The 57,671-nt window shown below is 73.0% G+C and carries 44 protein-coding genes (1 of these 44 running past the window's edge); 20 read left to right on the top strand and 24 right to left on the bottom strand.

The genetic code is table 11. From position 1 onward, the window contains the following. From AAW13_RS03280 to AAW13_RS03270, 3 genes are all read right to left on the bottom strand, one after another. Window positions 1-1,116, bottom strand: partial view of an SLC13 family permease gene (locus tag AAW13_RS03280; RefSeq protein WP_046733884.1) — the 5' portion only. It extends 144 nt beyond the left edge of the window; only the first 1,116 of its 1,260 coding nucleotides appear in the window; it begins with the start codon at window positions 1,114-1,116; its stop codon lies off the left edge, out of view. 55 nt (window positions 1,117-1,171) lie between these two features. Continuing rightward, window positions 1,172-2,428 (bottom strand): polysaccharide deacetylase family protein, encoded by a 1,257-nt coding sequence (locus tag AAW13_RS03275; RefSeq protein ID WP_046733883.1) that lies wholly within the window; start codon window positions 2,426-2,428, stop codon window positions 1,172-1,174. A gap of 188 nt (window positions 2,429-2,616) precedes the next feature. Continuing rightward, window positions 2,617-3,153, bottom strand: coding sequence for a TetR/AcrR family transcriptional regulator (locus AAW13_RS03270; RefSeq protein WP_046733882.1), 537 nt, complete (start codon window positions 3,151-3,153; stop codon window positions 2,617-2,619). 76 nt (window positions 3,154-3,229) lie between these two features. On the opposite strand from AAW13_RS03270, the gene AAW13_RS03265 reads away from it, so the two are divergent. Both AAW13_RS03265 and AAW13_RS03260 read left to right on the top strand, forming a co-directional pair. Next, the gene (locus tag AAW13_RS03265; RefSeq protein ID WP_046733881.1) at window positions 3,230-4,279 is read left to right on the top strand and encodes an aldo/keto reductase; all 1,050 of its coding nucleotides are present in this window, start codon (window positions 3,230-3,232) and stop codon (window positions 4,277-4,279) included. Then, the gene (locus tag AAW13_RS03260) at window positions 4,276-5,310 is read left to right on the top strand and encodes an SDR family oxidoreductase (RefSeq protein ID WP_046733880.1); all 1,035 of its coding nucleotides are present in this window, start codon (window positions 4,276-4,278) and stop codon (window positions 5,308-5,310) included. Before AAW13_RS03265 ends, AAW13_RS03260 begins: the two co-directional genes overlap by 4 nt. Before the next feature lie 18 nt (window positions 5,311-5,328). Here the strand turns inward: AAW13_RS03260 and AAW13_RS03255 are convergent, their stop codons facing one another. Continuing rightward, the gene (locus tag AAW13_RS03255; RefSeq protein WP_046733879.1) at window positions 5,329-6,066 is read right to left on the bottom strand and encodes a DUF4232 domain-containing protein; all 738 of its coding nucleotides are present in this window, start codon (window positions 6,064-6,066) and stop codon (window positions 5,329-5,331) included. A gap of 126 nt (window positions 6,067-6,192) precedes the next feature. Continuing rightward, a complete protein-coding gene (locus AAW13_RS03250; RefSeq protein ID WP_046733878.1) occupies window positions 6,193-7,590 on the bottom strand; it encodes a serine/threonine-protein kinase in 1,398 nt (465 codons plus the stop codon). Between the two features lie 46 nt (window positions 7,591-7,636). Here AAW13_RS03250 and AAW13_RS03245 point away from each other — a divergent pair, with 46 nt between their 5' ends. The 3 genes from AAW13_RS03245 to helR all read left to right on the top strand — a co-directional run bounded on the left by AAW13_RS03245 (window position 7,637) and on the right by helR (window position 11,858). Next, entirely contained in the window at window positions 7,637-8,185 is a 549-nt protein-coding gene (locus AAW13_RS03245) for an RNA polymerase sigma factor (protein WP_046733877.1), read from the top strand. Between the two features lie 143 nt (window positions 8,186-8,328). Then, complete coding sequence (locus tag AAW13_RS03240) at window positions 8,329-9,531, top strand: glycosyltransferase (protein ID WP_046733876.1); 1,203 nt, start codon at window positions 8,329-8,331, stop codon at window positions 9,529-9,531. Window positions 9,532-9,644: 113 nt separating this feature from the next. Continuing rightward, the gene (helR, locus tag AAW13_RS03235) at window positions 9,645-11,858 is read left to right on the top strand and encodes an RNA polymerase recycling motor ATPase HelR (protein WP_046734736.1); all 2,214 of its coding nucleotides are present in this window, start codon (window positions 9,645-9,647) and stop codon (window positions 11,856-11,858) included. On the opposite strand, the gene AAW13_RS03230 is transcribed toward helR, so the two are convergent. Further along, window positions 11,835-14,216, bottom strand: a complete 2,382-nt coding sequence (locus tag AAW13_RS03230; protein WP_046734735.1) for a SpoIIE family protein phosphatase — start codon at window positions 14,214-14,216, stop codon at window positions 11,835-11,837. The two genes, helR and AAW13_RS03230, sit on opposite strands and share 24 nt — an antisense overlap. Before the next feature lie 271 nt (window positions 14,217-14,487). On the opposite strand from AAW13_RS03230, the gene AAW13_RS03225 reads away from it, so the two are divergent. The 4 genes from AAW13_RS03225 to AAW13_RS03210 all read left to right on the top strand — a co-directional run bounded on the left by AAW13_RS03225 (window position 14,488) and on the right by AAW13_RS03210 (window position 20,387). After that, a complete protein-coding gene (locus AAW13_RS03225) occupies window positions 14,488-17,589 on the top strand; it encodes a glycoside hydrolase family 2 TIM barrel-domain containing protein (RefSeq protein WP_046734734.1) in 3,102 nt (1,033 codons plus the stop codon). A 72-nt stretch (window positions 17,590-17,661) separates the two neighbouring features. Further along, window positions 17,662-17,901 (top strand): hypothetical protein, encoded by a 240-nt coding sequence (locus AAW13_RS03220; RefSeq protein WP_046734733.1) that lies wholly within the window; start codon window positions 17,662-17,664, stop codon window positions 17,899-17,901. Window positions 17,902-17,905: 4 nt separating this feature from the next. Further along, window positions 17,906-18,283, top strand: a complete 378-nt coding sequence (locus AAW13_RS03215) for a hypothetical protein (protein ID WP_046734732.1) — start codon at window positions 17,906-17,908, stop codon at window positions 18,281-18,283. A gap of 466 nt (window positions 18,284-18,749) precedes the next feature. Further along, on the top strand, window positions 18,750-20,387 hold the full coding sequence (locus tag AAW13_RS03210) for a ricin-type beta-trefoil lectin domain protein (protein WP_046734731.1): 1,638 nt from the start codon (window positions 18,750-18,752) through the stop codon (window positions 20,385-20,387). A gap of 140 nt (window positions 20,388-20,527) precedes the next feature. Here the strand turns inward: AAW13_RS03210 and AAW13_RS03205 are convergent, their stop codons facing one another. Further along, window positions 20,528-21,697: a lactate 2-monooxygenase gene (locus AAW13_RS03205; protein ID WP_046734730.1), complete on the bottom strand. Its 1,170-nt coding sequence runs from the start codon at window positions 21,695-21,697 to the stop codon at window positions 20,528-20,530. Between the two features lie 121 nt (window positions 21,698-21,818). Then, window positions 21,819-22,349 carry a hypothetical protein gene (locus AAW13_RS03200; RefSeq protein WP_046734729.1) on the bottom strand — a complete coding sequence of 177 codons (531 nt, stop codon included), beginning with the start codon at window positions 22,347-22,349 and terminating at the stop codon, window positions 21,819-21,821. 324 nt (window positions 22,350-22,673) lie between these two features. On the opposite strand from AAW13_RS03200, the gene AAW13_RS03195 reads away from it, so the two are divergent. Further along, entirely contained in the window at window positions 22,674-23,096 is a 423-nt protein-coding gene (locus tag AAW13_RS03195) for a subtilase-type protease inhibitor (protein ID WP_046734728.1), read from the top strand. Between the two features lie 255 nt (window positions 23,097-23,351). Here the strand turns inward: AAW13_RS03195 and AAW13_RS03190 are convergent, their stop codons facing one another. After that, a complete protein-coding gene (locus tag AAW13_RS03190) occupies window positions 23,352-24,854 on the bottom strand; it encodes an MFS transporter (protein ID WP_046732111.1) in 1,503 nt (500 codons plus the stop codon). 246 nt (window positions 24,855-25,100) lie between these two features. On the opposite strand from AAW13_RS03190, the gene AAW13_RS03185 reads away from it, so the two are divergent. Beyond that, on the top strand, window positions 25,101-25,442 hold the full coding sequence (locus tag AAW13_RS03185; protein WP_046732110.1) for an ArsR/SmtB family transcription factor: 342 nt from the start codon (window positions 25,101-25,103) through the stop codon (window positions 25,440-25,442). A 4-nt stretch (window positions 25,443-25,446) separates the two neighbouring features. Then, window positions 25,447-25,977 carry an SRPBCC family protein gene (locus tag AAW13_RS03180; RefSeq protein ID WP_046732109.1) on the top strand — a complete coding sequence of 177 codons (531 nt, stop codon included), beginning with the start codon at window positions 25,447-25,449 and terminating at the stop codon, window positions 25,975-25,977. Between the two features lie 4 nt (window positions 25,978-25,981). On the opposite strand, the gene AAW13_RS03175 is transcribed toward AAW13_RS03180, so the two are convergent. From AAW13_RS03175 to AAW13_RS03155, 5 genes are all read right to left on the bottom strand, one after another. Continuing rightward, window positions 25,982-28,807, bottom strand: coding sequence for an NHLP bacteriocin export ABC transporter permease/ATPase subunit (locus tag AAW13_RS03175; protein WP_046732108.1), 2,826 nt, complete (start codon window positions 28,805-28,807; stop codon window positions 25,982-25,984). A 1-nt stretch (window position 28,808) separates the two neighbouring features. Then, on the bottom strand, window positions 28,809-31,031 hold the full coding sequence (locus AAW13_RS03170) for an NHLP family bacteriocin export ABC transporter peptidase/permease/ATPase subunit (protein ID WP_046732107.1): 2,223 nt from the start codon (window positions 31,029-31,031) through the stop codon (window positions 28,809-28,811). Beyond that, window positions 31,028-31,834 (bottom strand): HlyD family efflux transporter periplasmic adaptor subunit, encoded by an 807-nt coding sequence (locus AAW13_RS03165; protein ID WP_046732106.1) that lies wholly within the window; start codon window positions 31,832-31,834, stop codon window positions 31,028-31,030. Before AAW13_RS03165 ends, AAW13_RS03170 begins: the two co-directional genes overlap by 4 nt. Before the next feature lie 110 nt (window positions 31,835-31,944). Beyond that, window positions 31,945-32,160 carry a hypothetical protein gene (locus AAW13_RS03160; protein WP_046732105.1) on the bottom strand — a complete coding sequence of 72 codons (216 nt, stop codon included), beginning with the start codon at window positions 32,158-32,160 and terminating at the stop codon, window positions 31,945-31,947. A gap of 485 nt (window positions 32,161-32,645) precedes the next feature. Beyond that, window positions 32,646-33,059 carry a PaaI family thioesterase gene (locus AAW13_RS03155; RefSeq protein ID WP_046732104.1) on the bottom strand — a complete coding sequence of 138 codons (414 nt, stop codon included), beginning with the start codon at window positions 33,057-33,059 and terminating at the stop codon, window positions 32,646-32,648. 208 nt (window positions 33,060-33,267) lie between these two features. Here AAW13_RS03155 and AAW13_RS03150 point away from each other — a divergent pair, with 208 nt between their 5' ends. After that, window positions 33,268-34,707 carry a S1 family peptidase gene (locus tag AAW13_RS03150; protein WP_240528525.1) on the top strand — a complete coding sequence of 480 codons (1,440 nt, stop codon included), beginning with the start codon at window positions 33,268-33,270 and terminating at the stop codon, window positions 34,705-34,707. A gap of 117 nt (window positions 34,708-34,824) precedes the next feature. On the opposite strand, the gene AAW13_RS03145 is transcribed toward AAW13_RS03150, so the two are convergent. Then, window positions 34,825-36,969 (bottom strand): SpoIIE family protein phosphatase, encoded by a 2,145-nt coding sequence (locus tag AAW13_RS03145; protein ID WP_046732113.1) that lies wholly within the window; start codon window positions 36,967-36,969, stop codon window positions 34,825-34,827. Window positions 36,970-37,290: 321 nt separating this feature from the next. On the opposite strand from AAW13_RS03145, the gene AAW13_RS45750 reads away from it, so the two are divergent. Next, entirely contained in the window at window positions 37,291-37,899 is a 609-nt protein-coding gene (locus AAW13_RS45750; RefSeq protein ID WP_046732103.1) for a response regulator transcription factor, read from the top strand. Here AAW13_RS45750 and AAW13_RS44020 read toward each other — a convergent pair. From AAW13_RS44020 to lanKC, 4 genes are all read right to left on the bottom strand, one after another. Next, entirely contained in the window at window positions 37,876-39,768 is a 1,893-nt protein-coding gene (locus AAW13_RS44020; RefSeq protein ID WP_167391676.1) for an ATP-binding cassette domain-containing protein, read from the bottom strand. The two genes, AAW13_RS45750 and AAW13_RS44020, sit on opposite strands and share 24 nt — an antisense overlap. Beyond that, window positions 39,765-41,624 carry an ABC transporter ATP-binding protein gene (locus tag AAW13_RS03125; RefSeq protein WP_079178695.1) on the bottom strand — a complete coding sequence of 620 codons (1,860 nt, stop codon included), beginning with the start codon at window positions 41,622-41,624 and terminating at the stop codon, window positions 39,765-39,767. Before AAW13_RS03125 ends, AAW13_RS44020 begins: the two co-directional genes overlap by 4 nt. Before the next feature lie 96 nt (window positions 41,625-41,720). After that, window positions 41,721-41,837 (bottom strand): SapB/AmfS family lanthipeptide, encoded by a 117-nt coding sequence (locus tag AAW13_RS03120; RefSeq protein WP_046732101.1) that lies wholly within the window; start codon window positions 41,835-41,837, stop codon window positions 41,721-41,723. Between the two features lie 68 nt (window positions 41,838-41,905). Beyond that, on the bottom strand, window positions 41,906-44,485 hold the full coding sequence (gene lanKC, locus AAW13_RS03115) for a class III lanthionine synthetase LanKC (protein ID WP_046732100.1): 2,580 nt from the start codon (window positions 44,483-44,485) through the stop codon (window positions 41,906-41,908). 196 nt (window positions 44,486-44,681) lie between these two features. Here lanKC and AAW13_RS03110 point away from each other — a divergent pair, with 196 nt between their 5' ends. From AAW13_RS03110 to AAW13_RS03085, 6 genes are all read left to right on the top strand, one after another. Then, on the top strand, window positions 44,682-47,144 hold the full coding sequence (locus AAW13_RS03110; RefSeq protein WP_046732099.1) for a SpoIIE family protein phosphatase: 2,463 nt from the start codon (window positions 44,682-44,684) through the stop codon (window positions 47,142-47,144). A 63-nt stretch (window positions 47,145-47,207) separates the two neighbouring features. After that, window positions 47,208-47,480: a hypothetical protein gene (locus AAW13_RS03105; RefSeq protein WP_046732098.1), complete on the top strand. Its 273-nt coding sequence runs from the start codon at window positions 47,208-47,210 to the stop codon at window positions 47,478-47,480. 140 nt (window positions 47,481-47,620) lie between these two features. Then, entirely contained in the window at window positions 47,621-48,688 is a 1,068-nt protein-coding gene (locus tag AAW13_RS03100; protein ID WP_046732097.1) for a glucose-1-phosphate thymidylyltransferase, read from the top strand. After that, complete coding sequence (rfbB, locus tag AAW13_RS03095) at window positions 48,685-49,683, top strand: dTDP-glucose 4,6-dehydratase (protein WP_046732096.1); 999 nt, start codon at window positions 48,685-48,687, stop codon at window positions 49,681-49,683. Before AAW13_RS03100 ends, rfbB begins: the two co-directional genes overlap by 4 nt. Continuing rightward, a complete protein-coding gene (gene rfbD, locus AAW13_RS03090; protein WP_046732095.1) occupies window positions 49,683-50,564 on the top strand; it encodes a dTDP-4-dehydrorhamnose reductase in 882 nt (293 codons plus the stop codon). Before rfbB ends, rfbD begins: the two co-directional genes overlap by 1 nt. Continuing rightward, the gene (locus tag AAW13_RS03085; protein ID WP_046732094.1) at window positions 50,561-51,361 is read left to right on the top strand and encodes a class I SAM-dependent methyltransferase; all 801 of its coding nucleotides are present in this window, start codon (window positions 50,561-50,563) and stop codon (window positions 51,359-51,361) included. Before rfbD ends, AAW13_RS03085 begins: the two co-directional genes overlap by 4 nt. 98 nt (window positions 51,362-51,459) lie before the next feature. On the opposite strand, the gene AAW13_RS03080 is transcribed toward AAW13_RS03085, so the two are convergent. The 5 genes from AAW13_RS03080 to AAW13_RS03060 all read right to left on the bottom strand — a co-directional run bounded on the left by AAW13_RS03080 (window position 51,460) and on the right by AAW13_RS03060 (window position 57,628). Continuing rightward, entirely contained in the window at window positions 51,460-52,134 is a 675-nt protein-coding gene (locus tag AAW13_RS03080; protein WP_046734853.1) for a hypothetical protein, read from the bottom strand. A 38-nt stretch (window positions 52,135-52,172) separates the two neighbouring features. Then, complete coding sequence (locus AAW13_RS03075; protein ID WP_079178693.1) at window positions 52,173-54,062, bottom strand: serine/threonine-protein kinase; 1,890 nt, start codon at window positions 54,060-54,062, stop codon at window positions 52,173-52,175. A 192-nt stretch (window positions 54,063-54,254) separates the two neighbouring features. Then, window positions 54,255-54,854: a dTDP-4-dehydrorhamnose 3,5-epimerase gene (gene rfbC, locus AAW13_RS03070; protein ID WP_046734574.1), complete on the bottom strand. Its 600-nt coding sequence runs from the start codon at window positions 54,852-54,854 to the stop codon at window positions 54,255-54,257. A gap of 5 nt (window positions 54,855-54,859) precedes the next feature. Next, window positions 54,860-56,893, bottom strand: a complete 2,034-nt coding sequence (locus tag AAW13_RS03065; protein ID WP_046734575.1) for a glycosyltransferase family 2 protein — start codon at window positions 56,891-56,893, stop codon at window positions 54,860-54,862. Window positions 56,894-57,043: 150 nt separating this feature from the next. Next, window positions 57,044-57,628, bottom strand: coding sequence for a hydrolase (locus tag AAW13_RS03060; RefSeq protein WP_046734576.1), 585 nt, complete (start codon window positions 57,626-57,628; stop codon window positions 57,044-57,046). Window positions 57,629-57,671: the final 43 nt, after the last annotated feature.

The raw sequence follows: 57,671 nt of genomic DNA, 5'->3' as shown, positions 1-57,671 counted from the left end.
CGTCGCGAGCGACCCGGCGTAGGTGAGGTTCGGCCCGATGTTCACCCCGAGCAGCACCGCGAGCACCGCGCCGGGACCGTCGGCCGTGGCCAGCGGCAGCAGCACCAGCACCGCCGGCAGGTTGTTGATCAGGTTGGCCAGTACGGCGGCGAGCGCCGCGATCCCGAGCAGCGCCGGCAGCCCGGTCCCGCTCGGCAGGACGTGCCCGAGCGCGTCGGCGAGGCCGTTGTCGACGACCGCCCGCACCACGATCCCGAGCGCCAGCACGAACGCAAGGAACGCGGGCGCCGCGGCTTTCACGACCGTCAGCGCGGTCGCCTGGCGCCGTGCCAGCGCCCGCCCGGCCAGCACCAGCGCGCCCGCGCACGCGGCCCACGCCGGGTCGACGCCCACCGCCGAGGTGAGCACGAACCCCGCGAGCGTGCAGCCGACCGTGACCAGCGCGAACAGCGGCAGCCTGGGCGGCTCGCCGGTGTCCTTCGAACCCGGGGCCGCCGAGGACAGGTCACGGGCGAAGAACCGCCGGAACACCAGGTACTCGGCGCCGATCGCGACCAGCCAGGGCAGCACCATCAGCGCCGCGAACCGGGTGAAGCCCAGCCCGCTCGCCGCGAACGCCAGCAGGTTGGTCAGGTTGGACACCGGCAGCAGCAGCGAGGCGGTGTTCGACAGGTGCGTGCAGGCGTAGACATGCGGTTTCGCCCGGACTCCGGACCGGGCCGCCGTCGCGAACACCACCGGCGTCAGCAGCACCACCGTCGCGTCCAGGCTCAGCACGGCGGTGATCACCGACGCCAGCGCGAACACCGCGGTCAGCAGCCGCACCGGCCGCCCCGCCGACCAGCGGGCCATCCATGCCCCACAGGCCTGGAACAGGCCCTCCACGTCACAGAAGTGGGCGAGCACCAGCACGGCGGCGAGGAAGCCGACGACCGGGCCCAGCTGTTCGGCCTCCGCCCGGGCGTGGTCGAGGGAGATCGCCCCGGTGGCGATCACCACCAGCGCCGCCGGTACGGCGAGGGCCGCCTCCGGCCAGCCGCGCGGCCGGATCACGGCCCAGGCGAGCACGGCGGCGAGCAGGACGACGGACAGGGTCTCGGCGAGGGGGGTGTTCAGGGCGCGTTCCTCTGGACGTGATCAGATGCGGTCCGCCCATGAAAGCAGACCGCGGTTACGAGGACGGGGTACCCGCCGGGCCGAGGAACTCGGCCCACCCGCCCGTGGGCTCCTGCCCCGGATTCAGCGTGCGCAACTTGCGCAGCACCGCCTGGTCCTGCGCCTCCAGCCACGCCACCAGCTGCTTGAAGGACACGAAGCGCACGTCGTCGTGCTCGGCCATCCTGCCGATCGCCTCCTCGACGGCGTCCATGTAGATGCCGCCGTTCCAGCGTTCGAAGTGGTTGCCGATGAAGAACGGCGCCCGGTTGGTGGAGTGGGCCCGCTCGAACCCCGCCACGTAGCTGTCCCGGGCCTGGGTGCGCCAGGCGTCGTACTGCGTCTTGTCGCCGAGCGGGTTGCCGGCGGACTGGTTGTACATCATGTTGTAGTCCATCGACAGGACCTGGAAGGAGTGCCCGGGGAACGGTATGGATTGCAGGGGGAAGTCCCAGATGCGGTTGCCCTGCACCTTGCCGGGCCAGATCTGGAGGCCGCCGGGGGAGCTGGCGTCGTACTTCCAGCCGAGCGCGGCCGCGGTGGGCAGCAGGTTGGTCTGGCCCTCCAGGCACGGGGTGCGGCCGCCGATCAGTTCCTTGCGGTAGTCGAAGGGCAGCGGCTCCAGGTCGGTGAAGCCGGTGTTGGTCTTCCACCTGGTGACGAAGTCCATGGCCTGGTCGATCTCGCTGCGCCACTCGGCCGGGGACCAGTTGCGCACGCCGTCGCTGCCGCAGAAGTGGCCGTTGAAGTGGGTGCCTATCTCGTGGCCCTCCAGCCAGGCGGAGCGCACCTGCTGGAGCGTGGCGTGGATGTGCCGGTCGGAGAGGTAGCCGATCGCGGAGGCGCCGACCTGGTGCCGCGGCGGGTGGTAGAGGTTCTTCTTGGACTCGGGCAGCGTGTAGATGCCGGAGAGGAAGAACGTCATCTTCGCGCCGTGGTCGGCGGCCACCTTGCGGAAGCGGGAGAACAGCTGGTTGCTGAGCTCGCCCGCGCCGTCCCAGGAGAACACCACGAACTGCGGGGGCTTGGTGCCGGGCGCCATGCGCGTCGCCGCCGGCTGGTGGGGCTGGGCGCCGGTGTCGGCGGTGGAGCCGTCCCCGATCAGCTTCAGCGGTTTCGTCGGCGCCCCGCCGCCGCTGCCGCTGCCGGCGCCGGAACCGTCGCCGTCGAGTGTCCACGTGCCGTTCGAGCACCCCGACACGGCGCCCAGCGCGCCCAGGGCGCCGGCTGTCGCGCCCGCCGTCAGCACCCGCCTGCGAGAGATGCCGCTCATGTCCGTCCCCGATCCGTCGTCCCGGCCCCTCGTGGAGCCGCTTCCTGCGTGGTCGTCGGGTGTGATGGGCGGTCCGGCGGAAAAGATCGGAGCCGGCCGTGCGTGTTGCACGTCTGTGACAGTCGTGGCCTGGACATGACGAACCCCGCTGCCGGGGGACGGCAGCGGGGTGCGGGGTGGTGCTCCGGCTAGGGGCGCGTGCGCAGTCCGTCGAGGATGAGCGCGAGCATGTGGGGGGCCCGGTCCCCGGGGCCGGCCGCGGCGCGCCAGAGCGCGCCGGTGAGCTGGAGGAAGTCGGCGGGATCCGCGTCCGCGCGGATGGTGCCGTCCGCCTTGCCGGCGTCGAGGAGCCGGGTGATGGCGGCGATGACGGGGCCGTAGCTCTGCTCGGCGATCGCCTGGTGCGCGCCGGCGCTCAGGGCGTCCCCGAGGCCGTGCTTCTTGCGCATCGCCTCGACGAGACCGGTGGTCCACTCCCGGAGCGCGTCGAGCGGCGGCAGCTCGGCCAGCAGGTCGGGCACGGTGCCGGTGATGCGGGTCACCTCGTCCTCGTAGACGGCCAGGACCAGCGCCTCGCGGGTGGGGAAGTTGCGGTACAGGGTGCCCGCACCGACGCCGGCGCGCTGGGCGACCTGGTTCATCGAGGCACCGCTGTTCTCGGTGAACGCCTCACGGGCGGCCGCGAGGATGCGTGCCCGGTTCTCGCGGGCGTCGGAACGGACCACTGGACCTCACCTTGCTAAGTGGAGAACTCTCCACTACGTTATCCGGAGAGCTCTCCACTTATTTTAGAGGGGCACCATGCGCTACATCAAGCTCGGCACCACGGGCCTGGACGTCTCACCGATCGCCGTCGGGGCGATGACCTACGGCGAGCCCGACCGCGGGCACCCCGTCTGGTCGAAGGGCGAGGAGGAGGCCCGGCCGCTCGTCCGGCACGCGCTGGAGGCGGGGATCAACTTCTTCGACACCGCGAACATGTACTCGAACGGCTCCAGCGAGGAGATCCTCGGCCGGGCGCTCAAGGACTTCGCCGACCGCGACGAGGTGGTGATCGCCACGAAGCTGCGCCACCCGATGCGGCCGGGAGCGAACGGACGGGGGCTGTCACGGAAGGCGGTGATGACCGAGGTCGAGCATTCGCTGCGTCGGCTCGGCACCGACCACATCGACCTCTACCAGATCCACCGCAACGACCGGACCACCCCGTGGGAGGAGACCCTCGAGGCGCTCAGCGACCTCGTGAAGGCCGGCAAGGTCCGCTACCTCGGCGCCTCGTCCATGCACGCGTGGGAGTTCGCGAAGGCCCTGCACCTCCAGAAGCAGCACGGCTGGGCGCGGTTCGTGTCCATGCAGGACCACTACAACCTCCTCGCCCGCGAGGAGGAGCGCGAGATGATCCCGCTCTGCCTCGACGAGGGCGTCGGCACGGTCATCTGGTCCCCGCTGGCCCGCGGCCGTCTCGCCCGCGCCTGGGACGACGCCCGCGCGACGCCGCGCTCCGAGACGGACGGCGCGTACGCGGACATGCTCTACACGCCCGCTGAGGAGGCGTCCAACCGCGCGATCATCGACGGGGTCGGGCAGGTGGCGGACGCCCGCGGCGTCAGCCGCGCACAGATCGCGCTCGCCTGGCTGCGCCGCCAGCCGGTCGTCACCGCACCGCTGGTCGGCGCCGGCTCGACCCGGCAGATCGACGAGGCCGTGGCCTCCCTCGACGTCGAACTCACCGACGACGAGGTGCGCGCCCTGGAGGCCCCGTACACCCCGCGGTACGACTGGCAGGGCGTCTCGGACGAAGCCGAGCTGGAGGCCGTCCGCCGGCGCATCCCCGGCATGGCACTCGCATGAGGGCGCCGACGACACCGGTCCTGGTCACCGGAGGCACCGGATTCATCGGGAGCCGGTGCGTCCTGGCACTGCTGGACGCCGGGTACACCGTCCGCACCACAGTCCGCGACCCGCGGCGGGAGCCCACCCTGCGGTCCTGGCTGCACGCGGCCACGCCGTTCGACGACGACCGCCTCACGGTCGTACGGGCCGACCTGGAACACCCGGACGGCTGGGACACCGCCGTCGCCGGCTGCGCGTACGTCCTGCACGTGGCCTCGCCGACCCTGCGCGGTACGCCGGCGGACGACGACGCGCTGGTGGTCCCGGCCCGGGAGGGCGTCCTGCGGGTGCTGCGCGCCGGCCGCGACGCCGGTGTCCGCCGGACCGTCCTGACGAGCGCCTTCGGTGCCGTCGGGATCGGGCATCCGCCGCGCTCGGCCCCCTTCACCGAGGAGGACTGGACGGACGTCGACAGCGACATCCCGCCCTACCAGCGGTCCAAGACCCTCGCCGAGCGCGCCGCCTGGCGGTTCGTCGAGGACGAGGGCGGCGGTATGGAACTGGCGGCGGTCCATCCCGTGGGCGTCCTCGGGCCACTGCTCGGCCCGGACGACCCGCCGTCCCTGCGGCTCGTGCGCAGGATGCTCGAAGGACGGGTTCCCGCCTGCCCTCCCTTCGGGATGGGCTTCGTCGACGTGCGCGACGTCGCCGATCTGCACCTGCGGGCGATGACCGACCCGGCGGCCGCCGGCCAGCGCTTCCTCGCCACCGCCGGGCCCAGCCTGCGCGTCGTCGAGATCGCGCGCATCCTGCGGGACCGCCTGGGGGAGCGCGCCGCGCACGCTCCCACCCGTGAGATGCCCGTGTGGCTCGCCCGCGCACTGGGCGCCGTGAACCCGGAACTGCGCCTGCTCAGGCACCAGCTCGGCCGGGACCTCGACGCCACGAGCGCCAAGGCGGAACGGCTCCTCGGATGGCGGGCGCGCCCCATCGAAGACACCGTCACGGAGACCGCCGAGAGCCTCCTCGCCCACGGCCTCGGGAGCTGACCGGACCGAGAGGGGTGATCAGGCGCCGGTGCCGGCGCTGAACACGTTGAGGCGCACCGCGGAGGAGTTGCCGGAGACGGGGACCGGGCCGCCCTTCCAGGCGACCTTCAGCGAGTTCTTCTCGTCGGGCGGAGTGATCAGCAGCGACGCCGGGGTCGCCGTCTTGGCACCGCTGATGTCCGGGCTGGAGAAGGTCAGCCCCGCCCAGGCGCTCTGCCCGGACTCGAGGGTGATCGTCCGGGCGGTGGTGCCGGTCTCCCGTTGCGGGTCCGGGCCGAGCTGGGTGCCGGAGGCGGTCACGAAGGCGGCGCCCGGATAGCCGCGCACGGTGCAGGTGCGGGGCGAGGTGTTGGTGAGCACGATCGGGAAGTTCTCCTGGCCGGCCCCCGGGTCGTTGCCGCCCACCGAGGCGTTCAGATCGGAGGTGTGACAGCGGGTGCTGCTCGCGGTGGTGGTGCCACCGCCGCCCGTCGAGCCGCCCCCGTTCGCGGAGTCGCCGGTCGCCGAGCCGGTCGCCGAGCCGGCCGTCCCCGACGACGGGGAACCGGTGCCCGCCGTGCCGGAAGCCGTGCCGGAAGCCGTGCCGGAGTCGCCCGGACCCGCCGAGTTGCCGGTCGCGGGCGCGGCCGTGCCCGAGACCGACTCCGGGGTCTTGCCCTGGCCGCCGTTGCCGCAGGCGGTCAGGAGGCCCAGAGCGGCGACCGTGCTCACGAGCAGGGCCGCCCCGCGCCGCGAGGACTGGGACGTGTGCGCCATCTTTCTCAACACTCCTGGAGGTCATGGCATGCGTTCGAGGCGTGCCCGCGGCGCGGCGTGCGCCGTCACCACCATCCGATGCGACGAGCGGCGGAAAAGTTCGGGGCACGCTGATATTTCATCGGGTCAGGTGACCCGGAGCGACCGGAGTATGCCGTCCGTGGTATGGCCGTCCGCGGCGCCCTTCTGCCGCACCTGCACGTACACCTGGGGCTGGGCGTCCCCGCCGGCCGGGACGAGGGCCGCCTCCTGGATCGAGCCGCCCGCGCCGGAACAGCCGCTCCAGGTCCGCACCCGGCCCTTCCAGGCGGTACCGGTGAAGGCACGGCTGCCGTCGTACCGGCAGCCGGAGTGGGACAGCGCGTTCACCTCGGCCGTGACGTCGCCGTGCTCGCTCAGGCCGATGAAGACGCCGTTCACGCCGGTCGTCAGGTCCTGCCACCGCGACACGTCGTCGGCGACCTCCAGGCCCGGCTCGTGACCCGACGCCAGCCCGAGGGCCTGCGGGTTCCAGCCGGAGTTCCGCAGCTCGCCCGCCCACCCGGACGGCACCTCGGCCACCAGCCGCCCGGTCGAGTCGGCGACCCGCGTCTCGCCGTCCGCCGTCCCACCCCGGTGCAGCAGGGTGACCCCGACCGCGGTGCCGCCGGCCGCGAGGACCGCGGCGAGGGTGAGCGTGACCGCGTTGAGCCGCCGCCGGACACCGTCCAGCCGCTTCGGCCGCCGGGCCGCGGAGCGGGCCGCCAGCCGGTCCAGCTCGTCCGCGAAGGCGTGCGCGGTGGGCCAGCGCCGCTGCCGGTCCGGCTCCATGGCCCGCATCAGCGCCCGCTGCACGTCCTCCGCGAGGTCCGGCCGCAGCCGCTCCGGGAGCACCACCCGCCCCGGCGCCCCCGGCACCGTCGCGGTCACCAGCTCGTAGCCCACCGCGCCCAGGGCGTAGATGTCGGCGCGGGCGTCGATGCCCTCGCCGGGCTGGGCCTGCTCCGGTGGCTGGTAGCCCGCCGAACCGGCGGCGAGGGTGAGCCCGGACGCCTGCGCCAGGCTCTTCGCCAGCCCCAGGTCGGCCAGCAGCACCCGCCTGGTGCCGTCCGGCGCGGTGCGCAGCAGCACGTTGGTCGGCTTGATGTCACGGTGCACGATCCCCGCCTCGTGCAGGTCCGCCGCGCCGCGCGCCGCCAGCGAGGTCAGCCGCAACGCGTCCGGCACCGGCAGCGGGCCGCCGGCGAGCAGGTCGGCCAGGGTGCCCGCGTCGGCGTACTCCATCACGAAGTACGGCCGTCCGTCCGGGAGTTCGCCGATGTCGTAGACCTGCACCACCCGCTTCGAGTCGGCCCGGCGCAGCAGTCGCGCCTCGGACAGGAAACGGTCGTGGATGTCGAGACGGTGGGACCAGTTGTCGGCGAGGACCTTCACCGCGACCGGGGCGTCCAGCTGGTCGTCGTGGGCGAGCCAGACCGTCCCGAAGGCACCGGTGCCCAGGCGCCGTTCGAGGCGATAGCGGCCGATCCGCTCCAGGGGTTGCATACGACTATCATGCCTGGCCTGAGATCGACTTCGAGGGGGACCTCCCGTGCCGGACGCCGCGCTGACCGAAGACCTCGCCCGGCGGGCCGCCGCGGGCGACCAGCGGGCCCTGAACCAGTTGCTGACCGAGGTCTGGCCCGACGTCGTACGGCGCTGCGGGCGCTTCCTGCCGTGCCGTGAGGACGCCGAGGAAGCCGCCCAGGACGTGCTGCTCCAGATCTCCCGGAAGATCGCCACGTTCGAGGGCCGCAGCCGCTTCAGCACCTGGCTCTACACGGTCGTCGCGAACTGCTCCCGGCAGAAGTACCGCGACCTGAAGCGGCGGGCGGCCGAACAGCCGGCGGCCATCGAACCGGCCCAGTACGTCGACCCGCGCACCACCAGCGTGATCGCGGGCTCCCGGATCGACCTGCTGGAGGCACTGGACCGGCTGGAGCGGGAGCACCCGCAGCTGGTCGCGCCCCTCGTCTACCGGGACATCTGCCAGCTGGACTACGCGGAAGTCGCGGAGCGGGTGGGGATCCCGCTGGGGACGCTGAAGTCGCGGCTGCACGAGGCACGCAAGCAGGTCCGGCCGTGGCTCAGCGCGCCCTGACAGCACTGAGGGCCGCGCACCGGCGGCCCCTTTCCCTCTCCCTTCTCAACGTATAGCGCACTGGGGGGCTTGCCGCAAGGCCCCCCTTGTCCCGCAAAATCGCAGGCCGAAGACAGGAACCGCGGTGATGGGGGATGTGTCGAGTGCGTGTTTTGCTGATGGGGTACGGGTCGCGCGGGGACGTCGAGCCGTTGGCGGGCCTCGGGGCGGCGCTGCGTTCGCTCGGGGCCGAGGTGCGGGTGTGCGCACCGCCGGACGCGGAGTTCGCCGAGCTGCTGGCCCGTGCGGGGGTACCGCACGTGCCGTTCGGTCCGTCCGTACGAGCGCTGGTGACCAGGCCGAACCCGTCGCCCGGGGACGCCTTCAAGCTCGCTCCCGAACTGGTCGCCGCGCACTTCGACACGGTGGCTCCGGCGGCCGAGGGGTGCGACGCGCTGGTGGCGACCGGGCTGATGCCGGCCGGGGCGCGGTCGGTCGCCGAGAAACTGGGCATCCGCTACGTGCTGGCCTGCTACCACACGGCCGGGCTGCCGTCCTCGCGGTTCCCGCCGGCGCGCCGGCCGGGCCGCCCGGACCCCGCCGACGCCGACCTGGCGACGCTGTGGAAGGTGGACGCCGAGCGGGTGAACGCCCTGTACGGGCAGGCGCTCAACACGCACCGGGCCGCGCTCGGCCTGCCCCCGGTGGACAACGTCCGTGACCACGTCCTCACCGACCGGCCCTGGCTGGCGGCCGACCCGTTCCTGGCCCCCTGGCAGGACATGACGGATCTCGACCTCGTGCAGACCGGGGCGTGGGTCCTGCCGGACGACCGCCCGCTCCCGGCCGAGCTGACGGCCTTCCTGGAAGCCGGCCCACCGCCGGTGTACGTCGGCTTCGGCAGCATGGCCATGCGCGGCGCGCCGGACGCCGCCCGGGTGGCCGTCGAGTCGGTGCGCGCCCAGGGCCACCGGGTGCTCGTCGGGCACGGCTGGGCGGAACTGAACCCGGGCGGCGCATCGGACGACTGCTTCGTGACCGGTGAGGTCAACCACCAGGCACTGTTCCGCCGGGTGGCGGCCGTCGTGCACCACGGCGGTGCCGGCACGACGACGACCGCGGCCCTGGCGGGGGCGCCCCAGGTGGTCGTTCCCCAGGTCGTCGACCAGCCGCACTGGGCCGCCCGGGTGGCCGCACTGGGCATCGGGGCGGCCCACGAGGGCCCGACCCCCACCGTCGACACCCTCTCGGCCGCGCTCGCCACGGCCCTCACCCCCGAGACCCGCGCCCGCGCCACCGCCGTGGCCCCCTCGATCCGCGCCGACGGCGCGACGGTGGCGGCCCGCATGCTCCTCGACGGCAGCTGACCCACCCCTCCCGCACCCCCGCGCCCGCCCCCACGGCCCCGTCCGTCATGTCCGGTCGGGCGCTCCGCCCGTCCGCATCCCCGGACGGGCGGCCCTCTCCTGGAGCTGATGCAGTGAACCCCCTCACCACCCGTGCCTTCGAGCTGCCCGAACGTCTCTCCGCCAAGGCCGATCCGGTGCTGATCGGTGGTGACGAGCGGCACTTCGCCGCCGTCGCCGACTGTCTCGCGCAGTCCATCGCCGAACTGTCCGAGCGGCTCGACGCCGAGCTCAGGGCGCCCGGCGGCACCGGCCGGGCCGCGATGGACCGGGACACCGAGATCCACCGGCTGACCGGACGGCTGCGCACCCTGCGCCGCTTCGGCCTGGACCTGTGCCTCGGGCACATCGTCCCCGCCGACGACCCCGAGCCCGTCTACATCGGCCGGCTCGGCCTCACCGACGGCGAGGGCCGCCGGCTGCTGCTCGACTGGCGATCCCCGGCCGCCGAGCCGTTCTTCGCGGCGACCCACGCCGACCCGATGGGGCTGCGCAGCCGCCGCAGGTACCGCTGGACGGACGGCCGGGTCAGCGACTACTGGGACGAGGTGTTCACCGCCGACGGGCTCGACGGGCACGCGGCGCTCGACGACCAGTCGGCCTTCGTGGCGAGCCTCGGCGCCGACCGGTCCGCACGCATGCGTGACGTGCTCGCCACCATCCAGGCCGACCAGGACGCCGTCATCCGCGCCGGGTCCCGGGGCGCCCTCGTCGTCGACGGCGGTCCGGGCACCGGCAAGACCGTCGTCGCCCTGCACCGCACCGCCCACCTCCTGTACGCCGACCCCCGCCTCGGCCACCGGCGCGGCGGGGTGCTGTTCGTCGGCCCGCACCGGCCCTACCTGAACTACGTCTCCGACGTGCTGCCCAGCCTCGGCGAGGAGGGCGTGCAGACCTGCGTCCTGGCCGACCTCGTCGACGAGGGCGCCGACGCGGCCCCCGAGGCCGACCCCGAGGTGGCGCGGCTGAAGTCGTCCGCGGAGATGGTGCGGGCGATCGAGACGGCGGTCCGCTTCTACGAGGAGCCGCCCACCGAGGCGATGACGGTCGGCACCGACTGGGGCGACCTGCGGCTGACCGCCGACGACTGGGCCGACGCGTTCCGCGCACCGGCGCCGGGCACCCCGCACAACGAGGCCCGCGACCAGATCTGGGAGGAACTGGCCACCATCCTGCTGGACAGGTGCGCCGGTGAGGACGTCACGCCCGAGCAATTCCTCGCGTCCGTCCGGCGGGACCGGGACCTGGTCGACGCCCTCCACCGGGCCTGGCCGCTGCTGGATCCGGCCGACCTGGTCGGGGACCTCTGGACGGTGCCCGCCTACCTGCGGATGTGCGCCCCCTGGCTCGGCCGGGACGACGTGCGGACGTTGCAGCGCGCCGACGCGCACGCCTGGACCGTCTCCGACCTGCCGCTCCTGGACGCGGCCCGGCAGCGGCTCGGCGACCCGGAGGCGGCCCGGCGCGGGCAGCGGCGGCAGGCCGTCCTCGCCGCGCAGCGCGAGCGGATGGCGCAGGTCGTGGACAACCTGATCGGGGCGGTCGCCGACTCGGGCGCCGACGGTGACGACGGCGAGGGTCTGGTCAGGATGTTGCGCGGCGCGGACGCCCGGGTCAGCCTGGTCGACGAGTCCGAACTGTCCACCGTCACCCCGGACCTGCTCGCCGGGCCGTTCGCGCACATCGTCGTGGACGAGGCCCAGGAACTCACCGACGCGGAGTGGCAGATGCTGTTGCAGCGCTGCCCGTCCCGCAGCTTCACGATCGTCGGCGACCGCGCCCAGGCCCGGCACGGATTCACCGAGTCGTGGCGGGAACGCCTGGAGCGGGTCGGGTTCGACCGGATCACCATGGCCTCGCTGAGCATCAACTACCGCACGCCCGAGGAGATCATGACGGAGGCCGAGCCGGTCATCCGGGCGGTGCTGCCCGACGCCAACGTGCCGACCTCGATCCGCCGCGGCGGCCTGCCCGTGGTCCACGGCTCCGCGTCCGAGCTGGACGCGGTCGTTGACCGCTGGCTCGCCGCCCACGCCGGCGGCACCGCCTGCGTGATCGGCGCCCCCGGCTTCCCCGCCACCGACCGGGTCGGATCGCTGCCCCCGGCGCTCTCGAAGGGCCTGGAGTTCGACCTGGTGGTCCTGGTGGACCCGGCGGAGTTCGGCGAGGGTGTCGAGGGCGCCGTCGACCGCTACGTGGCGATGACCCGCGCGACCCGGCAACTGGTGATCCTCACGAGCGGTGCCCCGGCGGGTCCGGCGGGGTCAGCCGTCCTGGTCGAGCAGTGACAGTTCGGCCCAGATCGTCTTGCCCTCGGGGGTGTGTCTGCTGCCCCAGCGCTGGGTGAGCTGAGCGACCAGCAGCAGGCCCCGGCCGCCCTCGTCCCAGGTCTTGGCCCGGCGCAGGTGCGGGGCCGTGTGGTTGGTGTCGGAGACCTCGCAGATCAGCGTGGTCGTGTCGTGGATCAGCCGCAGCCGGATCGGGTGGGCGCCGTACCGGATGGCGTTGGTGACCAGTTCGCTGACCACCAGCTCCGCGGTGAAGGCGGCCGCGCTCAGGTCCCACACGTCCAGCTGCTCCACGACCCGCTTGCGAATCTGCCCGACCAGGGCGGGATCGGCGGGGACGTCCCAGGTCGCCACCCGGGACGCCGGCAGGCTCTGGGTGCGGGCCAGCAGCAGGGCCACGTCGTCGGCGGCACCGCCCGACGGCAGGAGGGCGTGCAGGATCCGGTCGCAGGTCTCGTCCAGGGAGTCGCTGTACGCGGCCAGTGCCTCGTGCAGGAGCCGGCGACCGGTGTCCGGGTCCAGGTGCCGGGAGGTGATCAGCCCGTCCGTGAACATGGCCAGCACGGTGCCCTCGGGCAGTTCGATCTCGGTCGACTCGAAGGGCAGCCCGCCCAGGCCCAGCGGGGGGCCCGCGGGCAGGTCCACCTCGTGGAGCCGGCCGCCGGGGCGCAGTACGACGGGGAGCGGGTGGCCGGCCCGGGCCAGCGTGCAGCGCCGGGACACCGGGTCGTAGACGGCGTACAGGCAGGTCGCGCCGACCTCCCCGGGACTGCCCTCGCCCCCCTGTTCCTCGGAGAGCCGGAGCACCAGGTCGTCGAGGTGGGTGAGCAGCTCGTCCGGGGCCAGGTCGATGTCGGCCAGGGTGCGTACGGCGGTCCTTAGCCGGCCCATGGTCGCCGAGGCCTGCACCCCGTGGCCGACCACGTCCCCGACCACCATGGCCACCCGCAGCCCGGACAACGGGATCACGTCGAACCAGTCGCCGCCCACTCCGGCCCGGGCCGCCGGCAGATAACGCGACGCGGCCCGCAGGGCGGCGGTGTGCGGCAGCGTCCGGGGCAGCAGACTGCGTTGCAGGGCCAGCGCGGTCTCGCGCTCGCGGGAGAAGCGGCGGGCGTTGTCGATGCAGACGGCGGCCCGGGCCGTGATCTCCTCCGCCAGCAGCACGTCGTCCGCGGTGAACGGGTCGGGCCGCCGGTGCCGGGTGAGCACCGCGACCCCCAGGGTCACCCCGCGCGCCTGGATCGGCACCGCCATCGAGGCGTGCACGCCGAACTCGCGCACCCGCTCGGCGCGCGCCCGGTGCCAGGTGAGCCACTTCGTCATGTCGCCGGACGGCACGGAGGCCACGATCGTGCGCCCCGCGATCAGGGAGTCGGCCTGCGGGGAGAAGGCCGGGTAGGACTCGGTGTGCCCGGGCTTGAGCACCGCCTCGGGGATGCCGGGCAGCACCGACTGGTGCGCGGTGCGGCGCAGCGTGAGCGGTGCCCACAGCCGCACCGGCAGATCGCCGCCGTACTCCTGCGGGTCCAGCAGGTCGACGGTGACGAAGTCGGCGAGCGCGGGCACACACACGTCGGCGAGCTCCTGCGCCGTCCGGGCGACGTCCAGGGTGCTGCCGATCCGCACGCTCGCCTCGTTGACCAGCTGGAGCCGCTCCCTGGCCAGGTAGTTCTCGGTGAAGTCGTGCGCGGCCAGACACACCCCGCGCACCCGTCCCGCCGCGTCGGTGACCGGCGCCATCCGGGCCAGCCAGGCGTGTGCCACGTCCTCGCCGCCGGTGCGCGTGTAGGTCTGGACGTCCAGCGGGCGGCCCGAGGTCAGCACCCGGAGCATGTTCCGCTCCAGTTCCTCGCTCTGCGGCCGGCCGCCGATCTCCTCGATCCGCAGGCCCCGGATGTGTGCCTCGGGCAGCCCGATGACCTCGGCCATCGCCTCGTTCACCCGGCGCAGCCGCAGTTGCTCGTCGTAGACGGCGACGGCGCACGGCGACTGCATCAGCACCGCCCTGTCCAGCGGGTCGTCCGGGCCGCTGGGGCCGCCGCCGTCCAGCGGGGAGACCACCAGCCAGTGGCCGGGGCGCTCGTCGCTCGCGGTGCGGTGGTGGGCGAGCAGCCAGACCGGCAGCGTACGGCCGTCCCGGTGGCGCAGTCCCAGCACGCCGTCCCAGCGGGCGCCGGCGGGTACGGACACGGTGGCGTCGCCGGCGAGCAGCCGCGCCGCGGACCGGCCCACGACCTCGTCGGCCGGGTGGCCGAGGAGCCGCCGCGCGCCCTCGTTCCACTCGACCAGCGTGCCGTTCTCGTCGATGACAGCCCGGGCCGTCGCCGCATCGTCGAACGGATAGACCCGGCTCATCTCGCCACTCCCAAGGCACACTCACAGTCAACAGGTGCACCACTCGTGTTCAGGGTAGTGCGTCGGGCCCGCCCGCGACCGACAAGCGGCGGCGGCCGTCGGGCCGGTTCGGCCCCCCGTCCGGGGTGCCGAACGGGAACCGGCCGACGGGACGAAAGGCGGAGCGGACCGCTTCCCGACCCTTGACGGCCACAAGTGCCACACCGTCAGAATCTGTTTGGTCACGATCAGTTGTGAGTAGTTCTGGGCCCTGATGAGGGAGAGCCGCACCATGACGGTCACTCGCAGATCGGTTCTGGCAGCCGCCACGGCAGCCCCGACGGCCGGCGCCCTGCTCGGCGCGCCGGACGCCTGGGCGGTTCCGGGACCGGACACGTCCACGCAGGTCACCGGCCGGCGCACGGTCGCCCTGCGGGACGGCTGGCGCTTCGCGCTGGTCGATCCGGGCGGGATCACGGACCCGACCGGCGCCTACGCGGGCGCGGCGGACCCCGGGTACGACGACTCGGCCTGGCGGCAGGTCGCCGTACCGCACGACTGGAGCATCGAGCAGACCCCCACCACCGACCACGGCACCACCAGCGGCACCGGCTTCTTCCCGGGCGGCCTCGGCTGGTACCGGCTCGCCTTCACGCTGCCGCCCGGCTACGCCGGAAAGCGCGTCTCGGTGGAGTTCGACGGCGTCTACATGGACTCATACGTGTACTGCAACGGCACCCAGGTGGGCCGTCACCCGTACGGTTACACCGGCTTCGCCCTCGACCTCACCGGTCTGCTGCACACCGACGGCAGCACCGTGAACGTCCTCGCGGTCAAGGTGCAGAACCAACTGCCCAGCAGTCGCTGGTACTCGGGCAGCGGCATCTACCGCGAGGCCCGGCTGGTGGTGACCGAGCCGGTGCACGTGGCGCGCTGGGGGACGTACGTCACCACACCGGACATCACCGCCGAGCGGGCCGTGGTGCGGGTGCGGACGGCCGTCGTCGACGCGTCCGGCCGGGGCGCGGACGTGGAGGTGCGCTCCCGGATCGCCGACGCGGACGGCCGTACCGTCGCCCGGACCGCCACCACAATCACCGTCGGCGGTTCGGGCGAGAGTGCCGAGACGCACGAACTGACCGTCAGGGAACCGAGGTTGTGGGGGACCGAGAGCCCGCACCGCTACACCCTGCACACCGAACTCCGCGTCGGCGGCACCACCGTCGACACCTACCGGACCGTCTTCGGCGTCCGTCGGTACCGCTTCGACCCCGACGAGGGCTTCTCCCTCAACGGTGCCCACACCAAGATCAAGGGCGTCGACCTCCACCACGACCAGGGCGCGCTCGGCGCGGCGATCAGCGCCGACGCGGTGCGCAGACAGATGACCATCATGAAGTCGATGGGCGTCAACGCGTTCCGCACCTCGCACAACCCGCCCTCGCCGCAGATGATCGAGGTCTGCGAGGAACTGGGCATCGTGATGATGGTGGAGGCCTTCGACTGCTGGAAGACCGGCAAGACCAGGTACGACTACGGCCGGTTCTTCGACGAGTGGTGCGAGGCCGACGCCACCGAGATGGTGCTCGCCGCCCGCAACTCGCCCGCCGTGGTGCTGTGGTCCATCGGCAACGAGATCCCCGACTCCACCTCCACGGCGGGCCTCGCCATGGCCGACCGGATCATCGCCGCCATCAGGGCCGCCGACGACACCCGCCCGCTGGTCATCGGCTCCGACAAGTACCGCAGTGTGCCGAAGGCGGGCTCGGCCGCCGACCTGATGCTCGCCAAGCTCGACGGACTGGGCCTCAACTACAACACCGCCAGATCCGTGGACGCGCTGCACGCGGCCTACCCGCACCTGTTCCTCTTCGAGTCCGAGTCCTCCTCGGAGACCTCGACCCGAGGCGCGTACCAGGAACCGGAGCACCTCAACACGGGGGAGAACCACACCCCCGGCCGCCGCGCGACCTCGTCCTACGACAACAACCTGGCCTCCTGGACGATGAGCGGCGAGTACGGCCACAAGAAGGACCGGGACCGCGGGTGGTTCGCGGGCCAGTTCCTGTGGTCGGGCATCGACTACATCGGCGAGCCGACGCCGTACGACGTGTTCCCGGTGAAGTCGTCCTTCTTCGGCGCCGTCGACACCGCGGGCTTCCCGAAGGACATGTACCACCTCTTCCGCAGCCAGTGGACGAGCGAGCCGATGGTGCACCTCGTGCCGATGAGCTGGAACCACGGCGCCGGGGACACGGTCGAGGTGTGGGCGTACGCCAACGTGCCCTCCGTCGAGCTGTTCCTGAACGGGGAGTCGCTGGGCGTGCGGGAGTTCGACACCAAGACGACCACCGACGGCCGCACCTACCTGGAGACCACCGAGGCCACCGGTGACGACAAGACCTTCACCACCGGCCCCTACCCGGGCAGTTACACCAGCCCGAACGGCAGCGCCGGCAAGCTGCACCTGACCTGGCGGGTGCCGTACCGGCCCGGCGAGCTGAAGGCGGTGGCCCGGCGCGACGGCAGGGTGGTCGCCACCGACGTGCTGCGCACCGCGGGCGACCCGCACGCCGTACGCCTCACCGCCGACCGCCGGTCCCTTCCCGGCGACGGCCGTTCGCTCGCCTTCGTGACCGCCGAGATCGTCGACGCGCACGGCGTGCCGGTGCCCGACGCCGAGCACCTCATCTCCTTCGACGTGACCGGCGGCTCGATCGCCGGCCTCGACAACGGCCGCGAGGAGAGCGCCGAGCGCTACCAGGCGAGCACCCGGACCGCCTTCCACGGCAAGGCGCTCGCCGTGGTCCGCTCCGGGACCGGGCGGGGTGTCCTCAGGGTGCGCGCGCGGGTGGACGGACTGCGCGGCGACACCGTCACCCTGCGCACCGACCCGGCCCGTGCGGTGGCCCGCACCCCCGCACCGGACTTCGGTCCCGACCACCCGGCGCCGCCGGACCACCCTTTCGCGGACGCCAGTTACTCCGGCCGCGCGGACACCCTGCCGGCCGCCATGCTCGACGGCGACCCGGCGACCGGCTGGTCCAACGCGTTCGCCAAGTCGGCCACCGCGCTGCTGCCCGCCTTCAGCGGCGCCCGGACCGGGGACTGGGTGTCGGTCGACTTCGGCCGCACCCGCACCTTCGACCGGGTGGAGGTCTCCTTCACCGTGGACGGCACCCACGCGCTGCCCGCGGCGGTCGGGGTGGCGGTCTGGGACGGACGGACCTACCGGCCCGTGGACGGTACGGCGGTGGACTGGGCCACCGCCTCGGACACCCCGACCGTCGTCACGTTCACCGCGGCGCGCGGTTCCCGGCTCCGCCTGACCCTCACCAGCGCCCACCCGGGACAGCCCTCGGGCGCGGTGCGGATCAGCAGGCTCGACATCTGACGGGTACCTGGAGGATCTGCCCTTCACCTGCTGGTATTTACGGGTAAGTACCCTCGCGGTAGCGTAACGAACATGCCAGCTCTGAATGTGGAGTTCAGCGACCGCGAACTCGAGGACCTCCGGCAGATCGCCAAGGAGCGGGGTACGTCCATGAAGGCCCTCGTGCGTGACGCGGCCGCCGCCGACATCGCCCGGCACCGGGCTTTGCAGCAGGGGGAGCAGGAGTTCCGCCGCTTCTTCGCGGCCCACGCCGCCGAGTTCGCGGCCGCCTTCCCGGACGACGAGCCGCCGGCGAAGGGCGAGGTCGCCTGAACCCATGCCGCCGGTCCTCCACATCGACGTGCCCTGGCTGCTCCAGCGCCATCAGGAAGTGCTGCCGGAGCAGCCCGCCGTCACCGACCTCTCCGCGCTGGTCGCCGCCGTCGCCCGGCACCGGGTCGACCCGCCCCGGCTCGGCGTCGACTCCGACCCGGCCTGGCGGGCGGCGGCCCTGCTGCACACCCTCGCCCTGCTCAAGCCGCTGCCCGCGGCCAACGCCCGGTTCGCCTGCGCGACCGCGGTGGCCTACATGTCCGCCGGCGGCGCCGGCATCGACCCGCCCCACGGCGCCCTCGTCGACCTGGCCCGCGACCTGATCAGCGGCAAGGCCGACGTCTACGCCGCGGCGGACCGGCTCCGTTCCTGGCAGCTCTGACCCCGTCCGGACAAACGGGGGCGGGCCGCCACCCCTCCTCGGGGCCGCCGGCCGAGGGCGGGAGGAACGGGGCCGGCGGCCTGTTTCGCGCAGGAGAGCCGCCGTTCTGCGCGGGGCCGTACGAGGAGGGCCGGTCATCAGTGGACCACCCGTGCGCACGGGCCGGGAGTGTGCGCGCGGGACCGGTGCGGGCGTTCGGTTCACACGGGGCGCGCGGAATGTGAATACGGCCATGCAGGGGCAATAGCCACCGCCGCCTTTCTGACTTTCTGTCAATGCTGTCGATGTTGTACGGGCGCCTTGTTGCTTGTGTGAGACTTGTGCGAGGGTGAAACATCCACGCCGGGATAATGGCCGGGACCAATTCGGCAGTTGGGGAACACGGCCGACAGCGGGCCGGTCAATTCCCGCTCTCCGCCCGCGCGCCGAAGAGGTCCGCACCACCCGCACCAAAGGAATCCGCTCAGTGCCCACCCCCCACCCGCCTCGTCCTCCCTATCCGCCGCCGGGCGGTGGTGCGGGAGAGTCCGACGAGTCCCTCGCCGCCCCGCTGCGAGCCGGCTCCGACATCGAGGCCTCCCGGTCCGCCGCGCTGCTCATGGCCCGGCACTGGCGGCCCGTGCAGGAGTACGCGGTCATCTGCCTGGCCGTCTCCGGCCCGGTCGCGCACATGGTCGCGGCCGCCGCCTTCCACCAGGTGCTCGACCGGGTGGCCCTCGGTGAGACCGCGGACGCGATCCGGCCCCGGCTGCTGGTCGCGGTCCGTGACACCGTCGCCAACTGGTCCGACGAGGACCGAATAGCGGAGGTTCTCCCCGACCTCGGGAAACCGGCCGGCGGTCGCGGTATGCGTGCCGCGAAGCCGATGGCGCCGGAAAACCGCGCTCTCGCCGAGCGTTCATTCCTGGGCCTTCCGGCGCTCGCCCAGAGCCTGCTCTGGCACAGCGAGGTCGAGGCCGAGCCGATAACCGTACCCGCCGGTCTGTTGGGCATGGACACGACAACCGCGTCCGCTGCTCTGGAGGACGCCCGGGAGAAATTCCGGGAGGGCTGCGTCCGCGCGCACCGGGATCTCGCGCCGTCCCAGGAGTGCCGCTACTACAACCGGCTGCTCGACGTTCCGATCCGGCGCGGCGGCGGTCTGCTGCCGGACGTCCAGGAACATCTCGCCGAGTGCCCGTACTGCCGGGCCGCCGCGGAACAACTCGGCCATGTCGAGGGCGGCCTGGGAGTGCTGCTCGTCGAGGCGGTACTCGGCTGGGGCGCCCGCCGCTACCTCGACTCACGTCCGGGGCGCAAGGGCGGCGAGGCGGAGCCGCTGACCCGCGCGGCCCGGCGTGCCGGAGGCGGCGGCGGTCGCCGCCGCGCCGCGGCCCGGACCCGGATCCTGGCCCGCATCCCGGTACGCCGCCCACCCGGCACCTGGTCGTCCAAGACGCTGCTGACCAGTGTCGGCGTCGCCGGCGCAGGACTGCTCGCCTCGGTTCTCGCCGTCAGCGCGCTGTCGGGCGGCGGGGACGGCAGCGACGCCGTCGCGACCGCCGGTCTGGTCCCCGGCGGCACCGACCCCGAGACGACTCCGGACGCCACGCCCACCTCCGGCACGGCCGGGCTGCCCGCCGCCGAGCACGCGACCCGGCTGCGCAACGCGGCCGCCCAGCTCTGCCTCGACATCAACGGCGCGCCGAAGGCCGGGGCCGGCGTCGTGCTCGCGGTGTGCTCCACGGCCAACACCCAGCAGTGGACGTTCGAGAGCGACGGCGAACTGCGCAGCGTGGCCGGCGACGGCCTGTGCCTGGACTCGCACGCGGACGCCGGGGTGGTCATCCTCGGCACCTGCGCCGAGGATGACACCGGGCGCGCCAAGGACGTCCGCTACGACCTCACCGTCCAGGGCGAGTTGCTGCCCCACTGGGACGAGTCCCTGGCCCTCGCCACGGCCGGGGTGAACCCCGGCGACGACATCGTGGTCAAGGTCCGCGACCACACCAGCGGCCAGCACTGGCTGACCGACGCGCCTGTCCCGTCGCAGAGCCCCGGCTCGCTCTCCGTCGCCGGAACCGGCGGCCACTCGGCCCGCCCCGCGGAGCTGACCGGGAACTAGCCGACCGCGTCCCGGGGCCCGCTGCCCGCCAGGAAGTCCCGGGGGCGAAGACGTCCAGAACCGCCGCGGCCGGCGCGCCCTCCTCCGGCGCGCCGGCGAGGGCTTCCTGGTCGATCAGCGCAGGACGTCGCCGGGGGTGCTCACGCGGGCTCCTCGACCAGGTCGGTCGCCGTGACCGTGGCCGGGGTGGCGTGCCCGGACAGCGCGAGGGTGAGGTCGAACTCCGCGAGCAGCGCACGGATCACGTGGTCCACCCCGGCCTGTCCGTCCAGACCCAGCCCGTAGACGTACGGCCGTCCCAGCAGCACCGCTCGGGCGCCGAGCGCGAGCGCCTTGAACACGTCGTCCCCGGTGCGCACCCCGCTGTCGAAGAGCACGGTCAGCCGGTCGCCCGCCGCTTCCACGACCCGCGGCAGCGCGTCGGCCGCGGCGACCGAACCGGCCACCTGCCGGCCGCCGTGGTTGGAGACCACCACCCCGTCCATCCCGGCGTCGGCGGCGAGCCGGGCGTCGTCCGGGTGCAGCACGCCCTTGAGGACGATCGGCCCGTCCCAGTGCTCCCGGAGGAAGGCGAGGTCCGGCCAGGTGTGGCTGGGGTCGCCGAACAGCCCGAGGAAGTGCAGCACGGCCGCGTTCGGGTCCTCGTGCACCGGCTTGGCGAGCCCCGCGAGGAACGCCGGGTCGGTGAAGTAGTTGGCGGTGCCCACCCCGTTCAGGAACGGCAGGTACGCCTGGTCGAGATCGCGCGGGCGCCAGGACAGCAACGGCGTGTCGAGGGTGACGACCAGCACCGAGAACCCGTTGGCGCGGGCCCGCTGGAGGAAGCTCCGGGTCACCTCGCGGTCCCTGCCCCAGTACAGCTGGAACCACCGCTCGGCGTCCCCCATCGCCTCCGCCACCCGCTCCAGCGGCGTGCTGGAGGCCGAGGACAGGATGAACGGCACGCCCTGCGCGGCGGCGGCCCGGGCGGCGGCCGGCTCGGCGTCCGGATGCATGATCGACAGCACGCCGACGGGCGCCAGGGCCAGCGGCGCGGGCAGCGAACGGCCCAGCACCTCCACCGCGAGGTCCCGCTCACCGACGTCCCGCAGCATCCGCGGCACGATGCGGTGCCGTGCCAGGGCGGCCCGGTTGGCGCGCACCGTGGAGCCGTCACCCGCGCCGCCGGACACGTAGCCGACCGGACCCGGCCCGAGCCGCCGCTCGGTCAGCTCCTCCAGGCGGGTCAGGTCGGTCGGCAGCCGCGGCACCGCCCCCGTCATCCCGTTGAGATAGATCTCGTACTGGAAGTCCGCCCAGTGCTTCGCCATCCGTACGTCCGCCTCTCCACGTCGAGTTCGCGCCGTGGCGACCATACTCGCCGGTATGTGCGGGGCCGTACACCGCCCTTCACCCGGTCCACGGCGGTCGGCGGGCTTCCCGGGGGCGGGTTCAGTCCTGCTCGGTGTCCGGCCCCTGGGCCCGGACCCGCTCGACGTGCTCCAGCGAGTCGCGCAGTTCGGTCAGCCAGTCGTCGGTGTGCTTCTGCACCAGCCGCACGCACCAGGCCAGCGCCTCGCTGCGGCTGCGCGCCACGCCTCCGGCGATCAGGGTGTCCAGCACCTGCCGCTCCGGCTGCCGCAGCCGGGTCATCACCGGCGCGGCCACATGGGTGAACAGGGCCCGCTGCCCGGCACACTCCACGCCCCAGGACACCTTGTGCCCGAACCGGTGCTCCGCCTCCCGGGCCACGGCCATCCGGCTCTCCCGGGTGCGCTCCCGGAACTCCTGGATCCGGCCCTGCGCGGCGGCCGTCCGCTCGGCGTCCGACGCGCCGTCCGCCACCTTGGGCCCGGGGATGCGCCCGATGACGGTGACCTCCTCGCGGTCGGCCGTCACCTCGACCAGTTCCTCGAAGAGATCGTCGGGCAGCCGGCCGGCGAACCAGCCGCGCAGCTTGTCTCGTTGCTCTTGAGTAATCATGTAATGACGATTACTCCGTTGCAGCGCCGAGGCAAGGGCTTGCCGTGAAATGCGCCGAGAGCGGAAGCGGAATGTTTCAGGACGATTAACAAGGCGACGGAAACCGGCCATCTGGCCGCTTCGAGCGATCAAGAACCGCTCCGTTGAGCGGTCGACGCGTTCGATTTCCGTGACTTCACGCCACTGATTCAATACGCAAGGTTACTGAAAGCTGTGGGTTCGATGTGTGTTTCGGCGGCGGAGTCGGCAGAGTGGCGCCCGCCGCCCCCGGCACCCACCGGGCCGGGTGCGGCACCCGTCGAATCGAGCGGAAGGATGCACACAATGCGAACCACCGCGCGCTGGGCAGCGACCCTCGGCCTCACGGCCGTCGCCGTCTGCGGACCCCTGACCGGAGCCGCCGTCGCCGCCCCGAGCTCGCTCTACGCCCCCTCGGCCCTGGTGCTCACCACCGGCCACGGCAGCGACGCGGCCACCGCCACGCCCGAGCGCGCGGTGACCCTCACCTGCGCGCCGGCCGCCTCCGGCACCCACCCGGCCGCCGCCCAGGCCTGCGCCGAACTACGCGGTGCCGGGGGCGACTTCGACGCTCTCGCGCCGGCGAACGACGTGTGGTGCACCAAGCTCTACGACCCCGTCGTGGTCACGGTCGAGGGCGTCTGGCAGGGCAAGCGCGTCTCCTACGAGCGCAGCTTCGGCAACGCCTGCATGCGGGACGCCTACGGAGCGAGCGTCTTCGCGTTCTGAGACCCGGGATCGCACGGTGCTCGTGCCTGCCGAACAGGTCCGTGACTGGGGAGTGCGGCCCTCTGGAGCGGGGAACCTGCGATCTCGCAACGGGGGCCGGCGGGCGGAGTGGGGCCGCCCGCCGGCCCCCGGCATCACCGCCGCTTCCCGGCGCCCCCGTCCCGGGGGGCCCGGGAAGCGGCGGGAAACGAACGGCGAGAGGCCGCCGTCTCCCTGCTGACGGCGGCCTCTCGGTCCTTGCGGCTCCCTCGGGTGTCACATGTGGACGACCGGCGCCGCGTCCGGGTCCTGGACCGGCACCCCGCGCCGGAAGAGCAGGAAGGCGATCACCGCGCCCGCCGCGAACATCCCGGCGGACCACCAGAACGCCGTGGTGTAGCTCTCGATCGTCGCCTGGGCCTGCACCAGCTTGCTGGTCGCGTCCCGCCCGGTCAGGTAGCTCGTCGCCGCGCTCGCCGCGAGTGTGTTGAGCAGCGCCGTACCGATCGAACCGCCCACCTGCTGCATGGCGTTGACCGTCGCGGAGGCGACGCCCGCCTCGTCGGCCGTCACTCCGCCCGTGCCCAGCTGCATGGCCGCCGGCATGACCAGGCCCAGGCCGAGGCCGGTGATGATCAGCTGCGGGAGCACCGCGCTGACGTAGCTGGAGCCGACGCCGATCCCGGTCAGCCAGGCCATGCCGGCCGCGGAGACCGCGAAGCCCAGCGGGATCACGACCTTCGGTCCGAACTTCGGTACCAGGACCTGGGTGCCGATCTGCGCCGTCACCATCAGGCCGCCGATCATCGGCAGGAACGCCACGCCGGTCTTCGTCGGGCTGAAGCCGAGGTTCAGTTGCAGGTAGTAGGTGAGGAAGAGGAACACGCCGAACATGCCGCCGGCGGAGATCAGCACGGTGAGGAGCGAGGCCGCCCGGTTGCGGTCCATCAGGATGCCCAGCGGCAGCAGCGGGTGCCGGGCCTTGGTCTGCCACCACGCGAAGGCCGCGAGCAGTACGACACCCGCGATCAGGAAGCCCCAGGTCAGCGGCGAGCCCCAGTCGTGCGTCTCGGCGTTGGAGAAGCCGTAGACCAGCGAGAAGAGACCGGCCGCGACCAGGACCGTGCCGAGCACGTCCAGCTTGGAGTTGCCGGCGTCACGGTGGTTGTGCAGCAGGGCCATGCCGCCCGCGAAGGCGACGAAGGCGATCGCGACGTTCACGTACAGGGTCGAGCGCCAGTCGAACGTGTCGGTGAGGACACCGCCGAGCAGCAGGCCCACCGCGCCGCCGGCGCCGGCGATGGCGCCGTAGACGCTGAAGGCGCGGGCCCGCTCACGGACGTCGGTGAACGTGGTGTTGAGCAGCGAGAGCGCGGTCGGGGCGAGCAGCGCGCCGAAGGCACCCTGGAGGGCGCGTGCGGTGACGAGCATCCCGAAGCCGTTGGCGGCACCGCCCAGCGCGGACACGGCGGCGAAGCCGACGACGCCTATGAGGAAGGCGGTCTTGCGGCCGAACAGGTCGGCGATCCGGCCGCCGAGCAGCAGCAGGGAGGCGAAGCTGAGGGCGTACGCGGTGACGATCCACTGCCGGTTGCCGTCGGAGAACCCGAGGTCGGCCTGGGCGGAGGGCAGGGCGATGTTCACGATGGTGGCGTCGAGCACCACCATCAGCTGGGCGATGGCGATGACCGCGAGGATCCACCATCGCTTGGGGGAGGCGGCCGCTGGTGCCTCCGTGGCACCGACGCCGACGTCGTCGGTCAGGGTCTTCTCGGACATGGGGGAACCACTCCAGGGAAGTCGTTCGGGAGTTTTCGGGAGACGCTTCGGCACGACGGCTCCACAAGGCCGCCGCGAACGAAACGGTTTCGTACACATCGAGAGTAGACCACTTTCAGCGAAACGGCAACGTTTCGCTTGTGGGGGCGGCGGGCCTGCCCGCATAGGCGGTGGCCGGGCTGCGCCGCCGCTGTGCGCTGGGTGTATTCCTTGACAGGAATATAAAGGTCGGGACAGGCTGGTGCCATGTCCGCCGACACCCTCTGGGCCGCCCTCGCCGACCCCCACCGACGGGCCATGGTCGGCCTGCTCCTGACCCGGCCGATGCCCGTCGGCGAGATCGTGGACGCCTGCGGCCTCAGCCAGCCGAGCACGTCGAAGCACCTCAAGGTGTTGCGGGAGGCCGGCCTGGTGCGGGTCCGGCAGGACGCACAGCGAAGGGTCTACGCCCTCGACCCGGCCCCGATCGCCGAACTCGACGCCTGGCTCGCCCCCTACCGCCGGCTGTGGAACCGCGGCCTGGACACCCTGGGCCGCCGCCTCGACGAGACCGCGGACGACCCGAGAGATCCCTCCCCGAAGGACTGACCCCATGCCCGCCGAACTCACCGGCACCTACCTGACCCTCGACGACGGCCGCCCGGCCGTCCGCTTCAGCCGTGTCTACGACCACCCCGCCGACCGGGTCTGGCACTTCGTCACCGACCCTGACGAACTCGCCGAGTGGTTCCCCTCCCGTGCCGAGTTCGACCTGCGCCCCGGCGGCACCGTGCGGTTCACCGGCGACCCGAGCATGCCCGACTCGTACGGCACGGTCCTCGCCGTCGACCCGCCCCGCACCCTCGCCTTCGACTGGGGCGGCGACGAGATCCGCTTCGACCTGGCGCCCGAGGGCGCGAACCGCACCCGCTTCACCCTCACCCATGTCCTGGGCGAGGCGGACACCGCCGCCCGGAACAGCGCCGGCTGGGAGGTCTGCCTCACCGCCCTCGACGCCAAGGCCCGGGGCGAACGCTTCCAGGGGCCGCACGCCGGCGTCACCGCGCCCTGGCGGGAGTACTACCGGCGCTACCTCGACGCGGGCCTGCCCTCCGGCGCGCCCGTCCCCGGCACGGACGCCTGACCGGTCAGGCCAGCTGCCGTCGCACCAGCTCGTGCAGCCGGCCCCCGGTGTCGGCGAGCAACTGGCCCGGCGGGCCCTGCTGGGCGACCTTGCCGTCCTCCATCACGATCACCCGGTCGGCGTCCATGACCGTCGACAGCCGGTGCGCGATCACGATCCGGGTGGCGTTCAGCTTGCGGGTGCTCTCGATGACCGTGCGCTGCGTGTCGTTGTCGAGCGCGCTCGTCGCCTCGTCGAAGAAGAGGATGCGGGGCCGCCGGATCAGAGCCTGGGCGATCATCAGCCGCTGCCGCTGGCCGCCCGAGATCGCGCCGCTCCCGGCGACGATGGTGTGCAGCCCCATCGGCATCCGCTTGATGTCCTCCGCGAGCCCCGCCATCTCGGCCGCCGCCATCGCCTCCTCCGGGGTGTACGGCTCGGTGCCGCAGATGACGTCCAGGATCGAGCCGGTGAACGGCTGCGCGTGCTGGAGCACCACACCGCACTGCCGGCGCACGGCGGACTGGTCGAGGGCGCCGAGGTCCTGACCGTCGTACAGGACGCTGCCCGACACCGGCCTGTCGAAGCCGATCAGCAGCCGCAGCAGCGTCGACTTGCCGCAGCCGCTGGGGCCCACGACCGCCACGAACTCGCCCGGCCGGATGTCGAAGGAGACGTCGTCCAGGACCAGGGGACCGTCGTCCGCGTACCGGAAGGAGAGCCTGCGGGCCTCGATCGCACCGGACAGCGGGCCGGGGCGGGTGCTGGCGGTCCGCACCTCGGGGGCCGCCTCCAGGACCGGCTTGATCTCCTCGAACAGCGGCAGCGCGGCCACCGCCGACACGAAGGAACCGGTCAGCTGGGTGACCGAGGTGAGCAGCATCGTCACCGAGGTGTTGAAGGTGAGGAAGGCCGCCGCGCCCATGACGCCCCGCGCCGGGCCCGCGAGCAGCATGAACATCAGCAGGGTGCAGACCGGCAGGTAGACCGAACCCAGCACGCTGGTGAGGTTCTTGATCCGGCCGACCCTCTGCTGGAGCTCCCGGCTGCGCGCGAACTCGCCCGCCCAGGCCGCGTACGCGTAGTTCTCGGCCGCCGCCACCCGCAGTTTCGGCAGTCCCCGCAGGGTCTGGAAGGCCTGGTTGTTCAGCTTGTTGCTCAGCACCACGAGGCGGCGCTGCCAGCGGACCTGCCACAGGCCGAGACCCAGGAACAGACCGGCGATGACGACCAGCATGCCCAGCGCCGCCAGCGCCATCGGCACGCTGTACCAGAACAGCAGACCCAGGTTCATCGCCCCGACGGTCACCGACTGGGCGACCACCGGGCCCACCCCCGCCAGCAGCCGGCGGATCGCGCTGACGCCCATGGCCGCGCTCGCCAGCTCACCGGTCGAGCGCTGGGTGAAGAACCTGGTCGGCAGCCGCAGCAGCCGGTCCCAGACGGCCGGCTGGAGGGTCGCCTCGATCCGGCCCTCCAGCCGCAGGATCGTCAGGTTCTCCAGCAGGGTGAACGCGGCCGACACCACGGCGCTGAGCATCACCGCGAGACACACCTGCGCGATCAGGCTCGTCTGCGCCGTCGGCACGTACTCGCCGAGCACCTTGCCGGTGGCGATCGGCACCAGCGCGCCGATGGCCACCGTCACCAGCCCGGCCAGCGCCAGGTTGCCCAGGTCGCCGCGGGTGCCGCGCAGACTGAAGCGGAGCAGGCCGAGCGGGCTGAGCGCCCGGTCCGGCAGCGGACGGTAGAACATCACCGCGCGCGGCTCGAACTCCCCGGCGTTCGCCTTCTCGATCGGGGTCTCCCGGCCGGTCGCCGGATGGACGGCCACATAGCCGCCGCGCCGCCACAGCAGCGCGACCGGCGCCCCGGACAGCGCGCGGTGCCCGACCAGCGGACCCACGTCGTCCCGCCACCAGCCGCCGTCCAGCCGTACCGCCCGGGTCCGCACCCGGGAGGCCAGCGCCACCCGTTCGACCGGGTCGAGCCGGTCACTCCCGGTCGAGTCGGTGCCGCCCTGCGCGGGCTCGGCGAGCGTGATGCCCGCCGCCTCGGCGACCAGCCGGCAGGCCGCGTAGGAAGCGTCGGCGTCGGCGGCCGTGGTGCGCTTGGCCCCCTTGCCGATGGCGGCCAGCAGGGTCCGGTCGGCCTGGGCGCGCACCGCCTCACCGGCCTTGATGCCGGCCGCCGTACGGGACTCGTGGGTGCGCTCCAGCTGCTCGATCCAGCGGTCCAGCGTGGTGAGCAGCCGGTACTGCTGGTCGACCATGCCCTGCCACAGCGCCGGGTCCATCAGCAGGTCGGACGCGGCCTCCGCGCCGTACAGCGAGCCGTACTGCACGCTGCCCGGCGGCACCTGCATCCAGAAGACGTCGTCGTCGGTGGGGGCCGCGGCGCGCTCGCCCGCGGTCATCGGCGCCTGGAAGAGCACGGACAGACCGCGGCCGACGCCCAGCGCGAGGGCGTACTCCAGAGGGCTGGTGGTCGGCGGCACGTACTGGGGGTTGCCGTACTCGTCGTACGACCAGGTCTGGGTGCCGGCGCCCTGGTAGAGCTCGCGCAGGCCGATGCGGTGCACCACGCAGTCGCGCAACGGGCGGGCCACCAGGGTGTGCTGGGGTCCGGCGACCGGACCGAGCAGCAGCGCGCCCGCCTCCAGCCGACCCAGGTGGTGCCAGTGGCCCTGCTGGTCGGCGTCCACCGCGAACAGGTCCAGGGCGCCGGAGGCCACCAGCCACAGCGTCTGCGGACCTTCCAGGTCCAGGCGGTTGAAGCCCGCGCAGTCGATCCGGGAGCCCAGGGAGCCGAGCGCGCCGAGCACCAGGTCGCCGCCGTCCACCGTCGTCATCTCAGCGCTCCCTGACCAGCGCGGCGTACGCCCCGCCGTGTGCGACCAACTCGTCGTGCCGGCCGCGCTCCACGACCGTGCCGTGCTGGAGAACCACGATCTCGTCGCTGTCGCGGACCGTGCTCAGCCGGTGCGCGATCACCACGCAGGCGCAGCCGCGCCGCCGCAGGTTGTCCATGACGATCTGCTCGGTCTCCGCGTCCAGCGCGCTGGTCACCTCGTCGAGGACCAGGATGCTCGGCCGGCGCACCAGCGCCCGGGCGATCTCCAGGCGCTGCCGCTGACCGCCGGAGAAGTTCCGGCCGTCCTGCTCGACCCTGCTGTGGATGCCTCCGGGCCTGCGCGTCACCACGTCGTACAGGGCCGCGTCGCGCAGCGCCTCCACCACCGCCTCGTCCGGGATGGACGGGTCCCACAGCGCCACGTTGTCGCGCACCGAGCCCTCGAAGAGGAAGACGTCCTGGTCGACGAAGGAGACGGAGGCGGCGAGCGCACCGCGCGGGATGTCCTCGAGACGCTGCCCGTCGATGCGGATCACGCCTTCCCAGGGTGCGTACAGGCCCGAGATCAGCCGGGACACCGTCGACTTGCCGCTGCCCGAACCGCCCACCAGGGCCACCTGCCGGCCCGGTCCGACGCTCAGGTCGAAGCCCGTGAGCAGCGGCTTGTCCAGCGGGCTGTAGCCGAAGGAGATGTTCTCCAGCTCGACGTGGCCCTGTAGCCGCCGGGTCGACTCGCCGGCGCCGGGCCGGGCGTACACCGGGTCGGCCTGGAAGTTCTCCACGTCCTTGAGCCTGGCCACGTCGGCCGCGAAGTCCTGGATGCGGCCGGCGACTCCGTTCAGCCGGGTCAGCGGGGCGGTGAAACGGGTGACCAGGGACTGGAAGGCGACCAGGAGACCCACCGAGATGCCCCCTTCGACCGCCCGCATACCGCCGATCCACAGGATCAGCGCGCTGTTGACGGTGGCCAGCGTCGGCGCCACCACCCCGAGCCAGGCGCTCGGCACCCCGAGGCGCTGCTGCTCCTCCAGGGTGGTCGCGTGCTGCCCGGCCCACTTGCGGAAGTAACCGTCCTCGCCGCCGGTCGCCTTCATCGTCTCGATCAGCTGGAGACCGGTGTAGGAGGTGTTGGTGAGCCGGGCGGTGTCCGCGCGCAGCTTGGCGGTCCGGGTCGCGCGCAGCCGTACGACGAGCCGCATCGCCACGATGTTCAGCAGCGCCACGCCGATGCCGAGGAAGGTGAGCTGCGCGTCGTAGGTGTAGAGGAGGACCGCGTAGAGGACGACGACCACCGCGTCCACGCCGGCCGCGGCCAGGTCGCGGGCCAGGGTCTCGGCGACCTGGTCGTTGGACTGTAGGCGCTGGACCAGGTCGGCCGGGCTGCGCTGGGAGAAGAAGGTCACCGGCAGCCGCAGCAGATGGCGCAGGAAGCGGGCGCTGGAGAGGGTGGAGGAGACGATCCGGCCGTGCAGCAGGTTCGCCTGCTGGAGCCAGGTCAGCACCAGGGTGAGCAGCACACAGGTGCCCATCGCCGCGAACAGCACGGTGAGCAGCGAGGTCTGGCCGCCGATCAGGAACAGGTCGATGTACTGCCGGCTGAGCGCGGGCACCGCCGCGCCCACGGCCACCAGCAGCAGGCTGGCCAGCACCGCCGCCGGCATGGTGCCCGCGGTGCCGCGCAGCCGGGCCGGCATCGCACCGAGGACGCCCGGCCGCCGGCCGCCCTTCTCGAAGCCGTCGCCGGGCTCCAGGACCAGGACGACACCGGTGAAGCTGCCGTCGAACTCCTCCATGGGCACGAACCGGCGGCCCTTGGCGGGGTCGTTGACGTAGACGCCCCGGCGGCCGAAGCGCCGGCCCATGCCGTCGTAGACGACGTAGTGGTTGAACTCCCAGAACAGGATGGCCGGGGCCGGCACGTCGGCGAGGGCGGCCAGGTCCATCTGCATGCCCTTGGCCGTGAGGCCGTAACTACGGGCCGCCTTGAGGAGGTTGCTCGCGCGGGATCCGTCGCGGGAGACACCGCAGGCGATGCGCAGTTCCTCCAGCGGGACATGCCGGCCGTAGTGGCCGAGGATCATGGACAGGGAGGCGGCGCCGCACTCGACGGCCTCCATCTGGAGCACGGTCGGGGTGCGGACCGTCCCGCCGCGGCCCTTGGGCACCGGCCGCTTGGGCGGGGCGGCGCGCCGGCGGCTCCGGGTTTCCTGGGCGGTGGTCACGGGAGCAGCCAATCGACGGGGTGCTGGTCGGCCAGCCGGATCGAGCCGGAGGCCAGGGTCATCGAGTCGAGCCTGAAGGGCGGCCCGTCGGCCGAGGACCATCGGTAGCCGCTCTTCGTCGACGTCGACCGGTCCAGCCGGACCAGGACGGCCACCGGCCGGCCCTTCTTCGTGAACTGCTCGCCGAGCTGGCTGTCCCCGAGGAACGCCGAGATGGACTGGGCCGACTGGGCGGCGCGGTCCACCGACTTCACATGGCCGCGCAGCACCCCGTACTCCTGGGTCGACACCGACGACACGGTCAGGTCGACCCGGGCGTCCGCCGGGATGGCGGAGGCGTTCTCGGCGGGGACGTAGACCGTCGCGTACAGCGGGTCCGAGGCGTGGGCGACCTTCTCCACCGCGGCGACGTTCGCGCCGGTCTGGATGATCTGCCCGATGGTGGCGGCGAGCGCGCTGATCCGGCCCGCGGCGACCGTCCGGACGACCGACTCGCCCTGAGCGGTACGGACCTTCAGGACCGGGGAGTTCGCCGGCAGCCGGTCGCCCTGCTCGGCGAGGACGGCCGTGACCTGCCCGGCGACCGGGCTTTGCAGGATGTAGCTGCCCTGCCCGTGGGTGAGGATCGCCTGCGCGCTCACCGTCGAGGCGACCGAGCCGGTCACCGCCCACACCGACGCCGCCGCCATCACGACGACCGAGACGGAGAGCGTGAGCCAGCCCTGGGGACGGGCGAAGCGCACCGGAAGGTCGAGCTCCTCCGGCGACTGGAGCTTGGCGAGGGCCTGTTGGCGGAACTGCACGGAACTTCCCTCACCTGTGGGAGAGACGCTGGGGAACGAAGGCGTTTCAGAACGCCCGAGAGCCCCGGAGCCGGGGTACGGCTCCGGGACTCAGCGGTGACGAGGTGCGATCAGAGACCGGCGACCAGGTTCAGGGCCGGCTGGGTGTTCAGGCCGGTGACGCCCTCGACGGTGCCGACGGCGGTGTCGACCAGGCCGCTGACCGGGAGAACGCCGTTGACCGTGCCGGTCACGGTGTTCAGGGCGTTCAGGGAGAGACCGCCGGAGACGTTGTCCAGCTCGGCGTCCGAGATCTCGACGGTCTCGACCTGGGGGGTGGAGTTCATGGTGGAACTTCCCTTCATATGGATATTCACAAGGGGGGAGCGGCCCCCCAACGGCCCTGGCGGGGACGGACTGGTACGGCCGCGACCGCGGGCGCCGGGCGCCCGTTTCCAGGAGCCCTTGGCGGCTCCCGCGGTGCGATGGATCAAAGCACGCCCACGCTCCGGGCTTCCAATCAACCAGGCGCCTCACCTGGGCACTTGGGCCTCAGGCGCACTCATACGTGCAGGCGTGGGCACGCCTTGTCGGCGACTCCTTCACAAGCCGCACGACTTCGCCGCGGCCGCACCACTTGCCCCGGGGGCGGGGAATCCGGCACTCCGGGCCAAGGGCACGGCAGGGGGCGCGTGATTGTGCAGATCCGCTGTGTCCGGTGACCCGCATGGGTGGTGGATGTGCAGATTCCCTGAAGCAAGGATTCCGGTCGGTGATCACAACAGAGCGTCAGTGATCGATTGCCGACCGTGTCGGTGCGGGGTGTGGATTCTCAGCCCAGGAGCGCGTACACCGTGCTCGCCCGAGCCGCGAGCGCCCCCGACCGCTCGTCGCTCATGGTGATGTCGGCGAACGCCGTCCGGCGGCCCAGCTTGGTGAGCACCGCTTCGATCAGGACATCCGAACCGGTCACCGCCCGCTGGAACGACGTCGACTGCTGCACCGTCGTCATCGGTACGAAGCCGCCCCGTGCCGCCGACACCGCGATCACCGTCGCGGTGTCCGCCGCCGCCATCAGCGCCTGCCCCGACAGCCCGCCGCCCTCCCGGGACAACCGGTCCGACCAGGGCAGACGCAGCACCGCCCGGTCCTCGCCGACCGCCTGGACGGTCAGCCCGAGATCGAGCACCCAGGGGGCGAAGGCGGCGGAGAGGATCTTCTCGGCCTCGGCGGTGGTCATCGTCATATGGGGGATTGTTCCCGCATCCGTGCCGCACCACGCGCAGCCGTGCCACGACACCCGCGGGCGTGGCTGATTCACCTGCGGCTCAAGGAAGTTGGCAAACGGAATTGAACGCACCACGTGACCCGCCCGTACCTATGGCCATCCAGGCGCCGCTCACGAACAACTGCCCTACTACGGCAGACACTCCGTCCCTTGGAGGTCGAGAAGTTTGAGTCACAAGCGAATTCCGAAGCGCAAGGCCGCTATCGCGGTGGGCGGTGTCGCGGCGCTCGGAGCTGCGGCCTTCCTGATCCCGATGGCCAACGCGTCCCAGGACAACGCCTCCGGTGCCACCGCTGCCGCTCCCAAGACCCTGAAGGCGACGGGCGCCTCGGATCTCGCCGCGCAGCTCCAGGAGCTGCTCGGCCAGGCCTTCGCCGGGTCCTACTACGACAGCGGCAAGCAGCAGCTCGTCGTCAACGTCGTCAACGGCGACAACAACGTGATCGTGCAGGCGCAGAAGGCCGGCGCGGTCGTACGGCAGGTCGCCAACAGCACCAAGGCGCTGGAGACGGCCGCCCGGACCCTGAAGGCCAAGGCGACCATCCCGGGCACCGCCTGGGCCGTCGACCCGAAGACCAACAAGGTCGTGGTCACCGCCGACAGCACCGTCACCGGCTCCAAGTGGGACACGCTGGAGTCCACGGTCCAGGGCCTCGGCTCCGACATGGCGACCCTGAAGAAGACCTCCGGGTCCTTCAAGACCTTCGTCTCCGGCGGCGACGCGATCTTCTCCCAGGTGCAGAACGGCGAGGTCCGCTGCTCCCTCGGCTTCAACGTCACCGCCTCGGACGGCAGCCCCGCCTTCCTGACGGCCGGTCACTGCGGGGTCGCGGCCAAGGACTGGTCCGACACCGAGGGCGGCCAGCCGGTCGCCACCGTGGACCAGGCCACCTTCCCCGGCAACGACTTCTCGCTCGTCAAGTACGACGACGCCACCACGCAGGCGCCGAGCGAGGTCAACATAGGCAACGGCCAGACCGTCGCCATCAACCAGGCCGAGGACGCGACCGTCGGCACCACGGTGTTCCGGATGGGTTCCACCACCGGACTGCACGACGGCCAGGTCACCGGCCTCGACGCCACCGTCAACTTCCAGAGCGAGACCGACCCGAACGGCGTCGACACCGTCAACGGCCTCATCCAGACCAACGTCTGCGCCGAGGCCGGCGACTCCGGCGGCTCGCTGTTCACCCAGGACGGCGGCGCGGTCGGCCTCACCTCCGGCGGCAGCGGCGACTGCACCTCCGGCGGCGAGACCTTCTTCCAGCCGGTGACCGCCGCCCTCCAGGCGACCGGCGCGACCCTGGGCGCGGGCGGCGCCGCCGGTGCCGGTGACGCCGGTGCCTCGGCGGACCCGTCCGCCTCCGCTGCCGACCCGTCCGCCTCCGCCGGTGACCAGGCCGGCGGCGACCAGATCGGCGGCGCCGCCGACCCCTCCGCGACCGCGGGCGACCAGAGCGGCACCGGTGACGTGAGCGGTACGGGCGACGAGACGGGTACCGGCGACCAGACCGGCACGGGCGCGAACGACCAGTCCGGTGCGAACGACCAGTCGGGGACCGCCGCGGACCAGAGCACGTCGGGCAAGCACCACAAGAACCGCTGATCGGCCCTACCAGCGGTTCCGGTCGACAGTGGACGGTCCGGCCCTCCGGCGGGAGGGCCGGACCGGGCCGTGTCGGGTGTGGTCCGGCGGCCGGAGCACGCCCCGCGCTCCGAGAGCTCAGCCGTCGGGCCGCGCCCTGAGCAACAGCACCGCGACATCGTCGACACGCTCCTGCGCCGCCGCACTGTGCCGCACGAGCGTGTCGGCGAGCCGGTCCAGGGGCTGGTCGCCGTTCTCCGCGAGCAGTTCCCCGAGGCCGACCAGCGCGTCCTCGATGTCCACCCCGGGCGACTCCACCAGCCCGTCGGTGTACAGGGCGAGCACCGAGCCAGGTGCCAGCGACACCTCGGTCGTCGGGTACGTCGCGTCCGCGTCGATGCCCAGCAGCGGCCCCCCGGCCAGGTCGAGCACCTTGACCCGGCCGTCCGGACGCCTCAGCAGCGGCGGCGGATGCCCCGCCCGGGACATCACGGCCCGGCCCCGCTCCGGATCCAGCCGCAGGTAGAGACAGCTGGCGAAGAGGTCCGCACCGAAGTCGATCAGCAGCCGGTTGGTGCTGCTCATGACCTCCTCCGGTGCCTGCCCGACCGTCGTGAACGCCCGTACCCCGGTCCGGATCTGGCCCATCAGCCCGGCCGCCGTCACGTTGTGCCCCTGCACGTCCCCGATCACCGCCGCCGCCAGCGGCCGGGTCGGCACCAGGTCGTAGAAGTCGCCGCCGATCTCCATGCCGTGCATGGCCGGCAGATAGCGGGCCGCCGCCTCCACGCCCGGCGGGGGAGTCAGCGAGTGCGGCAGCAGGGCCGCCTGGAGACCGTGCGCCAGCTGGTTCTTCGCGTCGTACAGCAGGGCCCGCTCCAGCGCCTGCGCGACCATGCCGCCGAGACTGGTGAGCACGGCGCGCTCGTCGGCGGGAAAGACGTGCGGATCCGCGTAGGCGAGCACACAGGTGCCCACCGGCCGGCCCGACGCGATCAGCGGCAGATACGCCCACGCCGCGAAGGAGTCCGGGGTCCCCGGCCGGTCCGGATACAGCCGCTCCAGCTGCTGCCGCGACTCGAGGAACGCGGGCACACCGGTGTTCAGGACATGGGTGCCGGGCGTGCGTTCGGCCAGCGGAAGACCGTCGAACTGCTCCACGACGTGCGGATCCGCGTACCCGCGGTGCCCCAGCACGTGCAGCCGCCCGCCCCGCGAGCCGAGGACCACCAGGGCCTGACTGCCGACGGCCGGGGCGACCTCGTCCGCGACCAGCTGCACCACGTCCTGCACCCCGACCGCCTCGGTGAGTGCCCCGGCCAGACTCAGCACCTGCGAGATGGTGACCAGCCGCGGGGCCGCCGCGCCGTCGGCACGCGGCGCCGCCCCCACGATCTCGGCGACCGCCCGAGCCCGGCTGATCCGGGTGGTCAGCCCGCTGGTGCTCGGGTACATCCGGAACGACAACCAGTCACCCGGCGGCTTCAGCGCCACGAACGACGTCACATGCTGGCTGATCAGCGCCGCCCGGTAGCGGTCCTCGTACATCGGGTCGTTCAGCCACGGCACCGACACCCAGGGCTGGGTGCCCAGCAGATCGTCCGGCGCGACATCCAGCAGCTCGGCCGCCGCCGCGTTGGCGAAGGTGACCCGCCCGTTCAGATCGAGCGAGGCGAGCCCGTACGGCAGCCGCCCCACCATGCGCGCCGCCTCCACCGTGCCCAGCGTGCCCGCCACCCCCGACGGCAGCGCCGCCAGCAGATCCGGCTCGCTCCGGGGCGACCGGTTCTGCCGCGCGGCCCGGTCCAGCCGGATCGCCAGCCGGTCGCCCGCGGACGTCAGCGCCGCCCGCTCCCGGTCGGACAGGACCGTGGGATGCGCACCGGGCCAGGTCACGAACATCGCCCCGTAGACGGTGTCAGCCGTCGCCACCGGCACCGCGGCCAGCGCGAACGGATACGGCAGCACCACCGCGACGCGCGGGTACCGGCGCGCCATCTCCTCCTCCCCGCCCACCCACACCAGCCGCCGTTCGCGCACCGCCTCCGCGACCGGGATCGGCGCGCTCAGCCCGATCCGCTCCCAGGGCGCCGCGAAGGCCCGCGGCAGCCCCGCCATCACCGCCATCTCCAGCACCGGCTCGTCGGCCGCCATCAGGTAGACCGCGCCGGAATGCGCCTGGACCTGCTCCATCGTCGTGGCCAGTGCCAACGACAGCAGCGGCCGCCCGGTACCGTCGGCCGCCGCCCTCCCCACCTCCGGCCGTGCGGGAGGTGCCCCCATCCCGTCGGACACGCCCGACCACCTCCTCGTCCGGCCGCGCGTAGCGTCCTCGGGATCAAGGCTCCCTCCTGGCGGCGGGCGGCGCACGGCGAGAGCGGCACGGGCCCGCGCGGCGGGGCGCCCCGGCATACCCCGTTCGCCCCGTCACATTCCCCCGCAGTCGAAGCGCGCGGCGGCTTCCGGGCGCCGGGTGTGCGCCCCCGCGCACCCCGTTGGCCGGAACTTCGCGCCCACGGTCGGTGGAGGACGCCAACAATGGGGCACGCGTTCCGAGACCTTTTGAAGGACGAACCGAAGTGACGGCGGGCTGAGGGGGCGGCGGTGATCCGGGTACTTCTCGTGCACGACACCTGTCTGGTGAGATCGGTGCTGGCGGAGTGGTTACGCAGGGAACCCGGGCTCCGGGTGGACGACACGCCGTGGCACGGCGCCCGACGGCGGGTACGGACGGAGCGTCCCGACGTGTGCGCGGCGGACCTGGACAGCTCCGGCACCCACGGCGTGCCGCCGCTCGCCGACCTGCGTCCGGCGGAGGCGGGCACGGCCGTACCGAGGCTGGTCGTGCTCGCCGGGGCGAACCGGCCGGGCCTGCTCAAACGGGCGGCCGAGGCGGGGGCGCTCGGCTACGTCGACAAGGAGGGCGCGCCGGAACGGCTGGTGCGGGCGATCCGGCGGGCCGCCGAGGGGGAACGTTTCGTCGACGACTCGCTGGGTTTCGGATTCCTCAGAGCCGCCGAGATCCCGCTCACCAGACGCGAGCTGAGCGTGCTTGAGCTGGCGGCCGACGGGGCGTCCATCGCCGAGATCGCCGGGAGCCTGCACCTGTCCCACGGGACGGTGCGCAACTACATGGCGGCCATCACCCGCAAGACCGGCGCCCGCAACCGCGTCGACGCGATCCGGATCTCACAGGGCGAGGGGTGGCTCTGAGGCCGCCGGTCCGTCGTGGAGCGTGAGCGGAGGGGCGGACGGCGCCACCAGTTCCCGGTACAGCGGGCAGGTGCGCAGCAGTTCCCCGTGGGTGCCGTACGACGTGCGCGGGCCGTCCATCACCAGAATCCGCCGGGCCCGCCGCGCCGAGTCGATCCGGTGCGCGACCACCACCAGCGTGCCGCCCGGCCGGGCGGCGAAGGCGTGTTCCGCGCGGGCCTCGGCCGCCGGGTCCAGATGGCAGGTGGCCTCGTCGAGGAGGGCGAGCGGGGCCGGTGAGAGATACGCGCGGGCGAGTGCGATCAGCTGCCGCTCACCGGCCGACAGCACCGCCGGACGCACCGGTGCGTCCGGTCCGCCGAGCCGCTCCAGCAGCGGGGCGAGCCCGACCGCCTCGGCCGCGGCCAGCAGCTCCGGCTCCGGGACCGGGTCCGCGCGCAGCAGCCCGAGGTTCTCGCCGAGGGTGCCCGTGCAGACGTACGCCTCCTGCGGGATCAGCACTCGCAGTGCGGCCGCCCGCGCCCCCGGCACGGGGTGCCCGCACACCCGGACCTCGCCGTGCGCCGGTTCGAGCAGCCCGGCCACCACCGCGGTCAACGTCGACTTGCCGATCCCGCTGGGCCCCACCACGGCGAGATGACCGCCCTGCGGCACCCGCAGATCCAGGCGGTCCAGGACAGCCGCACTCGCCGGACCGTAGGCGAAGGTGACGCCTCCGAGCGCGAGAGCGGGCACGCCGGCACCGGCTACCACGCCCGAGCCGGAGGCCACCGTCGGCAGCGCCGGAGCGGCGCGGCCGGGGGTGCCGTGCGGGCCGCCCGGTGGTGTGGTGGGTGGGGTGTGGTGGCCGGTGCGGTGCCAGGGCCCCGGCGGGACGGTCGGGGCGGTGCCGAGCCGGTTCTGCGATGACGGGGCGGTCCTCCCGGGCGGCTGGAGCCGGCGCAGGACGACCGTGAGGCGGGTCCCGCCGGTGCCCAGGCCGTGCACCAGGTTCTGCAATGCCGGCAGCAGGGACTGGGTGACATAGGCGAGCGCGCCGACCAGGGCACCCGCGGTCACGCCGTGGCGGAGCAGCCAGGGCGCGGTGGCGAGCAGCAGCACCGACGGCAGCTGCCCGCCGACCGCGAGGGCCGCCACCCGTACGACACTCCAGCGGGCCAGCGCCCGGGCGGCCCGGTACTCGGCGTCGACGCGCTCCCCGACCTCCGCGGCCACCCGCTCCTCGGCCCCCGCTGCCGTGACGTCCCGCAACCCCGGGCACACCTCGCCCAGTTCGCCCGCGAGAGCCTCGTCGGCGACCAGGAAGGCCTCCTGCCGGCGGGCCAGCGGGCGCAGCGTCGCCGCGAACAGGCCCAGGCCGGCGAGGAGCGGAGGCCCGACCACCAGCAGCAGCGGGAGGGCCAGGGTGCAGAGCCCGGCCAGGGCGCCGGCGACCGTGAACACGAACGAACGGGAGACCATCACCAGCCCGGCGAGGGCGTCCCGGGCGATCTCCGCCTGCTGGGTCAGTCCGGACAGCGTCCCCCGGTCCGCCTCCCGCACCCCGCGCGCGACCACACCCGCCACCAACCGGTCCCGCACCGGCTCGACCAGGTCGGCGACCACCCCGTACACCCGCCGGGTCCCGTACGCCCCGACCGCCACCCCGCCCCCGGCCGCCCCGAGCCACGCCAGCCCGGTCCGGACGTTCCCGGCCAGGAACCCGGCGTCCAGCGCCCGCGCCAGGGCGTACCCGAGCAGAAAGGTCTGCCCGGCCTCCAGGACCGACCAGAACGCGAGCCGCGACAGCACCCGCTTCCGCACGTGCAGCAGGCCCCCGCCGCGCACCCGGCGAAGCGCTCGGTCCCGCCACCGCCCGGCCGTCGTCACTCCGTCCCCCTGTCCGCCGCCGCCGCGCGTGGCGCGTCGGCCGCTCGCTTCGACGCGCGTGGCACGTCGGCCGCCCGCTCCGCCGCGCGTGGCGCGTCGGCCGCCCGCTCCGGACCTGTCGGGGCACCGGTCGCGTCCGTGGCCCGCGGCGGTGCCGCGTCCGCCGCGGCCGGGTCGCCCGCGTCCGCGAACACCGCTCGGTACTCCGGATCGCGCCACAGCTCCGCGTGTGTCCCCACCGCCCGCAGCCGTCCTCCGTCCAGCCAGGCCACCGTGTCCGCGCGGGCCGCGGTCGTCGTGCGGCGGGCGACGATCAGGCGGGTCGGACCGGGGGCCAGCAGGGCCCGGGTGACGCGGAGTTCGGTGACGGTGTCGAGGCTGGAGAGGGCGTCGTCGAGGACGAAGAGCCGCCCGGGGTGCGCGAAGGCGCGGGCGAGGCCGAGACGCTGGGACTCACCGCCGGAGCGCGGGGCGTCGGCGAGCCGGGTCGGGTAGCCGTCGGGCAGCCGGCGGATGTACGCGTCGGCCTGGGCCTTGCGGGCGGCCGCGCGGATCCCGGCGGGGGAGGGGACGGTGAGTCCGAAGGCGATGGTGTCCTCCACGGTCGTACCGAGCAGGGCCGGGCGGGCGAACGCGTAGGTGACGGCCCGGCGCAGGTCGTCGTGGGTGAGGGCGGCCAGCGGCACGCCGTCGAGGAGGACCTCCCCGGCGTCCGGGTCGGTGAGCCGGCCGGCGAGCGCGGCCAGCAGGGACTTGCCGGTGCCGGAGCGGCCGACCACCGCGAGCACGGAGCCACCGGGAACGGTCAGGTCGACGCCGTCCAGCACGGTGCGGCCACCCCGGCGGGCCGTCACCCCGCGCAGCTCCAGGCGCCCGGGGCCCGGCGGGAGGCGACGGGCGCCGTGGGCGGGCGCCGGACACGCGGTCACCTCGCCGAGGCGTACCGCGGAGGCCCGGGCCCGGGTGACCGCGGCGAGCTGTCCGACCAGCACGCCGACGCCGGTCGCGAGGACGGCGTAGCGGGACGCGGCGAGCACCTCGCCGACCGAGATCCGGTGCCGGGCGAGCAGCAGGCCGGCCACCGCCACGACGGCCAGCTGGAGCAGCGGGCCCACGGTGACCGCCTGTGCGGCGGCCCGGCCCTGCACCCGCCACATGCGGTGCCCGGCGCGGGCGAGTTCGGGCAGCGGACGCAGCACCCGGGCCGTCTCCCTTTCCTGGAGGCCGGCCGCGGCGATCGTCCGGTGACCGTCGACCGCCTCCGCCAGCGCGGCCGCGATCCGGCCCTGCACCTGCTGGTACTCCGTCACGCACGCCGAGGTGTCCCGGGTGAACGCGCGCAGCAGCAGGGCGAGTACGGGTGCCCCGGCCAGGAACACCACGGCCAGCCAGGGGTCGAGCAGCCCGAGCGCGACCACGCCCCCGACCGGGCCCGCCAGCGCGGCGAGGAGCGCGGCGAGGGCGGCGGGCCCCGTACCGGCCTGCGCCGCGTTCCCGACCAGCCGGGCCACCAGGTCCCCGGATCCGAACCGGGCCACCGCCCGCGGTCCGAGCGCCAGCACCTGTCCGGTGAGCAGCTTCCGCAGCCGGGCCGTGGCCCGCGCGTCGACGGTTCCCGCGAGCACGCTCGCGGCGCCGTCCAGCAGGGCGAGCAGCAGCGCCAGGGCGGCGGCCCGCCCGACCCAGCCGGCCGCCGGGGCGCCGGCCAGCAGCAGGTCCAGGGCGCGGCCCAGTACGGCGGGCAGCAGCAGCCCCGCCGCCGTGGCCGTCGTACTCACGGCGCACAGGGCCGCGCAGCGCGCCCCGGTGTGGCGCAGGGCGGTGCGCAGCGGATCTCGGTGCGGAGGTCGGGTCATGGCGGCAGCCCTCGTGTCGGCGCGGTGAGCGGCGAAGGCCCCGGCCGGCCCCCTCGCTGCGGAGGGGGCCACCCGGAGCCCGGTTCGCCGTGCCGGTCAGAGACAGAGCAGGACGCTCGCCGCCGAGACGCACGACAGGAGGCTCACCGTGCTCGCGCCGCCGCCGTCGTGACGCTCTTCGGACTCCATCGTCTGAAGGTCGAGAAGTGCCATGGTGTGTCCTTTCCGGGGACCGAGCGGCCCCCCGGTGTTGTTGGGGACGGGGTTGTGTCACGACTCCGTCAGTGCGCGGAGCCGCGTGTGAGGGCCGCCGGTGGCGGCGGGAGGAACGGCAGGTGGGCGGCGCGGCCGCCGTCGAGGGCGGCCGTCAGCGCCAGCAGGCACCCGGCGGTTCCGGTGCCGAGGTCCATGGAGAGCCGCATCATCTGGTGTCCGGGGAAGGCGAGTTGGCCCTGGTAGGCCATCGCGAACCAGCCGAGCCCGTCGACCTGGGCGGCGAGCCGCGCCGGGTCGGCACCGGTGCGGGCGAGGTGCAGGACCATCCCGGCCCGCCCTTGGAACAGGCCCGGCTGGGCGTAGAAGCGGGAGGTGGCGGCGATCAGGACGGCGGCGCGGGCGGCGGTGAAGGCGCCGTCCTCGTCGGTGCCGTGGGCGAGCCAGTCGTCGAGGACCATGCCGATCCCCACGCTGCCGTCGCCGAGGTACGGCAGGGTGCGCCAGCCCTCGTCGACGTCCAGGCCGCCGCCCTTCTGCACCACACAGCGGTCCAGGTCCCGGCGCAGCGCCTCGCCGGCCGCCGCCAGCAGCCGGGGCTCGCCGGTGCGTTCGTACCGCCGCAGCAGGAACAGGGCGGGTCCGGTCGCGCCCCGCAGCAGCCCGGCGCGCCGCCGTGGCGTGTCAGGGAGAGGTTCGGCGAGCCGTCGTACGACGATGTCGGCGGCCTCCGCCGCCCGTTCGCGCAGCTCCTGCTCGCCGGTCGAGTCGGCGAGGGAGTCGAGGACCAGGCCGAGACCGGCCAGGCCGCCGTGCAGGTCGGAGGAGAGCTTGCGCCAGTTCTCCCGGAGGATGCCCTCGGTGAGGTCGAGGGCACGCTGCCGGTGGCCGAGTCCGGCGAGGACGTGGGCGACGCCGGCGAGACCGTCGTACAGGCCGAGCGGGGTGCCGGGCGGCGGCGGTGCCGTGTGGTCGAGCAGCCAGCGCTCGCCCTCGTCGTAGCGTTCGGCGCCGGCCTGCTCCAGGACGTACAGCACCCCGGCCGCGCCGTGTGCGAGGCCGAGCCCGCCGCCGTCGCCGAACTGGGCGATGTCGCCGGGGAAGAGCCGGTCGTCGCGCTCCGGCGTGGCGGCGGCCAGGATCGCCTTGACCATGGAGTCCCGGCTGTGCGGCCACTCGGCCGGTACGACGGGACGCGCGGCCGGGGCGCCCCGGGTGATCTCCGTGACCGCCTCGTCCAGGAACGCGCGCGGCACGTCGGGGAACTGACCGGCTATCACGTCCGCGAGATGCGCCGCCTTGCCCCGGTCGACGACGAAGAGCGTGGTCACCGGAAGGAAGAGGGCCAGCCGCAGACAGGCCAGCGCGTAGCGGTCCACCTCGACGCCCCTGCGGTCCTGCGGTGCGAAGAAGCCGGGGTGGGCGACGACCTGACGGCCGTTCTCCTCGACGGGGGCGGCCGCCTCGAAGTCGATGAGGAACACCGACTCGTCGTCGGGCGCGACCATGATGTTGAAGACGTGCAGGTCGTTGAAGACGATCCCGCGCTCGTGCACCGCCGCGACCGCCTCCGCCACCTTCCGGTGGATGCGCAGCGCCCACTCCGTGTAGTCGCGCACGGCCCGCGGGTCCGGGTCCGGGACGAGCAGCGGATGCCGTTCGGCGAAGTACGCGTTGAGCGGGCGGCCCGCCAGCAGGTCCATCACCAGGAACCGGTGCTCGCCCAGCGTGAACCAGTCCCGCACCTCGGGCACCACCCCGGTGCCGGCCACGGCCTCCAGCGCGTCCTTCTCGCGGGCCAGCCGGGCGACGGCGTCCGCGCCGTCCGCCGCGAGCCCCGCGTGCGGCCGGGCCTCCTTGAGCACCACCCGCCGTCCGTCCCGGGTGTCGGTCCCGGCGTACACCCCGCCGCCATTGGAGAAGTGCAGCGCCTTCTCGATCCGGTACGGCAGGTCGCCCACCGTGGTGGCGTCCCGCGCCGCCAGCTGCGGCCGCAGGAACTCCGGCAGCGTCACCCACTCCGGGACCTGGAACGAGGGCTCCCGCCGGTCCGGCACCGGCTTCCCCGCGCCGTCCCGGACCGCCGTCACCAGCGAACCCCGCTCGTCCACCACGTACGAGCGCGCGAACGCGCCGTAGCGCACGTACAGCGGCCCGTCGTCCCAGCGCAGGTCGGTGAGGATGTACGGTCCCTCGAAGCCCTTCAGGAGGGCGCCCAGCTCGCGCAGTACGTCATGGAGCCGTTCCTCGCCGTCCGGGTAGACCGTGACGAACTTGCCGCTGGTGTCACGGCCCGCGTACTTGGCGTTGCGCAGGTGCAGCAGATGCGGTCCCGGCACGAACTTGAACGGGATGCGGCGCGGTACGCAGTAGTCCCACACGATCTCCGCAATCCGGTCCGCGTTCGCCCGGGTGGCCGAGGAGTGGATCTTCCAGCCCTGGGCCGGCGACGGCAGCGCCTCGCCGTCCGCGCCGAGCGGGGTCATGGTCAGCCAGTCCCCGGACCGCGCCGCGCGCCAGCCCTCCGGCACCGCGCGACGCGCCGTCGCGAACAGCGGCTCCGCCTGCGGCCCGGTGCTCCCGAGCCGGTCGGGTGTGTCGTAGAAGTGCCCGTCGGTGAGCGCGTACACCTCGTAGCGCCTGTCCATCCGCATCCCTTCCGTGGCCCGGTCATGACACTTTCAGGCGCGGTACGGTCGCGGACAGTCACGTCTGTCATGAGGTCCCCGTGCGGAACGCACGGGTCAAGACATGTTCGGGTGGTTTCGACCGCGCCGGCGCCCTGATCTCCACGGAACGGTCACAGGGGCTGCGCAGACGCCTCATAAGCGCTGTAATGGCGGCGTGGTCAGTGAGGGCGCTGCGGTACGCGGAACGAGAACGGATCGCGCCGAAATCGCCCTCGAAACGCTCATCGGCGATCGCGGCGCACCCGAGCGGCTCCGTCGCGTGCTCGAACAGGCCCTGGTGTTCTCCGGCGCGGCGTTCGCCGGGGTGTACACGCTCGGCGACGACGGCACCGTGCTCCGCCTCGCGGAGTCGGCGGGACTGCCCCGCACCCTGTACGGACTGCGCGACGCCTACCCGGCCGTCGGGCAGTCCCCGCCCGCCGAGGTGTACCGCAGCGGGCGCCCCCTGTGGCTCGGCCCCGAGGAACTGGCCGACTGCCCCGAGGCCCGCCGGACCCCGTCCCAGGAGTTCTCCCTGGCCGCCCTGCCGGTGCCAGGCGGCGCCGGACTCCTGGTGGCCGTCAGCGAACGGGACGACGGTTTCGGCCCCGAGGACCGCGCCTGCCTGGACCTGGTCGCCGGCGCGATCGACCTGCCCGCCCCGCTCCCCACCGCCGCCGACAGCGGCGAACTGGCCGCCGACGCGTTCAGCCTCGCCATGGACACCGGCCGCATCGAGGTCGGCGACGGCATCCTGGACCTCTTCCGGATGGCGCGCGACGACTTCGACGGCAAGGTCGAGACGCTGCTGGCCCGCACCGTGCCCGAGGACGTGCCGGCCCTGATGTCGGTCGTCGAGGCCGACCACATGTCCATCGGCGACCGCGAACTGGAGTTCCGCGTCCTCCAGCCCTCGGGGTCGCCCAGGTGGCTCCGGTTGCGCGGCCGGCTGGTGCCCGGCGGGGAGGGCCGCCCGGCCCGGCTGGCCGGGACCGTCGCCGACGCCTCCACCCTGCGCTCCGACGTCACCGACGTGGCCCGGGTGCAGCGGCTCGCCGCCGCCCTGGCCACCGCCGGCACCGTCAAGGACGTCAGCCAGGCCGTCGTCACCGCCCTGCGCGGACCGCTCAAGGCGGACCGGATCGCGCTGGCCGAGCTGGAGAACGAACGCCTGGTCGTCACCGTTCTCGACCCGCCCGACGCCGAGTCCTGGCCCGAGCTGTGGCGCAGCGAGTGGCGCACCGAATGGCCCGACGCGCCGGTCCGCTCCATGCCCACCCTGGCCGCGGCCCTGCGCGAGGGACGGGCCCGGATCTGGCCCGTCCCGACCACCCTGGAACCCGCCCTCGCCGAGGTCGGCCCCGGCGGTCTCGCCATCCTGCCGCTGCCGGCCGGCGGCCGGATGGCCGGCGCCTGCCTGATCGGCTGGGACAGCCCGCACGACTTCGGTCCCGACGAACGCGCCCTGCTCACCGCCTCCGCGGGCCTGGCCGGCGAGGCCCTGATGCGCGCCCACGCCTTCGACGCCGAGCACGAACTGGTCGGCATGCTCCAGCGCACCCTGCTGCCCCGCCGGCTGCCCACCCTGCCCGGCGCGGTCGCCGTCGCCCGCTACCTGCCCACCACCGCGGGCCTCGAGGTGGGCGGCGACTGGTACGACGTGATCCCGCTGCCCGACAACCACGTGGCCCTCGTCATCGGCGACGTCCAGGGCCACAGCGCGGCCGCCGCCACGCTGATGGGCCAGCTCCGTACCGCGCTGCGGGCCTACGCGGTCGAGGGCCACACCCCCGACGTGGTCGTCTCGCACGCCAACCGGCTGCTGATGGACATGGAGAGCGACCTCTTCGCCACCTGCTGCTACGTCGACGTCGACATGGAGGACGGCACCGCCTGGTGCGTGCGCGCCGGACACCTGCCGCCCGTGCTGCGTCACCCGGACGGCGCAACAGAGATCACCGAGACCGAGGGCGGCCTGCCGCTAGGCGTCCTCACCCAGGCCGACTTCCCCATGACCCAGCTCAGCCTGGGCCCCGGCACCGTGCTCGCGCTCACCACCGACGGCCTGGTCGAGACCCCCGACGCCGACATCGACGACGGCATGGCGCGCTTCGCCCGCGATCTCGCCGGCGCCGACCCCGCCCACCTCGGTCTGGCCGCCGACGCCCTGCTCGGCAACGCCCCCCGCGCCGACGACGTCGCCCTGCTGCTGTTGCGCTACGACGGCATGGCCGTGCGCCCGCTGCGGGAGAGCTGGACGGTGTGGCGGGTCCCGGAGGCCGCCCGGCACGCCCGCCGCTTCAGCAAGCGCAGCCTGCGCATCTGGGGGGTCACCGACGACGCGATGGACGCGGCTTTGCTGGTCGTCTCCGAACTCGTCACGAACGCCCTCATCCACACCGACGGCCCGGTCCGGCTCGACCTGACCCTGCTCGACCACCGGCTGCGCATCGCCGTCGCCGACGCCTCGCCGCGCAGCCCGGTGAAGCCCACCAACATCGGCTGGGAGGCGACCGGCGGGCGCGGCATCCTCCTCGTGGAGGCCGTGTCGGCCGCCTGGGGGACGGTACCGGTCAGCGGCGGCAAGCAGGTGTGGGCGGACTTGGTTCTCGACGGTCCCGACGGCCCCGACGGCTGATCACCGCCGCCTGTGCGGACGTCTCGGGAGGCGGCGCGGGCCCGGCCTTCTTAGTGTCTTGTCGTGGCACACACCTTCGAAGAACTGGTGGCGAAGCACCGCGCGGCCGACACGGCCCACGACAAGGTCCTGGAACTGCGGGACGCCTACGGGCCGCCGGCCCGGCAGGGGCCCGGCGGTGCCCAGTCGGAGACCTACGAGACCGCCCTGCGCGCCTGGCGCGACCTGGCCCGCGACGAGCAGACCGCGGTCAGCGAGTACGCCCGCGACGAGGGCCGGTCACGCGCCGAGATCGAGGCGGAGGTGGAACGCGCGGCGGGGCGGCCCGAGGCCTGAAATCGCCGTACAAAACGGGCGGGATGCCAGTTAGCGGCACCTCGTGGTCACATGACATCCGCACCAGGGCCATACTGTCGTAACCACTCAGGAAAACAGAAGAACGTCTCAATCAGATGTTCACCTATAAGGTGTAGCGAATGAAGGCTTTGGTGCTCTCCGGCGGTGCCGGAACCCGGCTGCGGCCGATCACCCACACATCGGCGAAACAGCTCGTACCGGTGGCGAACAAACCCGTGCTGTTCTACGGGCTCGAATCCCTCGCGGCCGCGGGCGTCACCGAGGTCGGCATGATCGTCGGCGACACCGCCGCCGAGATCGAGGAAGCGGTCGGCGACGGGTCGAAGTTCGGCCTGAACGTCACCTACATCCCCCAGGAACGCCCCCTGGGTCTGGCCCACGCGGTGCTCATCGCGCGCGAGTTCCTCGGCGACGACGACTTCGTGATGTACCTCGGCGACAACTTCATCGTCGGCGGCATCAGCGGACTCGTCGACGAGTTCCGCGAGACCCGCCCCGACGCCCAGATCCTCCTCACCCACGTGCCCAACCCGCGGGCCTTCGGTGTCGCCGAACTCGACGCCGACGGACAGGTGGTCGGCCTGGAGGAGAAGCCCCAGGAGCCCAAGAGCGACCTCGCGCTGGTCGGCGTGTACCTCTTCACGCCCGCCATCCACGACGCGGTACGCGCCATCAAGCCGTCCTGGCGCGGCGAGCTGGAGATCACCCACGCCATCCAGCACCTCATCGACCAGCGCGCCGACGTGCGCTCCACGGTGATCAAGGGCTACTGGAAGGACACCGGCAACGTCGTCGACATGCTGGAGGTCAACCGGACCGTCCTGGAGGCCCAGGAACCGCGCATCGACGGCGAGGTCGACGAGGCCAGCCAGATCGTCGGCCGGGTGGTCGTCGAGGCGGGCGCGCGCGTCACCGGCTCCCGGATCGTCGGCCCCGTCGTGATCGGCGCCGGCACCGTCGTCAGCGACTCCTACGTGGGCCCCTTCACGTCGGTCGCCGAGAACTGCCGGATCACCCAGAGTGAGCTGGAGTTCTCCATAGTGCTGCGGGACTCCTCCATCGACGGGGTGGGCAGGATCGAGTCCTCGCTGATCGGCCGGCACGTCGAGGTGACCCCGGCACCCGGCACCCCCAGCGCCCACCGCCTCGTTCTCGGAGACCACAGCAAGGTGCAGATCCGTTCATGAATCTCCTCGTCACCGGCGCGGCCGGCTTCATCGGTTCCACGTACGTCCGCGGCCTGCTCGCCGCCGACGGCCCCGACGCGCCGCACATCACCGTGCTGGACAAGCTCACCTACGCGGGCACCCTCACGAACCTGCCGGAGTCGCACCCGCGGCTGACCTTCGTCCAGGGCGACATCTGCGACGCCGAGCTGGTCGACAGGCTCATGGCCGACGCCGACCAGGTCGTGCACTTCGCCGCCGAGTCGCACGTCGACCGCTCCATCGACGGCGCCGGCGCGTTCGTCCGCACCAACGTGGTCGGCACCCAGACCCTGCTGGACGCGGCCCTGCGCCACGGCGTCGGCCCGTTCGTGCACGTCTCCACCGACGAGGTCTACGGCTCCATCGAGACCGGCTCCTGGCCCGAGAGCCACCCGCTCCAGCCGAACTCGCCGTACTCCGCCTCCAAGGCCTCCTCGGACCTGCTGGCGCTGGCCTTCCACCGCACCCACGGCATGGACGTACGCGTCACCCGCTGCTCCAACAACTACGGGCCGCACCAGTTCCCCGAGAAGGTCATCCCGCTCTTCGTGAGCAACCTCCTCGACGGCAAGAACGTCCCGCTCTACGGCGACGGCAGCAACGTCCGCGACTGGCTGCACGTCGAGGACCACTGCCAGGGCATCGACCTGGTGCGCACCGGCGGCCGGGCCGGCGAGGTCTACAACATCGGCGGCGGCACCGAGCTCAGCAACAAGGAGCTCACCGGCCTGCTCCTGGAGGCCTGCGGCGCCGACTGGGACCGCGTCGACCGCGTCGCCGACCGCAAGGGCCACGACCAGCGCTACTCGGTCGACTGGAGCAAGATCCACGACGAGCTGGGCTACACCCCCAAGCACGACTTCACCTCCGGCCTCGCCGACACCGTCGCCTGGTACCGCGACAACCGTGACTGGTGGGAGCCGCTGAAGGAGCGCGCCGCCCTGGAGTCCCGTAAGGAGCAGGAGAAGCACTGATGAAGTGGCTCGTCGCCGGCGCGGCCGGGATGCTCGGCCAGGACGTGGTCGAGGAACTCCGGCGCCGGGGTGAGGAGGTCGTGCCGCTCGGCCGGGACGACCTCGACATCACCAGCGCCGACTCGGTGGAGTCGGCCCTCGCCGGGCACACGCCCGACCTGGTGGTGAACTGCGCCGCGTACACCGCCGTCGACGACGCCGAGACCGACGAGGAGCGGGCCCTGCTGATCAACGGCACGGGCCCGCGCCTGCTGGCGCGCGCCGCCGCCCGGCACGGCGCCCGCCTCGTGCACGTCTCCACCGACTACGTCTTCGACGGCGAGGCCCGCAGCACGCCGTACCCGGAGGACCACCCCACGGCCCCCAGGACCGCCTACGGCCGCACCAAGCTGGCCGGCGAGCGCGCCGTCCTGGAGGAGCTCCCGGGCGCCTCCGCGGTGGTCCGCACGGCCTGGCTGTACGGCGTGCACGGCCGCAGTTTCGTCCGCACCATGCTCGAACTGGAGCAGAAGCTGGACACCGTGGACGTGGTCGACGACCAGCGTGGGCAGCCCACCTGGACCGCGGACCTTGCCATACGTATTGCACAGCTTGGACCAAGGATCTCCCCAGAGACCGGTGTTCACGGTATGTTCCACGGAACCAGTTCCGGTGAGGCCAGCTGGTACGACCTGGCCCGGGAGGTGTTCCGGCTTGCCGGGGCGGATCCCGAGCGGGTGCGCCCCACCGACAGCCGGGCCTTCGTCCGGCCCGCGCCCCGACCGGCGTACAGCGCGCTGGGGCATGCCCGATGGCAGCAGATCGGTCTGGAGCCGTCCCGGGACTGGAGGTCAGCACTGCACGATGCACTGCCCCAGATCCGCAAGGAGATGTCCCAGTGAAAAGGCACGAGTTCCTTCGGGAACTCCACCAGGTCAGCGCGAACCGCAACTACCTGGAGATCGGCGTCAACGACGGCCGTAGTCTGACGCTGTCCAGAGTTCCCAGCATCGCGATCGACCCCGCCTTCAAGGTGGTCTCGGAGATCCGGTGCGACGTGCACCTGGCCAAGGCGACCAGCGACGACTTCTTCGCCAGGGAGAACCCCCTGGCGCACCTCAGGGGAGGCCGTCACCCGCTGCGCAACATCGCACGCAACCGCAGCCCGTTCGGCTACTGGCAGCGGACCACGCTGGACCTGGCGTTCATCGACGGCATGCACCTGTTCGAGTACGCGCTGCGGGACTTCATCAACATCGAGCAGCACTCCGACTGGGCGAGTGTGATCGTCTTCGACGACATGCTGCCGCGCAACATCGACGAGGCGGCCCGTGACCGCCACACCGACGCGTGGACGGGCGACGTCTACAAGCTGGTCGAGATCCTCAACCGGTACCGCCCCGACCTGGTGACCGTCCTGGTCGACACGGCCCCCACCGGCCAGCTCGTCGTCTTCGGGGCGGACCCGTCGAACACCGTCCTCAAGGACAAGTACGACGAGATCATCGCGGAGTTCGAGGTCCCGGACCCGCAGAAGGTCCCCGAGTCGATCCTCGGCAGGACGACGGCGGTGACCCCGGAACAGCTGGTCGGCGCGTCCTTCTGGAAGCCCCTGGTGGCCTCCCGCAACCGGGGCACCAAGCGGGCGCGGGGCTGGGAGCCCCTGAGCCGCGCCCTGCGCCAGCTCACGGCTGCCTGAGCGGCACGCGGCACGGCGAGGCGTCACGACCGCGCGGTCGTGACGCCTCGCCGTTCGCCTTTTCCGGCCTCCGGCTTCCCGCGCCCCCCCGCGCGCACTCAGCGGCAGGTGTACGTGAAGGACGCGGACACCGTGTGCGACCCGGGGGAGCGGATGACCAGTCGCGCCGTCGCGTGCCGGCTGCCCTTGCCGTGGAACGTCCAGGACAGCCGCAGACGCGTCTCGTGCTGCCCCTTGCCGAGCCGTTCCGTCAACGGGCCCGAGGAGGTGCGGTCACTGCGGTCCCACTCGTAGGCGAGCGTGCCGGCCGCACCGTTCGTGCGGACCACCGCGACCACCTCGGCGGCCGCGTCGCACCCGGGAACCGCGTCCGTCCGCGCCGTCACACCGGTGACCCGCAGCTCCGCCGGCTGCCGCGGCCACAGCCACCAGGCCAGGACGACGGCCAGGACCACCGCCGCCAGTCGGTACCTGCCGAGCCGGCGCAGACGGTCGCGCGGCTTCTCCGGGGCCTGCCGGGGTGTGTCACGCCATTCGTCGGCCCCGGTGTCCGGGGCCCCCAGGGGCGGGACTCCCGGGCCGAAGCGGAGGACGTCCGGCTCGGGGCCGGGCGCGGTGCTGGTCCACGGGGCGTCCAGGACGGTGGGAACGTACGTGGTCGCATCGTCGAGCTGCCTGATGGTCGGTTGCAGGTCCGGGTCCGGGAGGGTCGGCCGCGGGCCGGGATCCGGGCATCGCCACTGCGGTTCGGAGCGGTCCTCGCGGTCCGTCATCTTCGGCCCCCTCTGTCGAAGAGCTCGATCCACCGCGATCAGCCGGGCTCACCCGGCACGGAGGACCCGGGCTCGGCTCCCTGCGGTGAAGTCACCGACGCCCCGGCCGGATCACCACCGACGGCGGAGCCGCCGGAGGCCGTACCGGTGCCGGTGCCTGCTGCTGGGCCGGTGCCTGATGCTGGGCCGGAGCCGGAGCCGGAGCCGGAGCCGGAGCCGGAGCCGGAGCCGGAGCCGGAGCCGGAGCCGGATGCGGAGCCCGAGACCGAGCCCGATGCTGAGTCGGAGCCGGAGTGTGTGCCGTGACCGGAGTGTGAGTGGGAGGGGTGTCCGGAGCCGGGGGGCGTGTCCGGGCTCGCTGAGGTGCCCGAGGTCGTGCCGGTCGTGGGGGTCTTCCCTGTGCCGGTCGTGGAGCCGGTCGTCGGGGTCTCGCTCGTGCCGGGCGTCGTGCCGGAGGCCGGGGTCTGGTCTGTGTCCGCGGTGGAGTCCGAGGTCGGGCCGGCCGAGGTGGTCCCGTGTGTGCCGGAGGCCGTGTCCGGGTCGGTGGGGGTCGCTGAGTCGGTGTCCGGGTCGGGGGCCTTGTCCGGGCCCGGGTCCCGGTCCGTCGTGGTCCCGGGGCCGTCGTCGCGGGTTTTCGTGTCCGGGGCGTTCTTCTGGGTGCCGGTGTCCCGGCCCGGGTCCGTGCCGGGGGTCGTGCGGCCGGTCGTGCCGCCGTCGTGCGGGGCCGGGCTCGCGGCGCGGTGACGGTCGGCCGGTCCGGACCCCGCGCTGTCGTCCCCTGCTGCGGCGTCGCCCTTCGTGACCTTCGGCGCGGGAGTCCGGCGGGCCGGTTCCGGCGCGATGATGGTGACGGCTCGGGCGTGCACACCGGCAGGGGATTCGTCCGCCCCCGCCCAGCCGCCCGGCAGCACGCCCAGCAGACCCGCCACCGCCACCGCGGCGGCCGCGCCTGCCAGCAGCTCGCCCCGGAGACGCGGCCGGGCGTGCCTCCGGGACGTCAGTGCCGTACGGGCCAGTGCGGTGGCCGAGCCCACCGGACGGATACCGAGGCGGGTCATCGCCGGCGGGACCAGGGCCGCCGCCAGCGCGGCCAGCCGGCTCTGCCCGCGCTCCTCCCAGTCGGGGCCGAACGAGTACCCGGCGACCCGTTCCAGCTCCGCCAGGAAACCGATGGCGCTCTGTGGGCGCAGGGCCGGGTCCTTGGCCATCCCGTGCAGGACCAGTTCACGCAGCTCGGTCGGCACGTGGGCCACCGGTACCGGCTCGTACACGTGCCGGTACTGGAAATCCCACTCGGTCCACCCCTGGAAGGGGCGTGTGCCGGTCACGCACTCGTAGAAGGTGGCCGTGGCGGCGTAGACGTCACCGGCCGGGGTGGCGTCCTCCAGCCTCCAGTGCTCGGGGGGTTTGTACGCCCAGGTGCCACTGCGGCCGTGGCGGTCGCCGGTGCGCACGGAGATGCCGAAGTCCACGAGCTTGGACCGGCCGTCCCAGCTCACCAGCACGTTCTCGGGTTTGTAGTCGCGGTGCACCACGCCCGCGCGGTGCGCGGCCGCCAGACCGAGCAGGGAGCCCTTGAGGACGACGAGCGCGGCCTCGGGGCTGGTGGGGCCGGACCTGAGCAATGCGCGGAGTGCGGCGCCGAACACCAATTCCATGACGATGGCCGCGCCCTCACGGGCTTCGACGTACTCGTAGAGCCGGGTCACGTGCGGAGACGCCAGGTCGTTGAGAAGTACGGCCTCGGCACGCATGGAGGTGCGGAATTCCGATTCCCAGCTCAGTTCGCCGTCGAGATATTTGATCGCGACGTACCGGCCGGTCGCGGCGTGGTGGGCGATCACCACCCGACCGGTGCCCCCCTTGCCCAGTTCCGCGATATCCGTACAGCCGAGGACGCTCCAGGCGTGATGAGAAACTCCCGTCACATTTCCCCCTGAGATCCAGGTGTTTCTGGGCTGCCCGGACAGGCGCCCGGGGGAATTTTTCCAGTGCCGGGAGATCCAGGACAGGGGAATATTTCACAGTTCTGCAACCGCTGCCCTGACGGGAATTCAAAAAGCAGAAGCAAATGAGAATGCCGTGGCTGGTGCGTGACCAGCCACGGCATTCCATGTCGTTCAGCTGCCGGACCGCAGGCTCTCGTAGAACGCCACGCAGTCCTCGTACGACGGCAGCAGCCCCGCCTTCCCGGCCTCGGCCAGCGACGGTGCCTGCGCGTCCTTCTCCGACAGCACCGGCTCGAAGCCCTCGGGCCACTCGATGCCCAGCTCGGGGTCGAGCGGGTTGATGCCGTGCTCACGGCCGGGCGCGTATCCGGCCGAGCACAGGTACACCACCGTGGCGTCGTCGGTCAGCGCCATGAAGGCGTGACCGAGGCCCTCCGAGAGGAACACGGCGTGCCGGTTCTCCTCGTCGAGCCGGACCGCCTCCCAGCGGCCGAAGGTGGGGGAGCCGACCCGGATGTCCACGATCACGTCCAGCACCGCGCCGCGTACGCACTTGACGTACTTGGACTGGCTCGGCGGCACGTCGGCGAAGTGGACGCCCCGCAGGACGCCCCGCCGGGAGACCGAGCAGTTGGCCTGGACGAGGTCGAGGTCGTAGCCGAGGGCCTCGCGGAACTCCTCCGCCTTGAACCACTCGTGGAAGCTGCCCCGGTCGTCGGGGAAGGCCTTGGGCTCCTGGACCCAGGCGCCTTCGATGCTCAGCGGTCGCACGGTTCTTACTTGCCTTCCTGTCGTGCGGGCTTCCTGCCCCTGCCGAGTGCCCTGACCAGCGCGCGGCGCACCGGCAGCGGGAGCTTGCGGGCCAGCCGGCGGGCGGCGCCCGGCCTCGGCTTGGGCGCCGGGGCGGGCTTCGGTGCCGCGGGCTTCTTCTGGGCCGGCTTGGCGACCTTCAGGCCCGCGGGGGAGTCGCGGACGACGAGCGGCAGCGTGAAGAAGCGGGGTTCGGCGACGTCCGCGAGCAGGCACAGGGCGAGCCGCCAGCTGCCCTCCTGGAGCGAGCGGACCGGCAGCGGGGCGTCCAGCACGGCGCCGCCGCCCTCGGCGGGCGACAGCGTGGCGGGCACCTCCAGCACCTCGGCGGCGGGCTTGGGGCCGGTCAGCCGGACCGAGGCCTTGACGTCACCGTCGACGTGGAAGGGCAGCTCCGCGCGCAGCCGGTCCCCGGCGACCGTGAAGTCCTCCGGCTTGAACTCGCCGAAGCCGAGCCGCTTGCTCGCCATGTCGACGTCGAGCGCGAAGTTGTCCTTGACCGTCCAGTAGGGCAGCACGCGGCGGCCGCCGACGACGCCCGGCACCGGCATCGCGGGGAAGGCGGCCCCGGACGTGGGGGAGGCCGGGAACAGCCGGTGCTCGCGGGTCCAGCCGCCGATCGTCAGCCGGACGAAGGCGTCCCACAGCCCGGCCGCCAGCGGGGTGCCGCTGGCGGCGGTGCCCGGGTCCACGGTGGCGGTGGCCTTCACCACCAGGCGGACGCGGTCCGGCTCGCCCTCGACGGGGACGGTCTCGCGGGTGAGCTCGACCGGCTGGAAGAACTGCGCGTGGGTCTCGCGTTCGCGCATGACCAGGTCGACGTTGGCCTTGCCGAAACGGGCCGCGGTGCCGAGCTCCAGCCGGGCGATGGCCTCGGCGGCGGTCGCCGCCGGCTCGTCGGCCGGGGCGGCGGCGGTGTCGGCCGGGTAGGTCTTCGGCGCGCCGCCGGCGGTGTACTCCGCGGCGAAGTCGATCTTCAGGGCGCCGCCGTCCCAGCGGACGCTCTCCAGGGCCGTCGAGGGATTGACGGCCGCCTCCCACTCGGCGACGGCGAGCACGTCCTCGTAGCGGCCGGCGGCGGCCAGTTCGGCGACCACCCGCTGGGCCGGGGCGAGCAGCGCGAACACGGAGGGGCCCATGCGCTCGGCGATCACCTTGTGGATCTCGTCGAAGAGCTCCTTGCGGTAGTCGTCGGGCAGTTTGAGGAACCGCTTGCCGCGCAGCCGCTCGGTCATCTCGTTGTTCAGCCAGCGCTGGAACATCCGGTCGCGCTTGGCACCGGGCTCGGTGTAGCGCTCGACGACGTCGAGGGCCTCGCGGAGGTTGCCGAAGTAGCCGACCGGGTCGAAGCGCTGGAAACCGGCGTTGGAGGCGTCCTCGCGCTTGATGTGGTAGTAGCAGACGTAGTCGCTGAGCACCGAGATGTTCGACGCGCGCAGGTACGCCTCGGCGACGAAGACATGGTCCTCGAGGCGCCGGCGGCCTTCGGGGAAGCGCAGCCCGATGCGGTCCAGGAAGGACCGGCGCAGCATCTTGTGCGGGGTCAGGCTGCTCATCAGGGGGGCGTTCTCGACGGTGGCCCGCGGGTGGTTGCGGCGGAACAGCTCCACCGGTACCGGGCGGCCCTTGCCGGCCATCTTGCCGATGATCAGGTCGGCCTCGTTCGCGACGCCGTAGTCGTACATCCGCTCCAGCGCCTCGTCGCCGAGGAAGTCGTCGTTGTCGACGAACATCACGAACTCGCCCTTGGAGGCGGCGATACCGACGTTGCGGGGCTTGCCGGACCAGCCGGAGGGCTCCTGGTGGATGACGTGGATGTGCGGGTGCTCGGCGGCGAGCGCGTCGAGCCGGGCCGGGGTCTCGTCGCTGGAACCGTCGTCCACGAAGATCACTTCGTACTCGTCGCGCGGCAGCGACTGCCGGAGCATCGAGGCGACGCAGTCCTCGATATAGGGTCCCGGGTTGTAAACAGGGACGACAACACTGACCTTGACCGGCATCCGGCTTCCTAGCCCCCTGGATAAAGCCGTCCGTTTCCCTGGACGGCACGTACACGTGGGCGAATGCTAACCCGGTCCTGACCTCGGGCGTGTCTCACCCCTTGGTCAAGACCGGGTCGTGAAGTGTCAGCTGTGCGTCAAATGTCCTGCTCAGCCGTGGGTCTTGGCCAGCAGTTCCAGGACCTCCGCCGTGCTGCCGGACTCACCGAGCCGGGGGAAGATCCGCTCCACGCTGCCGCGGTGCGCCTCGGGGTCGGCGTCGGCCATCGCGTCGGTGGCGAGCGTCACGTGGTAGCCGTGCGCGTAGCCGTCGCGCGCGGTGGACTCCACGCCGATGCTGGTGGCGATGCCGGTCAGCACGATCTGGGTGACGCCCCGGCGGCGCAGCTGGACGTCCAGGTCGGTGCCGTGGAAGGCGCTCCAGTTGTGCTTGGTGACGTGGATGTCGCCGGCGTGGCCGGACAGCTCGTCGACGACGACGTCCCAGCCCTCCGGGAAGGCGAGGCCGCGCGCCTGGCGCTCGGTGCGGCCCGGGACGGCGTCCGCGAAGTCGGCCGCGAAGGAGACCCGGACCAGGACCACGGGGAGGCCCTTGGCGCGGAAGGCGTCGGCGAGCTCGGCGGTGCGGGCCACCACCTCGGCGCCGGTGTGCGGCTGGGTGGGCATGCCCACGATGCCCTGCTGGAGGTCGACGACGACGAGGGCGGTGCGCGGGTCGAGGGTGCTCAGAGACATGGGGTGGATCAGGCCTTTCGGGGGGCTCGGGGGGCTCGGGGGG

It is taken from the genome of Streptomyces humi, from assembly GCF_001005085.2.
Lineage (GTDB): Bacteria > Actinomycetota > Actinomycetes > Streptomycetales > Streptomycetaceae > Streptomyces > Streptomyces humi.
Note: the sequence above shows the minus strand (reverse complement) of the source record. Positions and strands in the feature narration are given on the sequence as shown.

Excerpts from the sequence above, each read along its gene's own strand:
- AAW13_RS03125 (WP_079178695.1), bottom strand. The coding sequence starts at position 41,624 with ATGACCCGACCTCCGCACCGAGATCCGCTGCGCACCGCCCTGCGCCAC.
- AAW13_RS03220 (WP_046734733.1), top strand. The coding sequence starts at position 17,662 with ATGCCAGCTCTGAATGTGGAGTTCAGCGACCGCGAACTCGAGGACCTC.
- AAW13_RS03230 (WP_046734735.1), bottom strand. The coding sequence starts at position 14,216 with ATGAGCCGGGTCTATCCGTTCGACGATGCGGCGACGGCCCGGGCTGTC.
- AAW13_RS03180 (WP_046732109.1), top strand. The coding sequence starts at position 25,447 with ATGCCCGCCGAACTCACCGGCACCTACCTGACCCTCGACGACGGCCGC.
- AAW13_RS03120 (WP_046732101.1), bottom strand. The coding sequence starts at position 41,837 with ATGGCACTTCTCGACCTTCAGACGATGGAGTCCGAAGAGCGTCACGAC.
- AAW13_RS03100 (WP_046732097.1), top strand. The coding sequence starts at position 47,621 with ATGAAGGCTTTGGTGCTCTCCGGCGGTGCCGGAACCCGGCTGCGGCCG.
- AAW13_RS03195 (WP_046734728.1), top strand. The coding sequence starts at position 22,674 with ATGCGAACCACCGCGCGCTGGGCAGCGACCCTCGGCCTCACGGCCGTC.
- AAW13_RS03175 (WP_046732108.1), bottom strand. The coding sequence starts at position 28,807 with ATGACGACGGTGGACGGCGGCGACCTGGTGCTCGGCGCGCTCGGCTCC.
- lanKC (WP_046732100.1), bottom strand. The coding sequence starts at position 44,485 with ATGGACAGGCGCTACGAGGTGTACGCGCTCACCGACGGGCACTTCTAC.
- AAW13_RS03255 (WP_046733879.1), bottom strand. The coding sequence starts at position 6,066 with ATGGCGCACACGTCCCAGTCCTCGCGGCGCGGGGCGGCCCTGCTCGTG.
- AAW13_RS03250 (WP_046733878.1), bottom strand. The coding sequence starts at position 7,590 with ATGCAACCCCTGGAGCGGATCGGCCGCTATCGCCTCGAACGGCGCCTG.
- AAW13_RS03145 (WP_046732113.1), bottom strand. The coding sequence starts at position 36,969 with ATGGGGGCACCTCCCGCACGGCCGGAGGTGGGGAGGGCGGCGGCCGAC.
- AAW13_RS03215 (WP_046734732.1), top strand. The coding sequence starts at position 17,906 with ATGCCGCCGGTCCTCCACATCGACGTGCCCTGGCTGCTCCAGCGCCAT.
- AAW13_RS03185 (WP_046732110.1), top strand. The coding sequence starts at position 25,101 with ATGTCCGCCGACACCCTCTGGGCCGCCCTCGCCGACCCCCACCGACGG.
- AAW13_RS03205 (WP_046734730.1), bottom strand. The coding sequence starts at position 21,697 with ATGGCGAAGCACTGGGCGGACTTCCAGTACGAGATCTATCTCAACGGG.
- AAW13_RS03200 (WP_046734729.1), bottom strand. The coding sequence starts at position 22,349 with ATGATTACTCAAGAGCAACGAGACAAGCTGCGCGGCTGGTTCGCCGGC.
- AAW13_RS03080 (WP_046734853.1), bottom strand. The coding sequence starts at position 52,134 with ATGACGGACCGCGAGGACCGCTCCGAACCGCAGTGGCGATGCCCGGAT.
- AAW13_RS03155 (WP_046732104.1), bottom strand. The coding sequence starts at position 33,059 with ATGACGATGACCACCGCCGAGGCCGAGAAGATCCTCTCCGCCGCCTTC.
- AAW13_RS03265 (WP_046733881.1), top strand. The coding sequence starts at position 3,230 with ATGCGCTACATCAAGCTCGGCACCACGGGCCTGGACGTCTCACCGATC.
- AAW13_RS03060 (WP_046734576.1), bottom strand. The coding sequence starts at position 57,628 with ATGTCTCTGAGCACCCTCGACCCGCGCACCGCCCTCGTCGTCGTCGAC.
- AAW13_RS03065 (WP_046734575.1), bottom strand. The coding sequence starts at position 56,893 with ATGCCGGTCAAGGTCAGTGTTGTCGTCCCTGTTTACAACCCGGGACCC.
- AAW13_RS03225 (WP_046734734.1), top strand. The coding sequence starts at position 14,488 with ATGACGGTCACTCGCAGATCGGTTCTGGCAGCCGCCACGGCAGCCCCG.
- AAW13_RS03190 (WP_046732111.1), bottom strand. The coding sequence starts at position 24,854 with ATGTCCGAGAAGACCCTGACCGACGACGTCGGCGTCGGTGCCACGGAG.
- rfbD (WP_046732095.1), top strand. The coding sequence starts at position 49,683 with ATGAAGTGGCTCGTCGCCGGCGCGGCCGGGATGCTCGGCCAGGACGTG.
- AAW13_RS03260 (WP_046733880.1), top strand. The coding sequence starts at position 4,276 with ATGAGGGCGCCGACGACACCGGTCCTGGTCACCGGAGGCACCGGATTC.
- AAW13_RS03275 (WP_046733883.1), bottom strand. The coding sequence starts at position 2,428 with ATGAGCGGCATCTCTCGCAGGCGGGTGCTGACGGCGGGCGCGACAGCC.
- rfbB (WP_046732096.1), top strand. The coding sequence starts at position 48,685 with ATGAATCTCCTCGTCACCGGCGCGGCCGGCTTCATCGGTTCCACGTAC.
- AAW13_RS03160 (WP_046732105.1), bottom strand. The coding sequence starts at position 32,160 with ATGAACTCCACCCCCCAGGTCGAGACCGTCGAGATCTCGGACGCCGAG.